Source organism: Mesorhizobium sp. M1328 (genome assembly GCF_040318075.1).
Classification (GTDB): domain Bacteria; phylum Pseudomonadota; class Alphaproteobacteria; order Rhizobiales; family Rhizobiaceae; genus Mesorhizobium.
The window spans coordinates 170,768-216,934 of record NZ_JAMYLO010000009.1; the positions used below are offsets into that span (position 1 = coordinate 170,768).

General features: G+C 62.1%; 49 protein-coding genes and 2 tRNA genes (1 of these 51 running past the window's edge). 23 read left to right on the forward strand and 28 right to left on the reverse strand.

What is annotated here, in order from left to right; translation table 11 throughout:
• The 3 genes from NKH23_RS18085 to NKH23_RS18095 all read right to left on the reverse strand — a co-directional run.
• Positions 1-366, reverse strand: the 5' end (the start) of a protein-coding gene (locus NKH23_RS18085) for a sugar ABC transporter ATP-binding protein (RefSeq protein WP_353025685.1). The gene continues 1,176 nt to the left of window position 1, outside the view; the window shows 366 of its 1,542 coding nt (coding positions 1-366); its start codon is at positions 364-366; its stop codon lies beyond the left edge, outside the window.
• Positions 367-449: 83 nt separating this feature from the next.
• Entirely contained in the window at positions 450-1,445 is a 996-nt protein-coding gene (rhaS, locus tag NKH23_RS18090; protein ID WP_292660985.1) for a rhamnose ABC transporter substrate-binding protein, read from the reverse strand.
• A 54-nt stretch (positions 1,446-1,499) separates the two neighbouring features.
• A complete protein-coding gene (locus NKH23_RS18095; protein WP_292660987.1) occupies positions 1,500-2,309 on the reverse strand; it encodes a DeoR/GlpR family DNA-binding transcription regulator in 810 nt (269 codons plus the stop codon).
• A 187-nt stretch (positions 2,310-2,496) separates the two neighbouring features.
• On the opposite strand from NKH23_RS18095, the gene NKH23_RS18100 reads away from it, so the two are divergent.
• From NKH23_RS18100 to ggt (NKH23_RS18110), 3 genes are all read left to right on the forward strand, one after another.
• A complete protein-coding gene (locus NKH23_RS18100; RefSeq protein ID WP_353025690.1) occupies positions 2,497-4,599 on the forward strand; it encodes a bifunctional rhamnulose-1-phosphate aldolase/short-chain dehydrogenase in 2,103 nt (700 codons plus the stop codon).
• Positions 4,600-4,720: 121 nt separating this feature from the next.
• Positions 4,721-6,013 carry an L-rhamnose catabolism isomerase gene (gene rhaI / locus NKH23_RS18105; protein WP_353025692.1) on the forward strand — a complete coding sequence of 431 codons (1,293 nt, stop codon included), beginning with the start codon at positions 4,721-4,723 and terminating at the stop codon, positions 6,011-6,013.
• Between the two features lie 282 nt (positions 6,014-6,295).
• Positions 6,296-8,032 carry a gamma-glutamyltransferase gene (gene ggt / locus NKH23_RS18110; protein ID WP_353025694.1) on the forward strand — a complete coding sequence of 579 codons (1,737 nt, stop codon included), beginning with the start codon at positions 6,296-6,298 and terminating at the stop codon, positions 8,030-8,032.
• 63 nt (positions 8,033-8,095) lie between these two features.
• Here ggt (NKH23_RS18110) and NKH23_RS18115 read toward each other — a convergent pair whose 3' ends face one another.
• Positions 8,096-8,440: a hypothetical protein gene (locus tag NKH23_RS18115; protein WP_254820014.1), complete on the reverse strand. Its 345-nt coding sequence runs from the start codon at positions 8,438-8,440 to the stop codon at positions 8,096-8,098.
• Between the two features lie 61 nt (positions 8,441-8,501).
• On the opposite strand from NKH23_RS18115, the gene NKH23_RS18120 reads away from it, so the two are divergent.
• Positions 8,502-9,068, forward strand: coding sequence for a hypothetical protein (locus tag NKH23_RS18120; protein WP_353035119.1), 567 nt, complete (start codon positions 8,502-8,504; stop codon positions 9,066-9,068).
• 137 nt (positions 9,069-9,205) lie between these two features.
• On the opposite strand, the gene NKH23_RS18125 is transcribed toward NKH23_RS18120, so the two are convergent.
• Positions 9,206-9,505 carry a DUF1236 domain-containing protein gene (locus NKH23_RS18125; protein ID WP_352482452.1) on the reverse strand — a complete coding sequence of 100 codons (300 nt, stop codon included), beginning with the start codon at positions 9,503-9,505 and terminating at the stop codon, positions 9,206-9,208.
• 425 nt (positions 9,506-9,930) lie between these two features.
• On the opposite strand from NKH23_RS18125, the gene NKH23_RS18130 reads away from it, so the two are divergent.
• The 8 genes from NKH23_RS18130 to ggt (NKH23_RS18165) all read left to right on the forward strand — a co-directional run bounded on the left by NKH23_RS18130 (position 9,931) and on the right by ggt (NKH23_RS18165) (position 16,753).
• Positions 9,931-10,122 (forward strand): DUF3606 domain-containing protein, encoded by a 192-nt coding sequence (locus NKH23_RS18130; RefSeq protein ID WP_353025698.1) that lies wholly within the window; start codon positions 9,931-9,933, stop codon positions 10,120-10,122.
• A gap of 102 nt (positions 10,123-10,224) precedes the next feature.
• On the forward strand, positions 10,225-10,491 hold the full coding sequence (locus NKH23_RS34625; RefSeq protein WP_502912360.1) for a DUF6894 family protein: 267 nt from the start codon (positions 10,225-10,227) through the stop codon (positions 10,489-10,491).
• 580 nt (positions 10,492-11,071) lie between these two features.
• Entirely contained in the window at positions 11,072-11,527 is a 456-nt protein-coding gene (locus NKH23_RS18140; RefSeq protein WP_353025702.1) for a VanZ family protein, read from the forward strand.
• Positions 11,528-12,061: 534 nt separating this feature from the next.
• Positions 12,062-12,709 carry a GntR family transcriptional regulator gene (locus NKH23_RS18145; RefSeq protein ID WP_352715601.1) on the forward strand — a complete coding sequence of 216 codons (648 nt, stop codon included), beginning with the start codon at positions 12,062-12,064 and terminating at the stop codon, positions 12,707-12,709.
• Positions 12,710-12,794: 85 nt separating this feature from the next.
• Positions 12,795-13,640 carry a transporter substrate-binding domain-containing protein gene (locus NKH23_RS18150; protein WP_353025704.1) on the forward strand — a complete coding sequence of 282 codons (846 nt, stop codon included), beginning with the start codon at positions 12,795-12,797 and terminating at the stop codon, positions 13,638-13,640.
• Between the two features lie 69 nt (positions 13,641-13,709).
• On the forward strand, positions 13,710-14,423 hold the full coding sequence (locus tag NKH23_RS18155; protein WP_353025706.1) for an ABC transporter permease: 714 nt from the start codon (positions 13,710-13,712) through the stop codon (positions 14,421-14,423).
• Positions 14,420-15,139, forward strand: a complete 720-nt coding sequence (locus NKH23_RS18160; protein ID WP_353025738.1) for an ABC transporter permease — start codon at positions 14,420-14,422, stop codon at positions 15,137-15,139. Before NKH23_RS18155 ends, NKH23_RS18160 begins: the two co-directional genes overlap by 4 nt.
• Before the next feature lie 21 nt (positions 15,140-15,160).
• Entirely contained in the window at positions 15,161-16,753 is a 1,593-nt protein-coding gene (ggt, locus tag NKH23_RS18165; RefSeq protein WP_353025708.1) for a gamma-glutamyltransferase, read from the forward strand.
• 179 nt (positions 16,754-16,932) lie between these two features.
• Here the strand turns inward: ggt (NKH23_RS18165) and NKH23_RS18170 are convergent.
• The 10 genes from NKH23_RS18170 to NKH23_RS18215 all read right to left on the reverse strand — a co-directional run bounded on the left by NKH23_RS18170 (position 16,933) and on the right by NKH23_RS18215 (position 22,970).
• Positions 16,933-17,008 (reverse strand) — tRNA-Phe (locus NKH23_RS18170).
• 373 nt (positions 17,009-17,381) lie between these two features.
• A complete protein-coding gene (gene yacG, locus NKH23_RS18175) occupies positions 17,382-17,570 on the reverse strand; it encodes a DNA gyrase inhibitor YacG (RefSeq protein WP_352715589.1) in 189 nt (62 codons plus the stop codon).
• A complete protein-coding gene (locus tag NKH23_RS18180; RefSeq protein ID WP_353025711.1) occupies positions 17,567-18,196 on the reverse strand; it encodes a Maf-like protein in 630 nt (209 codons plus the stop codon). Before NKH23_RS18180 ends, yacG begins: the two co-directional genes overlap by 4 nt.
• A gap of 25 nt (positions 18,197-18,221) precedes the next feature.
• Positions 18,222-18,440, reverse strand: a complete 219-nt coding sequence (infA, locus tag NKH23_RS18185) for a translation initiation factor IF-1 (RefSeq protein WP_006200926.1) — start codon at positions 18,438-18,440, stop codon at positions 18,222-18,224.
• 89 nt (positions 18,441-18,529) lie between these two features.
• On the reverse strand, positions 18,530-18,997 hold the full coding sequence (locus NKH23_RS18190; protein ID WP_292663983.1) for an arsenate-mycothiol transferase ArsC: 468 nt from the start codon (positions 18,995-18,997) through the stop codon (positions 18,530-18,532).
• 1 nt (position 18,998) lies between these two features.
• Positions 18,999-19,484: a UPF0262 family protein gene (locus NKH23_RS18195; protein ID WP_292663977.1), complete on the reverse strand. Its 486-nt coding sequence runs from the start codon at positions 19,482-19,484 to the stop codon at positions 18,999-19,001.
• A 2-nt stretch (positions 19,485-19,486) separates the two neighbouring features.
• Positions 19,487-20,779, reverse strand: coding sequence for a histidinol dehydrogenase (gene hisD, locus NKH23_RS18200; RefSeq protein WP_353025713.1), 1,293 nt, complete (start codon positions 20,777-20,779; stop codon positions 19,487-19,489).
• Between the two features lie 4 nt (positions 20,780-20,783).
• Positions 20,784-21,218, reverse strand: coding sequence for a DUF2948 family protein (locus tag NKH23_RS18205; protein ID WP_353025715.1), 435 nt, complete (start codon positions 21,216-21,218; stop codon positions 20,784-20,786).
• 93 nt (positions 21,219-21,311) lie between these two features.
• Positions 21,312-22,604: a UDP-N-acetylglucosamine 1-carboxyvinyltransferase gene (gene murA / locus NKH23_RS18210; RefSeq protein ID WP_023677408.1), complete on the reverse strand. Its 1,293-nt coding sequence runs from the start codon at positions 22,602-22,604 to the stop codon at positions 21,312-21,314.
• A gap of 159 nt (positions 22,605-22,763) precedes the next feature.
• Positions 22,764-22,970: a hypothetical protein gene (locus tag NKH23_RS18215; protein WP_353025717.1), complete on the reverse strand. Its 207-nt coding sequence runs from the start codon at positions 22,968-22,970 to the stop codon at positions 22,764-22,766.
• Between the two features lie 160 nt (positions 22,971-23,130).
• Between NKH23_RS18215 and NKH23_RS18220 the strand changes: the two genes are divergently transcribed.
• The 3 genes from NKH23_RS18220 to NKH23_RS18230 all read left to right on the forward strand — a co-directional run bounded on the left by NKH23_RS18220 (position 23,131) and on the right by NKH23_RS18230 (position 24,857).
• Positions 23,131-23,205: transfer RNA gene (locus NKH23_RS18220), tRNA-Thr, on the forward strand.
• 595 nt (positions 23,206-23,800) lie between these two features.
• The gene (locus tag NKH23_RS18225) at positions 23,801-24,106 is read left to right on the forward strand and encodes a hypothetical protein (RefSeq protein WP_353035121.1); all 306 of its coding nucleotides are present in this window, start codon (positions 23,801-23,803) and stop codon (positions 24,104-24,106) included.
• 205 nt (positions 24,107-24,311) lie between these two features.
• The gene (locus NKH23_RS18230) at positions 24,312-24,857 is read left to right on the forward strand and encodes a group I truncated hemoglobin (RefSeq protein WP_352715566.1); all 546 of its coding nucleotides are present in this window, start codon (positions 24,312-24,314) and stop codon (positions 24,855-24,857) included.
• A gap of 97 nt (positions 24,858-24,954) precedes the next feature.
• Here NKH23_RS18230 and NKH23_RS18235 read toward each other — a convergent pair whose 3' ends face one another.
• Positions 24,955-25,548 (reverse strand): SOS response-associated peptidase, encoded by a 594-nt coding sequence (locus NKH23_RS18235; RefSeq protein WP_353025721.1) that lies wholly within the window; start codon positions 25,546-25,548, stop codon positions 24,955-24,957.
• Positions 25,549-25,632: 84 nt separating this feature from the next.
• Complete coding sequence (locus NKH23_RS18240; protein ID WP_352715562.1) at positions 25,633-25,908, reverse strand: hypothetical protein; 276 nt, start codon at positions 25,906-25,908, stop codon at positions 25,633-25,635.
• 345 nt (positions 25,909-26,253) lie between these two features.
• On the opposite strand from NKH23_RS18240, the gene NKH23_RS18245 reads away from it, so the two are divergent.
• On the forward strand, positions 26,254-26,886 hold the full coding sequence (locus NKH23_RS18245; RefSeq protein ID WP_353025723.1) for a hypothetical protein: 633 nt from the start codon (positions 26,254-26,256) through the stop codon (positions 26,884-26,886).
• Positions 26,887-27,193: 307 nt separating this feature from the next.
• Here NKH23_RS18245 and NKH23_RS18250 read toward each other — a convergent pair whose 3' ends face one another.
• The 5 genes from NKH23_RS18250 to NKH23_RS18270 all read right to left on the reverse strand — a co-directional run bounded on the left by NKH23_RS18250 (position 27,194) and on the right by NKH23_RS18270 (position 30,950).
• The gene (locus tag NKH23_RS18250) at positions 27,194-27,394 is read right to left on the reverse strand and encodes a CsbD family protein (protein WP_023677416.1); all 201 of its coding nucleotides are present in this window, start codon (positions 27,392-27,394) and stop codon (positions 27,194-27,196) included.
• A gap of 303 nt (positions 27,395-27,697) precedes the next feature.
• A complete protein-coding gene (locus NKH23_RS18255) occupies positions 27,698-28,579 on the reverse strand; it encodes a YihY/virulence factor BrkB family protein (RefSeq protein ID WP_353025725.1) in 882 nt (293 codons plus the stop codon).
• Between the two features lie 175 nt (positions 28,580-28,754).
• Positions 28,755-29,159 (reverse strand): TadE/TadG family type IV pilus assembly protein, encoded by a 405-nt coding sequence (locus tag NKH23_RS18260; protein WP_023677423.1) that lies wholly within the window; start codon positions 29,157-29,159, stop codon positions 28,755-28,757.
• Positions 29,149-29,568 (reverse strand): TadE/TadG family type IV pilus assembly protein, encoded by a 420-nt coding sequence (locus NKH23_RS18265; protein ID WP_353025727.1) that lies wholly within the window; start codon positions 29,566-29,568, stop codon positions 29,149-29,151. Before NKH23_RS18265 ends, NKH23_RS18260 begins: the two co-directional genes overlap by 11 nt.
• A gap of 26 nt (positions 29,569-29,594) precedes the next feature.
• Positions 29,595-30,950 carry a pilus assembly protein TadG-related protein gene (locus NKH23_RS18270; protein WP_353015838.1) on the reverse strand — a complete coding sequence of 452 codons (1,356 nt, stop codon included), beginning with the start codon at positions 30,948-30,950 and terminating at the stop codon, positions 29,595-29,597.
• 164 nt (positions 30,951-31,114) lie between these two features.
• Between NKH23_RS18270 and NKH23_RS18275 the strand changes: the two genes are divergently transcribed.
• Together NKH23_RS18275 and NKH23_RS18280 are read left to right on the forward strand one after the other, a co-directional pair.
• Positions 31,115-32,440: an NAD(P)H-dependent oxidoreductase gene (locus NKH23_RS18275; protein WP_353025730.1), complete on the forward strand. Its 1,326-nt coding sequence runs from the start codon at positions 31,115-31,117 to the stop codon at positions 32,438-32,440.
• The gene (locus NKH23_RS18280; RefSeq protein ID WP_353025731.1) at positions 32,433-32,591 is read left to right on the forward strand and encodes a hypothetical protein; all 159 of its coding nucleotides are present in this window, start codon (positions 32,433-32,435) and stop codon (positions 32,589-32,591) included. The genes NKH23_RS18275 and NKH23_RS18280 overlap by 8 nt, the downstream gene beginning before the upstream one ends.
• Positions 32,592-32,841: 250 nt before the next feature.
• Here the strand turns inward: NKH23_RS18280 and proC are convergent, their stop codons facing one another.
• Positions 32,842-33,657 (reverse strand): pyrroline-5-carboxylate reductase, encoded by an 816-nt coding sequence (proC, locus tag NKH23_RS18285; RefSeq protein WP_353025732.1) that lies wholly within the window; start codon positions 33,655-33,657, stop codon positions 32,842-32,844.
• Between the two features lie 225 nt (positions 33,658-33,882).
• Here proC and NKH23_RS18290 point away from each other — a divergent pair, with 225 nt between their 5' ends.
• From NKH23_RS18290 to NKH23_RS18305, 4 genes are all read left to right on the forward strand, one after another.
• Positions 33,883-34,581 carry a hypothetical protein gene (locus NKH23_RS18290; RefSeq protein WP_353025734.1) on the forward strand — a complete coding sequence of 233 codons (699 nt, stop codon included), beginning with the start codon at positions 33,883-33,885 and terminating at the stop codon, positions 34,579-34,581.
• Between the two features lie 209 nt (positions 34,582-34,790).
• Positions 34,791-35,690, forward strand: coding sequence for a bifunctional methylenetetrahydrofolate dehydrogenase/methenyltetrahydrofolate cyclohydrolase FolD (gene folD / locus NKH23_RS18295; RefSeq protein ID WP_353025735.1), 900 nt, complete (start codon positions 34,791-34,793; stop codon positions 35,688-35,690).
• Between the two features lie 16 nt (positions 35,691-35,706).
• Complete coding sequence (locus NKH23_RS18300; RefSeq protein ID WP_352464953.1) at positions 35,707-36,705, forward strand: GlxA family transcriptional regulator; 999 nt, start codon at positions 35,707-35,709, stop codon at positions 36,703-36,705.
• Between the two features lie 120 nt (positions 36,706-36,825).
• Positions 36,826-38,493, forward strand: a complete 1,668-nt coding sequence (locus tag NKH23_RS18305) for a vWA domain-containing protein (RefSeq protein WP_352916638.1) — start codon at positions 36,826-36,828, stop codon at positions 38,491-38,493.
• A 39-nt stretch (positions 38,494-38,532) separates the two neighbouring features.
• Here the strand turns inward: NKH23_RS18305 and edd are convergent, their stop codons facing one another.
• The 3 genes from edd to zwf all read right to left on the reverse strand — a co-directional run bounded on the left by edd (position 38,533) and on the right by zwf (position 42,590).
• Entirely contained in the window at positions 38,533-40,356 is a 1,824-nt protein-coding gene (gene edd / locus NKH23_RS18310) for a phosphogluconate dehydratase (RefSeq protein WP_352715523.1), read from the reverse strand.
• Positions 40,357-40,425: 69 nt separating this feature from the next.
• Positions 40,426-41,139, reverse strand: a complete 714-nt coding sequence (gene pgl, locus NKH23_RS18315) for a 6-phosphogluconolactonase (RefSeq protein WP_352715521.1) — start codon at positions 41,137-41,139, stop codon at positions 40,426-40,428.
• A complete protein-coding gene (gene zwf, locus NKH23_RS18320; protein ID WP_352715518.1) occupies positions 41,121-42,590 on the reverse strand; it encodes a glucose-6-phosphate dehydrogenase in 1,470 nt (489 codons plus the stop codon). The genes pgl and zwf overlap by 19 nt, the downstream gene beginning before the upstream one ends.
• A gap of 259 nt (positions 42,591-42,849) precedes the next feature.
• Here zwf and NKH23_RS18325 point away from each other — a divergent pair, with 259 nt between their 5' ends.
• Complete coding sequence (locus NKH23_RS18325; RefSeq protein WP_352715515.1) at positions 42,850-43,611, forward strand: SDR family oxidoreductase; 762 nt, start codon at positions 42,850-42,852, stop codon at positions 43,609-43,611.
• Between the two features lie 63 nt (positions 43,612-43,674).
• Here NKH23_RS18325 and NKH23_RS18330 read toward each other — a convergent pair whose 3' ends face one another.
• Positions 43,675-44,481, reverse strand: a complete 807-nt coding sequence (locus NKH23_RS18330) for an SH3 domain-containing protein (protein ID WP_353015845.1) — start codon at positions 44,479-44,481, stop codon at positions 43,675-43,677.
• 259 nt (positions 44,482-44,740) lie between these two features.
• Positions 44,741-46,027 (reverse strand): NAD(P)/FAD-dependent oxidoreductase, encoded by a 1,287-nt coding sequence (locus NKH23_RS18335; protein ID WP_353015847.1) that lies wholly within the window; start codon positions 46,025-46,027, stop codon positions 44,741-44,743.
• Positions 46,028-46,167: the final 140 nt, after the last annotated feature.

Here is a 46,167-nt window from a genome sequence, read left to right on the forward strand (position 1 = left end):
CGGCGCATGGCCGAGGAAGATGTTTTCGGCCACCGTCAGGTCGTCGAACAGCACGGTTTCCTGGTGGATGGCGGTGATGCCATGCCCGAACGCGGCGTGGGCGCTGGGCAGTGTGACCGGCTGGCCGTCGATGCTGATCGTGCCAGCATCAGGCTGGTAGATGCCGGTCATGATCTTGACCAGCGTCGACTTGCCGGCGCCGTTTTCGCCGATCAGCGCGGTTACCTGGCCGGGATAGAGCGACAGGCCGACATCGTGCAGCGCGCGCACGCCGGGAAAGCTTTTCGAGATGCCGGACAGCGTTAGGCGCGGTCCGGGTGACAAAGGCGCTTCATTCGCCACTTCGTGTTGGGCTGTCGTGTCCATAATCGTATCAAGCCCTGAAACAAGGTTCGTTTGAAAGCGCGGCGGGACCTGAGCCCCGCCGCACCAGTTCGAAGGCTCCAGGATCAATAGATCTTGGAGAACTTTTCGATGTTCGACTTGTCGAACTGGAAGGGCGGAGCCATCGCGGCCGAGTTGGTGTCATCGAGCGTGACTTTGCCGACACGGCCGATCGACAGCGTCGCGCCGGGCTTCGCCTCTTCCTTCTTCACCGCCAGGTCATGGGCGAGGTAGACGGCGGAGTAGCCGAGATCGATCGGGTTCCACAGCGCAACCGCTTGGCTGGCGCCATTGTCGATGAACTTCTTGAACTCCGACGGCAGCGCCAGGCCGGTGACGTTGACCTTGCCGATCAGGCCTTCATCGGTCACCACCTGCGCGGCGGCAACGACGCCGACCGTGGTCGGTGCGATGATCGCCTTGAGGTTCGGATAGGACTTCAAAAGACCCTTGGCCTCGTCCGTGCTCTTGGCCGAGTCGTCGTCGCCATAGACGGTGGCGACGAGCTTGATCTTGGGGAACTTCTCCGGCAGCACCTTCTTGGCCGCGTCGATCCAGGCATTCTGGTTGGTCGCGGTCGAAGAAGCCGACAGGATGGCAACATCGCCGCCTTCCGGCAGGTAGTCGGCGGCAAGCTTGATGATGGTCTCGCCGATCAGGTTGGTGTCGGAGGGGTTGAGGTGAAGCTGGCGTCCTTCCGGCGCGACGCCTGAATCCCACGAGATGACGGTAATGCCGCGCTCCATTGCCTTCTTCAGCACCGGCACCAGCGCGTCGGCGTCGTTCGCCGAAATGGCGATGGCGTTGACCTTCTGTGCGATCAGCGAATTGACCACTTCGATCTGCGCTTCGGCGGTCGCCTTGGTCGGGCCGGTGTAGATGATGTCGACATCGCCGAGCTCCTTGGCCGCCTCTTCGGCGCCCTTGTTGGCGGCGTCGAAGAAGCCGTTGCCGAGCGACTTCACCACCAGCGCGATCTTGACGTTTTCGGCGTAGGCGGCATTCACGAACATGGCGGCGGAGAACGCCGCCGTAACCATCAATTTCTTCAGAAAGCTCATCGAATATCCTCCCTTGAGCGTTGCATTCCATCGCCGCTGCGGGCGTGAGGTTTCTCAGGCCTGCAGCGAAGATTCTTCCTTATTGCCCAGCGTTGTGCGGGCGACGATCAGCGTCACGCCGGCGGTCTCCAGCATCTTGGCCTCGCGATCCTCGATGCCGTCGTCGGTGATCACCGTGGCGATGCGCGACAGGCCGCACAGGATCAGGCTGGAGCGCTTGCGGAACTTCGAGGAATCGACCAGCACCACCAACTCGTCCGCCTGGTCGATCAGCTTCTGCTCGGCCTGGATCAGCAGCGGGTCGCCTTCCATAAGACCCAGCGGCCCCAGCCCCTGAGCGCCCATGAACATGCGGCGCGCGTAGAAATTGCGCGTCACGTCATTGTCGAACGGCGACAGGATGATGTTCTGCTCGCGGTAGATGGTGCCGCCCGACAGCATCACCGTGTTCTTGGAGTGCCTGAGCAAGTGCTCGGCGATCGGGAAGGAATTGGTGAAGATCGGCATGCGGCGGCCGGTCAGGAAATGTACCATCTGGAAGGTGGTGGTGCCGCCATTGATGATAATCGGCTCGCCGTCCTTGCAGAGTTCCACGGCTTCCCGCGCGATTGCCCGCTTCTGCGAAGCGTTGATGGTCTCGTTGACGGAAAAGGGCCGGCCGGCAAGGCCGATGAATTGCGGCGGCGAGAGCGCCTCGGCGCCGCCGCGCACCCGGCGCAGGCGCTTTTGCACGTGCAATGCCGCGATGTCGCGCCGGATTGTCGCCTCGGACGACTCCGTCAGGTCGACCATCTCCTGCACCGTCACCACAGGCTTTTCCTGGACGGCGGACAGAATGATCCTGTGGCGCTCTTTCTCGTGCATGGTTCCTCCCTGCCTGAGCATCTAGGCACCCAAAGCGCGCAGTGTCAATCATTTCCGATCAGATAATTTCATTGTGCAGCGCAATATGATTGATGTTGATTGTTTGTGATTGACAAGACGGCCGCTTGCGTAGAAATTCGCACAAAAGGGACCCGCGCCGTTTGCGTGTCCCAAAGGGAGGATATCTATGCTCGACAAGCGCTCCGGCACGCGCCTCGCCAATCTTTGGGATGACGCAAAAGCGCAAGCAATGAGCGAGCCCGAACGTCTGGTCTATCGCTCGAACGTCCTTGGCTCCGACAAGCGCGTCACCAATTATGGCGGCGGCAACACCTCCTCCAAGATCTGGCAAAAGGATCCGCTCACCGGCGAGAGCGTGGAAGTGCTGTGGGTCAAGGGCTCGGGCGGCGACAGCGCCTCGATCAAGCTCGACGGCTTCGCCACGCTCTACATGGACAAATTGCGCGCGCTGAAAGGTCTCTATCGCGGCCTCGAACATGAGGACGAGATGGTCGGCTATCTGCCCCATTGCACCTTCAACCTCAACCCGCGCGCGGCTTCCATCGACACGCCGCTGCATGCCTTCGTGCCGAAGCCTTATGTCGATCATATGCACCCCGATGCCATCATCGCCATTGCCGCCGCCAAGGATTCGCAGGCGCTGACCAAGGAGATCTTCGGCGACACGATCGGCTGGCTGCCATGGAAACGGCCAGGCTTCGAGCTAGGCCTGTGGCTGGAGAAATTCTGCCTCGAGAACCCCGAGGCCAAGGGTGTCGTGCTGGCCAGCCATGGCCTGTTCAGCTGGGGCGACACGCCGAAGGAATGCTACGAGACGACGATCTCGGTGATCAACCAGGCGATCGACTGGTTCGAGCGCAAGAGCCAGGGCAAGCCGATCTTCGGCGGCGAAGTCGTCAAATCGCTCGATGCGCCGGCGCGTCGCGCCGTGGCCGCAAGACTGATGCCGAGGATCCGCGGCTTGATCTCGGAGAAAAGCCACAAGCTCGGTCATTTCGATGATTCTCCTGCGGTGCTCGAATTCGTCAATTCCAGGGATTTGCGGCCGCTGGCGGCACTCGGCACATCCTGCCCGGACCACTTCCTGCGCACCAAGATCCGGCCGCTGGTCATCGAGTTCGATCCCAACAATCCGGACGTCGATGCCGTCATTGCCCGTCTTGCCGACGATGTGGCGGAGTATCGCGTCGGCTATCAGGCTTATTATGACCGCTGCAAGCACGCGGATTCGCCGCCGGTGCGCGATCCCAACGCCGTCGTCTATCTGATGCCCGGCGTCGGCATGTTCACCTTCGCCGGCGACAAGGCGACGGCGCGCATTTCGGGCGAATTCTACGTCAATGCCATCAACGTCATGCGCGGTGCCTCGACGGTCTCGACCTATGTCGGCCTGCCCGACCAGGAAGCCTTCGACATCGAATACTGGCTGCTCGAAGAGGCAAAGCTGCAGCGCCTACCCAAACCAAAGGCCCTTGCCGGCCAGATCGCGCTGGTCACTGGCGGCGCCGGCGGCATCGGCCGGGCGACCGCCAACCGGCTGTTGCGCGAGGGCGCCTGCGTCGTGCTGGCCGATATCGACGAAGCAGCCCTCGCCAGCGCCAATGACGAACTGGCGAAAGCCTACGGCAAGGATTTCGTGCGGCCCGTCGTCATCAACGTCACGTCCGAGGATCAGGTGATCTCCGGTTTTGCCGAAACGGCGGTCGAATTCGGCGGCATCGATATCCTCGTGTCGAATGCCGGTCTGGCAACGTCGGCGCCGATCGAGGACACCACGCTGGCGCTGTGGAACAAGAACATGGACATCCTGTCGACCGGCTATTTCCTGGTTTCGCGGGAGGCGTTCCGGCTGTTTCGGGCGCAGAAGATCGGCGGCAACGTCGTCTTCGTCGCCTCCAAGAACGGGCTTGCCGCATCGCCAAACGCCGCCGCCTATTGCACGGCCAAGGCAGCCGAAATCCATCTGGCACGCTGCCTGGCGCTGGAAGGCGCGGAAGCGCAGATCAGGGTCAATGTCGTCAATCCCGACGCCGTGCTGCGCGGCTCGAAGATCTGGACCGGCGAGTGGAAGGAACAGCGCGCCGCCGCCTACAAGATGTCGACCGATGATCTCGAAGAGCACTACCGCTCGCGTTCGATGCTGAAGCGCTCGGTGTTCCCCGAAGACATCGCCGAGGCGATCTATTTCTTCGCCTCCGACATGTCGGCAAAATCGACCGGCAACATCATCAACGTCGACGCCGGCAACGCGCAGAGTCTTACGCGATAAGCAGTCATTTGAGGGTTGGCGCCGACGCCGGACCTTTACCCTTCTCCCCGTCACTATACGGGGAGAAGGCGCCGGCAGGCGGATGAGGGGCAGCGCCAACCGAACGCATTTGGGAGGAACCATGTCCGAAACCATCATCTCCGCCGACCTCGTGGACAGGCACAATGCCGCGCGCGATGCCGACCTCAAACGCGACTACGAGTCTCTCGGCGAGCGCCTCGACCGCCGCGGCATCGCCATCGATGCAATCCGCGACAAGGTCGAGAAATTCGCCGTCGCCATCCCGTCCTGGGGCGTCGGCACCGGCGGCACCCGCTTTGCCCGCTTTCCCGGCGCCGGCGAGCCGCGCGACATTTTCGACAAGATCGAGGACTGCGCCGTCATCCGGCAATTGACGCAGGCGACGCCGAGCGTCTCGCTGCACATTCCCTGGGACAAGGCCGATCCGAACCGGCTGAAGCAGGCGGCCTCCCGCTTCGGCCTTGGCTTCGACGCCATCAACTCCAACACCTTCTCCGACGCCAGGGACCAAAGACTTTCCTATAAGTTCGGCTCGCTGTCGCATGCCGATGCAGCAACACGCCGGCAGGCGGTCGAGCACAATCTCGAATGCATCGAGATCGGCAGGACGCTGGGCTCGAAAGCGCTGACGGTGTGGATCGGCGACGGCTCGAATTTTCCCGGCCAGGTCAATTTCGCCAAGTCGTTCGAGCGCTATCTCGACGCGATGAAGGAGATCTATGCCGGGCTGCCGGACGACTGGAATCTGTTCACCGAGCACAAGATGTACGAGCCGGCCTTCTATTCGACCGTCGTGCAGGATTGGGGCACCAACTACATCATCGCCAAAGAGCTTGGCGACAAGGCGTTCTGCCTGGTCGACCTCGGCCATCACGCCCCCAACGTCAATATCGAGATGATCGTGTCGCGGCTGATCCAGTTCAAGAAGCTCGGCGGCTTCCATTTCAACGATTCGAAATATGGCGACGACGACCTCGACGCGGGCTCGATCGATCCATACCGGCTGTTCCTGGTCTTCAATGAGCTGGTCGATGCCGAGCTTGCCGGTGCCGAGGGGTTCGATCCGGCCCACATGCTCGACCAGAGCCACAACGTAACCGATCCGATCGAAAGCCTGATGCTGTCGGCGATAGAGGTGCAGCGCGCCTATGCCCAGGCGCTGCTGGTCGACCGCAAGGCGCTCGAGGGCTTCCAGGACGCCAATGACGCGCTGATGGCGACGCAGACGCTGAAGACAGCCTATCGTACCGACGTCGAGCCGATCCTCGCCATGGCACGGCTCAAGACCGGCGGCGCCATCGATCCGGTCGCCGCCTACCGCGCCGCCGGCTACCGGGCGAAGGTCGCAGCGGAACGGCCGGCGGTGGCAAGCGTCGGCGGCGGGATTGTTTGAAGCTGGGGTGAAAATTGAAAACCCGCCACGAAGGGCGGTCGTTGGAGCCAATTAGCACCACAGCCAGATTAGTAGCATAGCTGCCGGCACAAAGCAAGAACAAAATTGCCTGTCAGCGTTGAATGTTGGCGAAAACCAAAGCCGAAATCCGATCTCCCCGCAAGGCGGAGATCGGCAGCTTAGCCGGAGGCGCGAAGCCTCGCCGTATCTTCCCATTAATGTCAGTAGACTCAACCCCGCCAAGCGCGTTTCCTAGGCCTATCCCAAGCCCGGAGAACGGCCATGCACCACACCCGCCGAACCCTAATCGCTGTCAGCCTTTCCCTCACCCTGACCTTCGTCCCGTTCCTCGCCTTTGCCGCCTCGCCGCAGCCGGCGAGGGGCGAGCACGGCATGGTGGTGAGCGCCCAGCATCTGGCCTCGGAAGTCGGCGTCGAGGTGCTGAAGAAGGGCGGCAATGCCGTCGATGCCGCGGTCGCCGTCGGCTATGCGCTGGCCGTGGTCTATCCGACCGCCGGCAATATCGGCGGCGGCGGCTTCATGACCATCCGCTTCAAGGACGGCCGCTCGACCTTCCTCGATTTCCGCGAGCGCGCGCCGCTGGCCGCGACCAAAACCATGTATCTCGACAAGGACGGCAAGCCGGTGAAGGGCGCCAGCCTCGACGGCTATCTGGCGGTCGGCGTGCCGGGCTCGGTCGCTGGTTTCGAATTGGCGCGGGAGAAATACGGCACGCTGACGCGGCAGGATTTGCTGGCGCCGGCCATCCGCTTTGCCAAGGAAGGCTTCCTGCTGGAGCAGGGCGATGCGGCCTCGCTCCAGGGCGGCGCGGAGCGGTTGGCGAGGGACCAATCGGCGGCAGCCATTTTCCTCAAGCCGGACGGCAAGCCTTATGCCTTCGGCGAGCGCCTCGTTCAGCCCGATCTCGCGGCTTCGCTTGCCGCCATTTCCGAACGCGGGGCGGATGCCTTCTACAAAGGCGCGATCGCCGACGCCATCGTCAAGGCGAGCGGCGAGAAGGGCGGCATTCTGGCCAAGGCTGATTTCGAAAACTACGCGGTGCGCGAGCTCAAGCCGGCGACCTGCAATTATCGCGGCTACGAGATCATTTCCTCGCCGCCGCCGAGCTCCGGCGGCGTCATCATCTGCGAGATCCTCAACGTGCTTGAGTTCTATCCGCTGTCCTATCTCGGCGCGGGTTCGGCCGAGACGGTTCACGTCATGGTCGAGGCGATGCGCCACGCCTATGTCGACCGCAATTCGGCGCTCGGCGACCCCGGCTTCGTCGACAATCCGGTCGCAAAACTGCTCGACAAGAATTACGCTAGGGAAATCCGCGAAAAGATCGATCCGTTCCGGGCCGGCGTGTCGCAGGAACTGATGCCGAAGGGCTTTGGCGAGAGCAGCGAGACAACGCATTATTCGATCATCGACAATGATGGCAACGCCGTCGCGGTAACCTACACGCTGAACGGCTCTTTCGGCGCCGGCGTTGTCGCCGCCGGCACCGGCATCCTGCTCAACAACGAGATGGACGATTTCACCCAGAAACCCGGAGTGCCCAATCTCTATGGCCTGGTCCAGGGCGAGGCGAATGCGATTGCGCCGAAAAAGACGCCGCTGTCGTCGATGAGCCCGACCATCCTCGCCAAAGACGGCAAGCCGTTCATGGTCATCGGCAGCCCCGGCGGTTCACGCATCATCACCATTACGCTGGAGGCGATCGTCAACGTCGTCGACCACGGCATGAACATCCAGGAGGCGATCGACGCGCCGCGCATCCATCACCAATGGTTGCCCGACACGGTCTATATCGAACCGTTTGGCCTGTCGCCCGATACCGAAAAGCTGCTTACCGGCATGGGCTACCGCCTCGATCTTGCCGACACGACCTGGGGCCAGGCGGCCGGCATCCTGGTCGGCGGCAAGAGCCTGGCGGAAATCGAGAAGGGTGGCGGCGCCCGCTACAATGGCGCCATCGACAGCCGCGCCGCATCCGGCAAGGCTATCGGGTATTAGACCCCAAAAGTGGGAACCGGTTTTCGGATAAGATCATGGTCAACAAGAAGATTTCGCTCTGAATCAGGTGACCAGCGCGATCGTGGACGCTATCAGCATCAGCGCCGCGATGCCGACGAACAGGGCGTAGATGCGCGGCCGGTCCAGCAGAAGCGCATTGCCGGATATCCATGCCGCGGTGGCGCCGCCAAGCGCGAAAAAGAAGGTGCTGCGGCGCCCGAAGCTCAAGCCGGCAGCCATCAGGCCACCGATGATCAGGGCGCCGAACACGATGATCACGGCAACTGCGTATTTTTCGAAATCGTTGCTGCCGGCGCTCGGGCCGATCGCGTTCAACCTCGACAGATCGTCCGGATCGAACGGGCTGGTCGACCCATATTCGTCTTGACCGACAGGCTCATGCATCATTCGTTCTCCGCAAACCAACAGCAAATCATCAAGCCTCGCCGAGCGCAACCGCTCGCCGAATGTGATCGGCACGGTGTTCAACACTTTCTGGCGGCGGCTTGCCAGAGATTTTTGGATTTGCGCTTTGATCGCCCCGCTGCGCGGCCTGCTCAAGCGCTTTGCCCGAGCTGAATCTTCAAGCCGCCCTGGCCAAAGACTGCGTCGCCTGAACGGAAGCCCCAAGCACCGCCTGTGCGGTGTCGGCCTGCCTTTCATCGACATGCGCCAGCACCAGGATCACACCTTGTGCGGCATCCGGCTTGCCTGGCTGCTTGCCGATATCGGACAATGTGCCGAAAAGTCTGCCGGCAACGCAGCCCAAGGCTGCACCGACGAGGGCCGATGCCAGCCATCCCGCGCCGAGGGGATCGATACCTGGGATATCAAAGGCGCCGAGGCCGGCCAACAAACCCGCCGCCGCCCCAAGGGCGGCACCGCTGCCTGGACCGCGCAAGACGGTGCCGAGTTCGTCATCGTAGGGTCCGATGACACTGATCTGGTGGCGCGCAATTCCTGCCACCTGAAGTGTTTCGACGGCTCGCGCCGCCTGGTCAAGGGAATCGAAAAGTCTGCTGATTGTTCGCATTGAAACTGCCTGTGAGGCCCCCCGGCCCTCCACCGTACGGCGGGGTTCCTGCCGAGCGAAGACGCCGGGGAACCGCCTAACGCAAACGTCACCCGCCGCTCATTTCTGAGCGGCGGGCGATGGCTGCCCGAGCTTTCACGTCACTCGATGACCTTGACGATCTTGCGCGTGCCTGGGTCGACGACAACGGTGCGGTTGTCAATCACGACATAACGATATTTGACGCTCGGGACCTCATGAAGCTCGACGGTGTCAGGGAGCGTCGAGCCGATATTGAGCTCCACCCCAGGGATTTTCACCGAGGCCAGCGGCTGCTTCTTCACATACTCCTTAATGACCGTTTCCTGCTCCGGCTCGATGACAACGTCTTGCGCCGCAGCGGCGCCGACGCCTGCCAGCAGCAACAGTCCCGCCACCGCGGTGGAAAAATGCATTCTCATAGTCGTCTCCTTTGCGAACTCGGTCCGCTCGTCGCGCCAAGGCTCACTCGAACGGAAGGCAGCTGAAAACGTTCCGTCGACGGGGCTTCGGTCCCGCCCGGCAGGGACCAACCGACGTGTTGCCGCAGGACCTAAGTCTGATCCTTGCGCGCAAAGGGTGGGTTTGTCGCGCATCCCGGAACCGCCGCGGCGCGTGGCCGTTGCTGGCTGCACGTTCCGGGAGGATTCCATGGAAAAAGTCGACGGTTGCTCGCACCGATCTTGGCTGTTCCATTCCGATCGAAACCGGCATCTGCGCAGCCCTGTCCCTTCCTGCGCCGATAGGGTTCGCGCGTCACTTTGTGGCGGGCGAACCCTCAAATTGCTGCGTGCTTCTGACCAAAGTTGACCCCCTGAAGCGAAGAGAAGGGGCGAGGAGAAGTGAAATGGCCGACGACAAGAGCAAGCGAGACTTCAGCGACCGCAATCGCGTTTCGGCGGATGAGTATTATGAGGTCGAATATTTCGCGCGCGAAAATGGTGTTTCGCCCAGCCAGGTGAGCAAGCTGATCAAGAGGACCGGTGGCGACCGGATGATCCTCTCGCAGGCGGTGAAGGTATTGCGCGAGCGCAAGTGAGATGCCGGCGAAGCCAACGGTGGAAAGGCACTGATCACGATCGGCCGAGATCCGGCCAGCTATCGACAACGTGCCCGGATGCCGCCGCTTCGGCCAAGCGCAATGCCCCGTTACTTCTTCGATTCCGATGAAGACGGAATCGTCTATTCCGACGATCAGGGAACGCTATATGTCGATTTCCCGCTGGTCAGGAAAGAAGCTCTTCGCACATTGGCCGAGATGGCCAGGGATGGCCTTCCTCACCGCAGAATTGCAGTCAAAGTCCGGGACGACCGTGGCGGTCTGGTCCTTGAAGTGGCTTTGACCTTTGCCGTCGAAACGCGGCACCTCGACGAGTGGATTTTCCAGATCGACTTGCGCACGAACTGACGCCTCGATCGTCATCGCGCCGACCATGAGATTCTGGTGCAGCCGGCATCTTTCCTAGAGTGGAACATTAGAAGTTTCTAATTGTTATCTTAAGCAGCGGGAACCTCCCGGGTTTCTGCTGCAGATCGGGGTGCAACCCGGTCGGCCCGCGCCCTCCGCCAGAGGCGCGGGCTTCGTTTGTTTAGCTGATGCGCAACGCCGTCCGGCAGCAGCATATTGGAAACCTGCGGGAGCATTAGTAGCATCAGTCGCTACCGTGGCGCCCTGGCGCCCAGGCAACGGAGCCCGTCGTCCGACAGGCCGGCGGGCTTTTTTGACGCGGGTCGCTCCTTGCGCAATCGGTGGAATTCTGGCCGGCGCCGCTTCGTGTGGCATGGGGTAAGGTGCCCTGACGCAACGCCGGCCAAGCGGAAATCAGGTCCGCCGCAGCCAGATAGTAGCCGCGCTGGCGCAGCAGGTAATTGCGTGATCGCGGAAGCTACACCATTGCAGACCACTCGCCACGAGCCCGGCCCGTGCAGCGGCTGACTCAAGGCATTCATTCATTCTGACGATGCACCGGACGCCCGGACGGCGGAAATTGGACGGCGCGCTCGCTCTCGATTCGCCGGCCGGTGGTGTTCCCCTGCAGATTTTCGGACGAAAGGCCATTCTATCCTTGTTGCGCCTGGATTCTTATCAGATCGTGGCAAGGATTGCCTTTCCCGCCGCGTTTGCCGGCGTTCTGCTATTCGCCCTTTTGCCGGAGCAGCTCCTGCAGGGTCTTGGCCTGGCTTTCACGTTTGATCACGACAAGCTCAATCACGCCGCCGCCTTCGTCGTCCTGGCGGCTCTCGGAAGTCTCGGCTGGCCGGAACACAAGGCGAAGCTGATCCTACTCCTCGTTCTCACGGGCGCAGCGATCGAGGGTATTCAGGCCTTGCAACTGATAGGGCGCGACCCGGATCTATTCGACTGGGTGGCCGACTGCGCGGGAATCGCGTGCGGACTGATGGTTGCAGGCTGGACAAAGCGGCTCGCCGGCGGATTGCCATAGGTGCCGAGAGCCTAACAGCGCCGGCGCACCCGCGCTCCAATGTTGTGAAAATGGCCGGCGCCACTGGGGGGCGCGTTGGGGTAAGTTGCCTGATGGGGCGCCGGCCAGGCGGAAAAATCAGGTCCGCCGCAAAATAACATAGCAGGAATGGCAATGCGCGGCAGTAGCGTGATCGCGGAAGGTCCGCGCTCGCGCCTCCGGTGCGGTGACCCGTTTTGGGTCAACAATTCTGGCACCTGAATTGCATTGTAAGCAATGCCGGGGAATCCCGGCAATGTCCCCGAATATGGGGCCTCGCCGCTTCGCAAATGGAGCGGCGGGCCTTTTTGCCGGACGCCGCCAAATAGGCCGATCAGCGGCTTAGCTGATCACGGTGTGCTTGCCCCATTTTCCCTTCCAAGTGGTTATTCTCACAACAGAAATTCTAAAGCGCCCAAGCTTCGGTGCTTGACACAGGTCGCGACAACTGGATAAGTGGATACACGGATACGCTCTGATCGGACCCAGGACATGGCAGCAGACGCAATCGAGCCGTTGGGCATCACGACCGCCGAGGAGGAGGCTTATCGCCACATTCAGCGGGCCCTGAGGATGGGGCGTTATCGGGCCGGGGACCGGCTGATCCCGGAAGAGATCGCGACGGAAATCGGCATGAGCCGCATGCCGGTTCGCGAAGCATTCCGCCAGCTGGCCGCGGAAGGTCTTGTGGTCATTCGCCCGAACCGTGGCTGCATCGTCGCCGGGCTTACCCTCGATGAGATCTACGAAACTTTTGAAATCCGCTCGGTGCTCGAAGGGTTGGCGGTAAGGCTTGCCATGCCGCATATCGATTTCGAAGTGCTTGAAGAACTGGAACGCCAGCTCGACCGGATGGAGCGCGCCAGCCAAACCGGCAGCAGCGACTGGGTCGTGCGCCATCAGGCCTTCCATCTGCAGATTTGCCAATTGAGCAACAGACCCAAGCTGGTCCGGCAGATTGCCAGCCTGCACGTCGTGATCGAGCCCTACCTGCGCATCTGGTTCGACTATGTCGACAAGCCCGCCAGCGCGCGCGCCGAGCACGAGATCCTGATTGAGGTGTTGCGGTCAGGTGATGCCGGCAAGGCAGAGATCGTCATGCGGGATCATATCGTCGAGACGGCGCCCCTTCTGGCCAACTTCGCAAGTCCCGGCCGCCGCTAGAGAATACCATCTAACTCGTTGAAGCCGGAAGATAATCCGGCACGACGAAAGGGAACTGCCATACCGGCAAAAAGAGGAGAATGACATGAAAATTAGCCGCATCGCAGCCATTGCGTCGGTCCTGTTCGGCCTGGTCCAGGCCGCCGTCGCACAAGAAACGCCGAAGGCAATTACCATTGCCACCGAAGGAGCCTATGCGCCCTGGAATTTCACAACGGCCGACGGCAAACTGGACGGCTTCGAAGTCGATCTCGCCAATGATCTGTGCGGGCGAATGAAGATCGAGTGCAAGATCGTCGCACAGGACTGGGACGGCATGATCCCCGCGCTGACGGTCGGCAAGTTCGACGTGATCATGGCGAGCATGTTCATCACTGAAAAACGTCTGAAGATCATTGACTTTACCCAGCCATATGCGGTGGATCCCTCAGGTTTCGCGGTCGCAAAGGATAGCGAACTGGGCAAGCTCGGCATTTCCAACGAGCGGTTCAAGCTGGAGAATGAAGCCTCTGCGCAGGCGGCAATCGACAAGCTCAAGCCATTGCTGAAGGGAAAGATCATTGGAGTTCAGGCCGCAACGGCGAACCTGGAATTTGTGAAAAAATACTTCTCGGACGTCGCCGAGATTCGCGAATACAAGACCACCGAGCAACACGATCTCGATCTTGCCGCGGGTCGCATCGACGCGCTCTTCGCACAGCAGACAGCGCTGGCCGCCACGCTGAGCAAACCGGAGTTCAGCGACTACACGCTTGCAGGACCAGGATTTGTCGGGGGGCTCTTCGGTCTTGGCTCCGGCGCCGGTATGCGCAAAGAAGACACCAAGCTGAAAGACATGCTCAACGGGGCCATCGACGGCGCGATCGCCGATGGCACGATCAAAACCCTGTCGCTTAAATGGCTCAAGAGCGACGTCACTCCAGTCAAGTAGGCGCTTGTCGGCGAACGGCCATTCCTGACCCGTTCCGGAGCTGAGCCGTTCGCCCTGCCGGGGGTATCAATGGTTGACGCATTCCGGCTGCTTGGTTTCCAGCACGGAGGTTGGGGGGCAGCTCTTCTCATGGCGGCCTCGGTTACAGTGCTTCTGTCTGTGCTGGGCTTTGCGCTTGGTGCTGTATTTGGCGGGCTGGCAGCGGCCGGGCGTCTCCACAACTCCCAAATATTGAGGTTCTTGGCCCTTGGCTATTGCACGGTTTTCAGAGGCGTGCCCGACCTTCTGACCATTTATCTGCTTTACTATGGAGGAAGCGTCGCCCTGACCTCGCTTGGTCATAGCCTGGGCGGGTCCGGATTCGTCGGCGTTCCGGCCTTTGCCACCGGAACCTTGGCTATCGCAATCATCTCGGGCGCCTATCAAGCCGAGGTCTATCGAGGGGCTTACCTCGCCATCGACCAGGGACAACACGATGCCGCTTGCGCGCTTGGTCTCAACCGGCTGCAGCGGCTGCGACAGGTTATTTTTCCCCAGCTCCTGAGATACGCGCTGCCAGGTCTCGGCAATGTGTGGCAGTTGGTTCTGAAGGACTCCTCGCTGATATCGGTAATCGGCCTCGTTGAACTGATGCGCCAGGCACAGATCGCTGCAGGTTCGACCCGTGAACCATTCATCTTCTACATTGCTGCAGCCTTGCTCTATCTGGCTATCGCTTCCGTCACCGGCCATGCCTTTTACCGTCTGGAACGAAAGGCGCCGTGGCGCGTCCGGTCGGCATGATAGATTTCGGTTTTTTCCTCGAAATCCTGCCGAAGCTCCTCGCCGGCCTGCCGCTCACGATGGAATTGGCCCTGACTTCCATCGTTGCCGGCTTCGTTTTTGCCGTCACATTGGCGCTTGCCCAGCAATCGGAATCGCCATTCGTCGTCTTGCCGATCCGTGGCTTCGTTGCCGTGTTCAGGGGCACGCCTCTGCTGGTGCAAATTTTTCTGACCTATTATGGCCTTGGTCAGTTTCGGCACCAACTGTCGGCAATTGGATTATGGGCCGTTTTCCGCGAACCCTACTGGTGCGCAATCATCGCGCTGACACTCAACACCACCGCCTATGGCAGCGAAATCGTCCGTGGCGCGATTCAATCGGTGCCACGCGGCATTGTCGAGGCGGCCCGGTCTGTCGGCCTGTCCACCTATTTGACCTATCGGCATGTTATCCTGCCGCTGGCCTTTCGCCAGGCTCTGCCGAGTTACGGCAATGAAATCATCCTGATGATCAAGGGCACGTCTCTGGCCTCCATCGTGACCTTGATGGAGGTGACTGGAATTGCCCAGGGATTGATCTCCCAGACCTACCGCGCCTTTGAAGTCTTCATCTGCGCGGGCGCCATTTATCTCACTTTGAACTTCGCGATCATCCGTGCCTTGGCGGCACTCGAATACTGGATGTCGCGGCATCTGCGGCATCGCCCCTCGACGATGAGCGACGCCGCCTCTTGAGCACGATCAGAAGGGCATAGCATGCGAAATTTTGAGAAACCAACGCGCTCGGTCGTCGTTTCACGCAAGGCCATGGCCGCCACCTCTCATGCGTCGGCGACCCTGACGGCGGTCGAAATCATGGCAGCAGGCGGCAACGCCATGGATGCCGCCATCGCAGCCTGCGCAGTGCAATGTGTCGTCGAACCAGCCTCGACCGGCATTGGAGGCGATTGCTTCGCTCTTCTGTCGCGAAACGGATCCGGCGAGGTCATCGCCTACAACGGATCGGGCAGGACACCCGCCGCTCTCACAATTGACTGGTTCCTCGAACGTGGCATGGCCGAGGTGGCCCGCAATTCTCCTGGCTCCGTCACCATCCCGGGAGCGATCGATGCCTGGACCAGATTGCACACTGATCATGGGCATATGCCCTTCGATCAAATCTTGGCCCCTGCTATACGTTTCGCCGAGGAAGGCTACGCCATTTCACCGCGGGTCCATCGTGACTGGGCGTTGGAGGAAGAACTTCTGGCCTCCGATGTTGCCGCGAAACGGATTTTCCTGCCAAACGGTCGCGCACCACGCGTTGGCGAAGTGCACCGCCAGCCTGAGTTGGCTGCAACGCTGCGGCTGATTGCCGAGAAGGGACGAGAGGCTTTCTATACTGGCCCTGTGGCCGAAGACATGGTCGCCTATCTTCGTGGGCTCGGCGGATTGCACACACTCGAAGATTTCGCCTCGGCAACAGGCGAGTACGTGACCCCGATCAGCACGGCGTTTCGAGGCTGCGATGTGTTCGAATGTCCGCCGAATGGCCAGGGTGTGATCGCCTTGCTGATTCTAAACATCCTCTCGCGCTTCGAAGCCCACGGCGACCCGCAATCCGCGGACCGGCTTCACCTGGAAATTGAAGCGACACGCCTCGCTTACGCCGCGCGTGACCTGCTCGTCGCCGATCCTGATACGTCCGAGGTCCCGGTGGCCGACATGTTATCGAATGCTTGGGCCGATCGTCTGGCCGGCATGATTGACCTAAAGCGTGCCCGCGCGGACCTGCCGGCGTTCGACATGCCGCTGCACAGCGACACGGTCTATATTTCCGTTGTCGACAAGGATCGCAATGCGGTCAGTTTCATCAACTCGGTCTTCGACAGCTTTGGCTCGGGCCTGGTCTCTCCGCGCTCCGGTGTCGTCTTGCACAATCGCGGGCAAAGCTTTTCGCTTGACCCCAGGCACCCTAATGCAGTGGCGCCGAACAAGCGACCTTTGCATACCATCATACCCGGAATGCTTGCGAGAGGCGGCCGGGCAGAAATGCCTTTCGGCGTTATGGGTGGCTACTACCAGGCAATGGGCCACGCGCACCTGCTGACGAAGGTGCTCGACTTCGGGATGGATCTGCAGGAGGCGATCGATCTGCCGCGGGTCGCCCCCGTCAGCGGCACGATGAACGTCCAGGCCGAACACGGGCTCGCTCGCGAAACCGCAGCTGAACTTAGCCGACGCGGTTTCGAGATCATTCCTGCCACGGACCCGATCGGCGGTGCGCAGGCTATCCGCATCGATTGGGCAAACGGGACGCTGCTGGGCGGTTCCGAGCCGCGCAAGGACGGCTGCGCCCTCGGTCTGTAGGGTGGCCAGAGCGGGATCCAAGATGCTGAAGAGTTCTTCATCGACATTTGGCCGGCGTCGCTGGCGCCATGGTCCAGACTAATTCTTGCACGCCGTCGACAATCCGCTCGGCGCGAGATCGTCACCCATGTCTCCAGTATAAACCGTGACCTATGTGTCCGGAATGGGCCGGGAAAAAATGGTGCCCAGAGGCGGATTCGAACCACCGACACGCGGATTTTCAGTCCGCTGCTCTACCAACTGAGCTATCTGGGCCTGCCCCGGCGGGCGGCAGTCTGCACACCGGGTTCATGAAAGCGCCGTCGGCACCCCTTGAAAGCGCGTGGGTTATAGCACGGGAATTCGGCCTGTCCAGCGCTTAGAGCATGATCCCGAAAAGTGGAATCCGCTTTTCGGAAAAGATCATGCTCAAACAAAAAGCATGATCCCGAAAAGTGGAATCCGGTTTTCGGAAAAGATCATGCTCAGAGAAAACGCCAGAACCTGTTCCATCCGATTCTATCCGGGTGGAACAGGCTGGACATTGATTTCAGGCAGAACCGATTGGCCCTCAATGCGGGCCAGTTCACCGGCGCGGTCAGGGCGGGCAAGCCGCCCCAAGCTTGTGGAAAACCGCAGGCGGACGGCTCTATTTCTGGTCGTCGCTGTCGTCCTCGTCGCGACCCGGGATGACGTAGACCCCTTTCAGCCAGCGGTTGAGGTCGATGTCCTTGCAGCGCTTCGAGCAGAACGGGTAGGTTTCGCGCGCCGATGGCTTGCCGCATTCGGGGCAGGGCCGCTTGGGCCGCAGCGGCGTGACCTTGTCGTCCGGGCTCATAGCCGCGTACCCGACAGCCAGTTGGCGTGCACCTTGAACCCTTCGCCGCTCAAAAGCGCCACCGTCTCGTAGAGCGGCAGGCCGACGACGTTGGTGTAGGAGCCGACAAGCTTGACGACGAAGGCGCCGGCAAGCCCCTGGACGCCATAGCCGCCGGCCTTGCCGCGCCATTCTCCCGACGCGATGTAGGCCTCGATCTCCTCGCGCGGCAGCCGCTTGAACCGCACTCTGGTCTCGACCAGCCGCAAGCGCTGCTTGCCGCCCGGCGTGATCAGGCAGATGCCCGAATAGACGCGGTGCGAACGGCCGGACAAAAGCCCCAGGCAGTTGGCGGCGTCGTCGAGCGTCTCGGCCTTGGGCAGGATGCGTCGCCCCACCGCAACTACCGTGTCGGCGGCCAGCACGAAGCTCGGCAGGTAGTCCGTCTCGGTTTTCAGCGACGCCAGCGCTTTCTCGGCCTTCTGCGTCGCCAGCCGCTTGGCCAACGAGCGCGGGTGTTCGGCGCGCAGCGGCGTCTCGTCGACATCGGCCGGCAGCACGCGGTCCGGCTCGATGCCGGCCTGCTGCAGCAGCTCGATCCGGCGCGGCGAACCCGAGGCAAGCACGAGCTTCTGCAAAATGCCCATCGCGATCCCGGCCGGGTCCTTGAACTTACTTGAAGCGGTAGGTGATGCGGCCCTTGGTCAGGTCGTAGGGCGTCATCTCGACCAGGACCTTGTCGCCGGTCAAAACGCGGATGCGGTTCTTGCGCATGCGGCCGGCCGTATGGGCGATGATTTCATGTTCGTTTTCGAGCTTGACCCTGAACATCGCGTTGGGCAGCAGTTCCGTCACGACACCCGGAAACTCGAGGACTTCTTCCTTCGGCATTCGATACCTTTGCTTGGATGGGTACTTCCAGCGCCCCGGCCGGAAAGTTGCGCGGAACCTATATGATAAACGCCCGCTTGTGAACATGCTTAATCCGCGGCGTTTTCAGCCCCGTTGCCGAGAAAACGGCGGCCGATCCGCGCCTTCAGCCGCTCGCGTACGTCGCGGTAGGCGGCCATGATCTGCTCGCGCGTGCCGCTGACGCCGGTCGGGTCGGGCATCGGCCAATACTCGACCTCGACGGCCAGCGAGCGGGTGAGCTCGAGCGCGGTGTGGTGGGCTTCCGGCGCCAGAGTCACGATCAGGTCGAAATAATCGTCCTCGAGGTCGTCCATCGTTCTCGGGTGCCGCTCGCCCAGTGAAAGCCCCTCTTCGGCCAGCACGGCATCGACGAACGGATCGCGTTCGCCGCCGCGCACCCCGGCCGAGGCGACGAAGGTGGTGGGCGGAAGCACCTTGCGCGCCAGCAATTCGGCCATCGGCGAGCGCACGGCGTTCATGCCGCAGACAAACAGGATCGAGCGGGGCAGGATCGGGCGGGGCAGCGGGGCGGCCAGTTCAGCCTCGCCAGTGCAGCACGCAAACCAGCGTGAACAGCCGGCGCGCCGTGTCGAAGTCAATCTCGATCTTGCCGGCAAGCCGGTCCATCAGCGTCTGCGAGCCTTCATTGTGCAGGCCGCGCCGGCCCATGTCGATCGCCTCGATGTGGCTGGGCGTCGCGGTGCGGATGGCGTCGTAATAGCTTTCGCAGATCATGTAGTAGTCCTTGACGATCCGCCTAAGCGGCGTCAGCGACAGGATGTGGGTGACCACGGCTGCGCCGTCCTCGCGCGCCACCGCAAACACCAAGCGCGACTCGGCCAGCGACAGTTTCAGCCGGTATGGCCCGGCGCCGTCGTCATTGACCGGCTGGAAGCGGTTCTCCTCTATCAGGTCGAAGATCGCCACCGCCCGCTCATGCTCGACATCGGGCGTCGAGCGGCCGATCGTCTCGTCGAGCTCGACATCGATCAGCCTGGCGCGGGTTTGGTCGTAGTCGGACATTTCTACATGTTCAGCCGGATGCCGACGGAGCGACCATGCGCATCGAGACCTTCCGCCTTGGCCAGCGTGATCGCCGCCGGCGCCAGTGCCCGCAACTGCTCCGGCCCGAGCTTCAGGACCGAGGTGCGCTTGACGAAATCGAGCACCGAAAGCCCGGACGAAAAGCGCGCCGAGCGCGCCGTCGGCAGCACGTGGTTGGAGCCGGCGACATAGTCGCCGATGGCCTCCGGCGTGTGGCGGCCGAGAAACACCGCACCGGCATTGCGCATCCGCGCCAGGAAAGCCTCGGGGTCGTCGATTGCAAGCTCGACATGTTCGGCCGCGATGCGGTCGACCAGCGGCAGTGCTGCCTCGATCGTCGGCACCAGGATCACGGCGCCGAAATCGCGCCAGCTCGCCGCCGCCGTTTTTCCGCGCGGCAGGTGCTGCAACTGGCGTTCGACCGCCTGTTCGACCGCTGCGCCAAACGCGCGGTCGTCGGTGATCAGGATCGACTGCGCCGACACGTCGTGTTCGGCCTGGGCGAGCAGGTCGGCGGCGATCCAGTCCGGATCGTTGCTGCCGTCGGCCACGACCAGCACTTCCGACGGCCCGGCGATCATGTCGATGCCCACCGTGCCGAACACCTGGCGCTTGGCCGCCGCGACATAGGCATTACCCGGGCCGACGATCTTGGCGACTGGCTTTATCGTCGCGGTACCATAGGCAAGGGCGGCGATCGCCTGGGCGCCGCCGACGCGGTAGATTTCGGAAACGCCGGCAAGGTCGGCTGCCACCAGCACCAGCGGCGGCACCTCGCCGCCGGAGGCCGGCACCACCATGGCGATGCGCTCGACGCCGGCGACCTTAGCCGGCACGGCATTCATCAGCACCGAGCTTGGATAGCTCGCCGTGCCGCCCGGCACATAGAGCCCGACGGCCTCGATCGCCGTCCAGCGCGAGCCGAGCTCGACGCCGGCGGCATCGGTGTAGCGGTCGTCCTGCGGCAGCTGCCGCTGGTGATGGGCGCGGATGCGCTCGCGCGCGAAATTCAGCGCCTCGACCGTCTGCGGATCGGCTGCATCGTAAGCCTTGGCAATGTCGTCCCTAGAGACGGCGATGCCGAGCTCGGCCAGGTCGCCGCCGCCGAATTTCTGCGTGTACCCGATAAGCGCCGCGTCGCCCTCGGCGCGCACCTTGGCGATGATCTCGCGCACCACGGCGTCGACATCGGCCGAGACTTCCCGCTTGGTCAGCAGGAACGCGGCAAAGCGCTGCTCGAAATCGGCGTCGGACTGGCGAAGCATGATGGCCATCGGCTCAAACCCTGTGGACCGGGCGCGACGTCGCTTCCCAGGCGCCGCCGACATCGGCAAGCCGTGCCTCGATGCATTCGACATCGAGCATGATCGCGCCGCCGCCCGAAAAGATCAGCTCGACGATGCCGGCCGGCTTGTCGAGCGCGAGAAAGCTGATCGCCAGCAGCGACTGCACTTCGTCGGGCTTGTCGCGGGCAATGCCGCTGGTCTTGGCGCCGAGCACCCGGTCGAAATGCAGCACGGCCTGCCGCCGCTCATTGTGCTGGCGCAAGAAGCCGGATTTCGCCTCCCAGACGAAGCGGTTCATGGTCAGCACGAAGCGCTTTACCGAAGGCAGGTATTCGAGATCGCTGACCTTCATGACGGCATCCTGGACATGCGCCGAGATGATGCTCAGATCCTGATCGTCGAGCGCGACAAGCTTGAGGCCATTCATGCGGAATTCGCACCTGCGAAGGTTTACATTTGGCCTTCTGTTAGGCGGTCTTGGCGATCCGCGCAACCGGACCGCAAGCCTTGCGGAAAGGCTCTAGCCCGAAATGCGCTCGATCTCCGCGCCGCAGCCGGACAGCTTTTCCTCCAGCCGCTCGAAGCCGCGGTCGAGATGGTAGACGCGGTTCACCGTGGTTTCGCCTTCGGCCGCAAGGCCGGCGATGACCAGCGACACCGAGGCGCGAAGATCGGTCGCCATGACCGGCGCGCCCTTCAGCTTCGCCACCCCGTCGACGATCGCCGTCTGGCCGGACAGCGTGATATGGGCGCCGAGCCGGGCGAGTTCCTGGACGTGCATGAAGCGGTTTTCGAAGATCGTCTCGGTGATGCGCGACTTGCCCTTGGCCATCGTCATCAGGCCCATGAACTGCGCCTGCAGATCGGTCGGGAAAGCCGGGAAGGGCGCCGTCGTCACGTCGACCGGCGAAATGCCGGCGCCGTTGCGCCTGACGCGAATGCCGGAATTGGTCTGCGTGATCTCGGCGCCGGTCTGCGAAATGATGTCCAGCGCCGTCTGCAACAGGTCGGGCCGCGCGCCTTCCAGCACGACGTCGCCGCCGGTCATCGCCACCGCCATCGCATAGGTGCCGGTCTCGATACGGTCGGGGATCACCCTGACGCGGGCGCCCGACAGCGCCTCGACGCCGTCGATGGTGATGGTCGCCGTACCGGCGCCGGAGATCTTCGCGCCCATGGCGTTGAGGCATTCGGCGAGGTTGACGATCTCGGGCTCGCGCGCGGCGTTTTCGAGCACCGTCTCGCCCTTGGCCAGCGAGGCCGCCATCATCAGCACATGGGTGGCGCCGACCGAGACTTTCGGGAACACATAGCGGTTGCCGACAAGCCGGCCGTTCCTGGTCTTGGCGATGACATAGCCGGTGTCGACGTCGATATCGGCGCCCAGCGCCTGCAGGCCTTCGAGGAACAGGTCGACCGGGCGCGTGCCGATGGCGCAGCCGCCGGGCAGCGACACCTTGGCCTCGCCCATGCGGGCCAGCAGCGGCCCGATCACCCAGAACGACGCCCGCATCTTCGACACCAGCTCGTAAGGCGCCGTCGTGTCGACAATGTTACGGGCGGAGAAAGTGATGGTGCGCGAATAGCCTTCCTGCTGCTTTTCGCGGCGGCCATTGACCGAATAGTCGACGCCGTGATTGCCGAGGATGCGGATCAGCTGCTCGACATCGGCCAGATGCGGCACGTTTTCCAGCGTCAGCGTGTCGTCGGTCAGCAACGCGGCGATCATCAGCGGCAGCGCGGCGTTTTTCGCGCCCGAGATCGGGATGCTTCCGGCAAGCTTGTTGCCGCCGACAATTCTGATGCGATCCATGAAGAGCGTCCCCTCGGCCGAAAGGCCGGTTTAAATCGGTTGAGTCTGTTGCCGCCCATCTAGACCATTGGCCGGCTTGGTTCAAGAAACAGGCTATTCCCCACTTTGGCCCACGCTGACTTGGCCAAAAGTACCGGCGACCAGCATAGCCGATTCGCGTTAATCTTCTTTCATCACCGCCTGCAGCCCGTCCGGCCGCTTGTCGGCGTCGCCGGTCCGTCGCGACCGCGATTGCGCCTTGCGCTTCTGCAGATTGGCGCGCAGCTGCTCAGCCAGCCGGTCCTTGCGGCCCGTTCCGGCCTTTTTCGCTGAACCATCCTTCTTCGGTGGCCCATCCTTGTTCGGAGAAACTATCTTGTCGTTCATCGTTCCGTCCCTGGCCGGCGACCCGCCGGTGCGGATCAAGGGATAGCCAACATTGTGGCACGGCCATGTCCGCAACGATCGCCCGGTGCGGCCTTTCAACCCGTCTTTGTCTTGGCCTTGCGCTTGCCGGTTCGATATGGCAGAAGCCCCGCCATCGGCGGCTGCGGTAGCTCAGTGGTAGAGCACTCCCTTGGTAAGGGAGAGGTCGAGAGTTCAATCCTCTCTCGCAGCACCAGCAAATTCAGCATGCACCTGTCAGCGCCAACTGGTCGCTAGTACCCCGGGCAGACTCCAGCATCATTCGAACCACACTGAAGCGATCGATGCATGCGCCATGATGCGCGCGGGGGAGGCATTCTGGTCTGCCCCTGCTGCAGGCGGCTTAACAAAGCTGCAGTCGGGAACAATCACTCAACGACTCGCGTTTCTTGTTAGGGCGCGCATTTTTGTGCACGGCAGCGGGCCTCGAAGGCTCGCAAATGTCGCGCCAGCGTTTCAATCGCACTCGCCTCAGCCCTCACGATTTGGCTATTTGTGAACGCGTGTTTGATCAGGTTTGCACAGATGAACACATTGACCCTCTAAGCCTGGATGCCGAAGCCTTGGCGGTGATGATTGTCGCAATCTTCCGAAACTTGACTACCAATGAGCGCGAACTGCTGGAGGAAGTTAGGTCTCTTCGTCGCTCAAAAGGCACAGAGAGGGCGCACTAGCTTGGCGGCGTTCCGAGGCGAATTGGTCTAGTCCCGCTTTGGCACAGCCGTTTGGCATCTGAATTGCTCATTGAGAATCGCCAGAGTGTAGCCACCGAGCTTGTGAAGGGGATGAAAATGGGCTTAGCCGAAGACCTATCGGATGTCGCGCTCACATTCGAATGTCCGGATTGCTCGCATCCGGCGGTAAGAAAGGGCTCTGCACTAAGAACGATCGCGCACTTCAAATGCGACGGGTGCAACGCAAAGGTGCGGATCACCTATCCGCAGAAGCTAGCGATCTTCGAAAAGCACAGGCTATTGGCCGCAGGCGACCGCCGCCAACGAGGCCAGGAACACTACGGTGCCCGCAACATCGATCGGGCCGCCGATGCGGCCGAAGTGGCCTCACGACCTCTGCCGCGTGCAGCGACACCTGCTTAAGTCTTCCTCACCCGCGCGGCCTTCGCCCTTTCGCCCTTTTGACGCATGTCGACCATGACAATGCCGTCCATCGGAATAATTCGGGCGAAGGGCTCGTTAGTTCCTTAGACGATGCTAAAATACGGCAAAGTGTCCGAATGTCACTTCATGAAGCCCGCCAGACAGGCTGGGGCTTGCTCTGGCCTAACCTCGAAGGGAACCAGGGATGAAAATTTCGACCTCTTTGACAAGACGAAGTGTTGTCGCCGGGCTGGCGCTGGCCGCCGCATCGACGGCGGTGTTGCCTGCCGACAACGCGCTCGCCCAGGCCAAGAAAACCACATCTGAGAAAACTCTATACGAGCGGCTGGGGGGTGTGTTCGCCATCGCGGCGGTGATCGATCATTTCAGCGACGCCGTAGTGAAGAACCCGATCGTCGGCAAGAAGTCGAAGAACCCACAATTGCGCAAATGGCACACCAAGAACCTTGAAAGGTTGCCCGGCCTCAAGTTCATGCGCACGCTGTGGGTCTGCGACGTTTCTGGCGGGCCCTTCAAGTTCGTCGCCACCAAGCCCGGCACGACGCCGCTCGGCCTCGAGGAGGCGCATCGCGACCTGCGGATTTCCCCCGCAGAATTCGATGAGGTCGCAGCGGAACTCGGGCGGACCTTGGATCATTTCAAAATTCCGAAGCCTGAGAAAACCGAAGTCTTGGAAGCTTTCGCCGCCCACAAAGACGAGGTCACCGCCGGCTACGTCAAGCGGGGCTGAAGCGCTTATATCGTGCGGGCATTCGATCTGAGCATGGCGCGCGTCGCCGTGACTATGCGGCGCGGCCGCAGCTCAGCGGGCAATTATCCGATGGTTCCTACTCCGAACCTGCCCGAGCTGTTTCCACACTGAGCGACCCCTCCGGCAGCGGTCGCAAGAGTTCAGCCTCGGACTTCGTCAGATGGATCCAGGCCGCCCAGTTCGATGGCGGGAGCACAACCACTTGCCGGTTGTGATATGGCGCGACATCCGGCCCTGGCTCGGTCGTCAGCATCGTGAACGTCGGCGGCTTGTTGCCGACACCCTCGCGCCACAGCCCGGCAATCGCCATGAACGAATGGCCATCCAGCGTGAATCTGTGCTTGGTTTTTGGATACTTCGTTCCCGTGAATTCGAAGAATGCCGAGGCCGGAACGAGGCAGCGCTTGCTGTTGCCGAACTGTCGGCCCTCGGAGCGAAAGTTGAATACAGGTCCGCCTTTTGGTCCGGCCGGAGGAAAGCCGAACGTCATCGACGCCAGTTCGATTGTGTCGCCGGCCGCGCGCATTACAGGCGCGGGGTCGTTGATGTGGATGTCATCCGCCTGCGGCAGATCCGGTTCGGTTTGATGGCTGGGGATATTGAGCGCCAGCGATTCCATCATCCGGCAGTATTCGGCCCAGGCGATGTGCTGCTCGTAGTCATTGCACATTAAAGGGCTCCGTACGCTCGACCGAGATCAGTTCAACATAGCGTTTATCGGTTCGCGCCGATTGCTGGCGGATTTGATATAAGCCTATTTGGGCCGGCGTGCGGCAGCGATGGCCTGCAACAGATTGATGCTGTTCATGTCAGGTTGACTGGATGCGGCAACGGCAAGTGCTGCGGCCTCGGCTATTTTCGCGACGTCGTCGCTGCTGATCGTTCCGCGCTTTTCCAGCAGATTTACAAGTTCGACAACGAGAAGAAAGGCGTTCACGCCATATCGTTCGGCTTTGAGCTCGAACTCGCCTCGAGCGAATTTCTCCGCGTCTCCTTCAGCCCGTTTGTCCACGTTGGCGTCCTCTCCCATGGCTACAAGCTATTAACGCTTAGCACGAATGGTTTAATCCTTCGAACTGGCCACACCTTCGCCAGTTGCCGGGCATCGTGTCGCCGGTGGCAAGGGTATGGGTTCAGCCAAGGATGAGACCAGCCAACAGAACGGTAAGAATAAAGGACAGCACGACGGCAAGCAGCCCGCATGCTTCCAACGTGTTGGTTTGCCAAGCTTTCGTCGGGCGCCCCCGGTTTGAATTCCCGTTTCGCGAAACAAACTTCATCGGGCACCAGATCGGACGCGGAGCCGGCTTGAATTTGGCAAAGCGCTCCTCTTCATCGGCCCGGCAGGCATCTCCGCGGAACTCCGGAGCACCGTATGCGTGGCGCCGGCCTGCTTTTCATCGACGCGGGCCATCACCAGTACGACACCCTCTGCGATCTTCGGCTTGCGCGGCTTCTGGGCAAAATTGGCGAAAGTTCCGAGGAGCACGCCGGCAAAGCCGCCCCACGCCGCACCGACCAGGGCCATGCCGGTCATTCCCGCAGGATCAACGCCTTGAGCTCCAAAAGCGCTAAAACCCGCCAACAGACCAGCCGTCGCGCCAAGTGCGGCACCAGCAACCGCACCCCGCCAGAGAGCGCTCATCTCATCGTCGTAGTATCCAGCAACGCTGATCGGTTCATCGTTATCGTTGTAAGATCCGACGACGCTGATTTGCCGGCGACGAATCCCGGCGGCCTGAAGCCTGGCAACGGCACGTGCTGCCTGGGCATGGGAATTGAACAGTCTGCTGATGGTTTGCATTTACGCCCAGGCCCGACGCTCGTTCGGAGCGTCGGGCCTCTCCTCCCTGGCTTTGAACTCTTCCGCCCGGACGCATCTTCGTCGCGCCAAAGCTCACCACAACGTGAGCCGGCGGGCTACGTTCCTCAGCCGGGGCTTCGGTCCAATCCTGGAGTATTTTGCTTGGGACCTAAGTCTGACCTGCTTGAGCGCAACGGGCAGTGAGGCCACGCCGAGAGGGGAGCCGTTGCCGAATCGAAGAGGTCGAGGAGAGGGCTAAGGCGCTATCGCAGACCCAAAAAGCTCAAAATGGCGATTACGATCACGATGGCGCCGACCAGCCAGATAATGTTGTTCATGATTACGCTCCTTGCCTCCGGGCTGGGCGCCCGCCACGCAAGTAGAACATTAGATGCGGCTAAAGGTTCCTCGCGGGCCTCGCTGGTCGAAAGCGCCCGCCGCACCAGCGGCACGGCGGGCGACCCACAGTTTCACCCGGTAGTGGGGTAGCAGGAGGCGCTGCGTTCAGGGCTTAGCTGATGCTTCTGGACCAGTCATCTACCTGGCGCTCTGCCTCTTCCTTGGCGATGCCATATCGCTCCTGGATACGTCCCAATAGCTGGTCTCGGTTGCCCTCGATGCGATCAAGATCATCGTCGGTGAGATCACCCCACTGCTCTTTCGCCTTACCTTTGAACTGCGTCCATTTTCCCTTGATTTGATCCCAGTTCATATGTTCCTCCTTTGCTTCCCGGGCCCGCACTGAAGCGGAGCGCGGACCGATCGGCATTTCAATGTCGGTGACGAATGAAGATTAGCGACCGCTAAAAGTTCCGGTGCCGGCGCAAAAAGCCCGCCGTGAATGGCCGTTCTACGGAAAACTGATGGTGAACATGGTCCTTTGGCTCGCCGGCGATGAATGAGAAAGCTGGACACCAGCTTGGCCGGTGCAGTTCGCCTGCCGGTGCCTCCGATGCCGCGCGAGGCGCCGGTGACCAGCGCCACCTTGCCGGCGAGGTCGAATTTCGGCGTGAACTCATTTGTCATGCAATTCCACCTTGTTCTTCAAATCGGACCGGCTGCCGTGTCGAACCGAATAGGCTCGCGTGAATTCGGCGCCCAGCAGAAATATCTCGGCCGAATAATAGACCCATAACAGCACGACGAGCAGGGCGCCCGCCGCGCCGTACGACGATGCGAAAGCGCTGGTTCCGATATACCAGCCAATCAGCGACTTGCCGATGGTGAACAGGAACCCAGTGACCACGGCGCCGAGGCCGACATCGCGCCATTGCAGGCTGCGGTCCGGCAGCACCTTGTAGATTGCCGCAAACAGCAGCGTGATCAGGGCAAACGAGACGATCCCGTTGATGGCGCTCAGGATGATGGTGCCGAACGGCAGGTAGGCGTTGATGACCTCTCCGAGCGCCGAAATTGCAGCGCTTACGACCAGCGACACCAACAGCAGGAAACCGAGGGCGGCGACCAGGCCCAGGCTTGCAATGCGCGCCCGAACGAGCCGTGAAATCGTTGCCCCGCTCGGTTTGACTTTCCAGATTTCGTTCAGCGCCAGCTGCATTTCGCCGAACACGCCGGATGCGGCAATGAACAGCGTGACCAGCCCCAGAATGCTGGCAAGGGTTCCCGCTTCCTTCTGCGAAGCGTTTTCGATCGTCGCCTGCAGCAACTCGGCACTTTGCGGCCCCATCAGGCCGGCGATCTGTGCCGAAAGGGCGAGTTGCGCCGCCTCGTGCCCGAAGGCCATGCCGGCGATAGCGACGACGATGAGCAGGATCGGCGCGAGCGACGTTGTGGCATAAAACGCTATCGCCGCCCCATGGCTCAGCGCATTGTCGTCGATGAAGCCGAGGACGCTCTGCTTGAGGAGCCTCCAGCCCTCTGCTGCCAAATTCCACATGTGGGCCTCGCATGCCTGTCAAACACACAAGTAGCGGCGGCGCAGCATTGGGCGAGGGGTGGGCGCTCGGCCGGAACAAAGCCGGCAACGGTACGCTGTACAAGGCGATCGCCTATAAAGGCGGCGTGCAGCGAACATCCTGCGAAAGGTGCCGCTCGACTGGCCGGGGACGTGCTCACGATGCAATCAGGGGAACTGTGACAGTTGTCTGATAATTTATCGGATATCGGTTGAAATACGGGAACTCGATCACGAACGCATATTGGGCGGTCAGATGTGCCATGCGAAAGCCGCCGCTGGGGGCGTCGATTGCTATTGTTACGTCGACGTCTTTCAATCCCAAATCCAGTAATTTTTCCGTGGCAATGGCTTGGATCTGGGCCTGCGTCAGCGAGTTCTTCATTTGCAGCGCACGTGACGACGTTTCCAGCGTGTACCGAACACTCGACATAGCATTCAGAGCCCAGCCGAATGCAAAGATGCCGATCAAAAGCATTATCAGAAAAGGCGCGATCAGCGCGAACTCTAATGCAGCTCCGCCTGATGCATCCCCCGTGAAAGCTCTCGACTTAGCGGACACGAATCACCTGTTGATGACTGAGTTCGCGCGAGAAGGAAAACGCGCCAAAACTGAAGGGCGGTGACCAGGTGGCTGTCGCCTGTATTACGAGGAAGACCGAGGGGGCTTTCAAAGTGTCGCACAGGATCGATGGATCGGCCACGATGTTCCCGCACATGTATTTCCGGCTCACTGCCACCTGCGCGCCATCAGGATGGTTTTCCCAGCTCGAAAGAGCGACAGCTTGGATAGTCGTATCCTCGACTGCTCCTTGCATCACGAGGTTCGCCGCGGTTTTGACGCCTGCACGCATCGACAATGCGCTCGAGACAAAAGACCAGCCGTCGATGACGCCAAGAAGTACCAGGCAAAGGATGGGCAGAACCAGCGCAAACTCTACCGCGGCAACACCCGAATCACTCCGGAGCATCCGGACTTGTAGCCGATCCACGAAAACTACTCGACAAGCTGAACGGTTTGCGTGGCCGGAATGTCTCGCATACCAAGGCTCGTGCAATCCTGAATGATGTTTGCGTTGCCGGACCATTGCACGGTACTGGCGACGACCTGTGTGCAACCACCTTTGCCCGAGAAATTGCCGAGATAATTGACGCCCTGTGTTGGAAAATACAGAGCGCCGGTCAAAAGCGAATCCGCCGTGCCATTAAACGTGTTGGATCCCGCCAGGTTGGCTCTGTCGCCATAGAACAGCACACCTGAATAGGTGCCCGACGTCGGTGCGCTGAGCTTGACGGTCGCCGTGCCGTTCATGCTAACGCCGGAGGTACCGGCCAGATAAATGACGACACCCTCGCCGGAAATATTTGCATTCGAGCTCGCTTTGAAATCGCCTCCCTCAATGACGTATATCCCGGGCGAGAGGGTTACATTGCCGCTCAAGCTGAGCCCCTTGCAGTATGTTCCAGGTTGCAAGGTTGACTGATTGCCGTTTTGACAAGGGTTCGTGGCCGGCGGCGCCGGCAGGTCGGCAAAAGGATCAGCAGCGGGCAGCGCCTGGGTTATCAGGCTGGCGCAAACAGTCTTCACGACGTTGCTCAACGAAACACCGCCTGCCGATATCAGGCAATCGACATCAAGGCTTGCCGATCCCTGAAGTTTGATGGCGTCCGGAGCTATCGAATTCGACATGACGGAGCAGCCTGTCAGTTTTGTGGTCGAACTGCCGGAAAAGAGCGCCGCTTTCGAAGCGGAAGGATCGACCGTCAAGATGCAGGCTTTTGAAGCATCCGTAATAAGAGCCACCGCCCTTGCTTGTGCGCCAACTGCGTTTTGCGTGAATATCGACGTAAAGAACCGATCGAGGTTCTGATGAACGACTACCTCAACCGCCTTTTTTCCGACATTTGGACCGGCTGACGGAGGCGAGAAGACCTCTATTGTACCTGCTGACGGTCCCCAGCCGTTCGTGGTCGCTGACGCTGTCGCTGCGGAGACGATCTTTGGCGTGTCGGATCCCGAAACCTTTTCCAAAGCGCCAGCATAGGCCGCCGCATCCGCCACCGCTTGTAGCTTCAGGCTGCTGTAATACCAATAGGAAGTCTCGATACCGAGGCCCGCACCGCCGACGACAATCGGCAAAGACAGAGCAAAAATAGTAGCAACGTTGCCGCTCTCGCCGATCGGTCGCATAGCGCGGAAAAAACACCTAAAAATGCCGGCACGCCAGTCCATTTCCCTATTAAAGCAGGATTGCATAAAAGAATGACTAAGAATTTCCGTACATTTCTTGGCTGCGATCCATCCGGGCTTAACGGTCCGTTCCGCCGCTTCAACGCGGGCCTTTGGCGCCACAGGACCCTCGTTAGTCCTTCGGCCGGGTGCATATCTTCATAGGAACAATTCTGGTTTCCGGGGTCATGCGCAAGAAAAGATCGCCGCGGCCGGTTTCGATTGGCAATGGGTTGCCGTTCCCTGCTATTCCCGCTTCAAATCAAAAAGCAGTGGACGTTTCCAGTATGACCAATGTCGCATTGACCGGGCTTGCCCGCGATCTTGCCAAGCGCGCCGCGGAGGGCCGCCCGGTGCGCATCGGCGTCATCGGTTCGGGCGAGATGGGCACCGACCTGGTGACGCAAGGCATGCTGATGCCGGGCATTTCGATTTGCGCGATCTCGACCCGCCGCCCGCATACGGCACGTGACGCTATCCGCATTGCTTATGGCGACGAGGCGATGGCAGCCGAAGCGGACAGCGCTTCGAAGGTCAGCCAGGCGATCGAAAGCGGCAAGATCGCCGTCACCTCGAACGAGATGCTGGTCACCAATCCGCTTATCGATGTCGTCATCGATGCCACCGGCAAGCCCGGCGTCGCCGCCGATTTCGACCTGATGGCGATGCAGCATGGCAAGCACCTGGTGATGATGAATGTCGAGGCCGACGTTACCATCGGCTGCTATCTAAAGCAGCAGGCCGACCGGCTCGGCGTCGTCTATTCGGTCGGCGCCGGCGACGAGCCGTCGAGCTGCATGGAGCTGATCGAGTTCGCCTCGGCGCTCGGCTACACCATCGTCTCCGCCGGCAAGGGCAAGAACAACCCGCTCAACCACGACGCCGTTCCGGACGACTACCGCGAGGAAGCGCTGCGCCGCAACATGAACCCGCGCATGCTGGTCGAGTTCGTCGACGGCTCGAAAACCATGGTCGAGATGTGTGCCATCGCCAACGCCACCGGGCTGGTGCCCGACGTTCCCGGCATGCACGGCCCCAAGGCCGATCGCGACGAACTGGTCAAGGTGCTGATCCCGCGCGAGCATGGCGGCATCCTGTCGAAAAAGGGCGTCGTCGACTATACCGTCGGCAAGGGCGTGGCGCCCGGCGTCTTTGTCATCGTCGAGGCGACGCATCCGCGCATCATCGAGCGCATGGATGATCTGCATATTGGCCACGGCCCCTATTACAGCTTCTTCAGGCCCTACCATCTGACCTCACTGGAAGTGCCGCTGACCGCCGCCCGTATCGCGCTCTACGGCAAGCCCGACATGGTGCCGCTGCCGCGGCCGGTGGCCGAGGTCTGCGCCGTGGCCAAACGCGATCTGGCGGCGGGCGAGACGTTCGATGCGATCGGCGAGACCTGCTACCGCTCCTGGACCATGACGGTCGAGGAGGCCCGCGCCCACCACGCCGTGCCGGTCGGTCTGCTCGAAGGCGGCAAGGTGCTGAAACCGGTGCGGAAAGGCGAATTGCTCACCGCCGACAATGCCGCGCCCGACCCGACGACCAGGCTGTTCGCCTTGCGCAGGCTGCAGGACGAGATGCTGTATGGGAATCTGGGTGATGGCTGAGGTGCGGGAACCAGAGTTGAAGCGGGAAAGTGGACGCCTTTCTCTGGCAGAGCGGCTCGCGGCCATTGCCGATGATCTCAGAGCCAAGGCGGGCAAAGACGAACGGCCCGTGAACAAGGACGAGATCGACCACTTGTGGGGGGATCGCTGATATTTGTCGACATTCTAGGCTACCGCGATTTTGACGTCGGCGGGACAGCGCCCCTCTCTGTCCTGCCGGACATCTCCCTCACATGGGGGGAGATCGGACGTCACGCCGGCTTTCGCCAATCTCCAACATAGCAGTTCGTGAGCGGACAGAGGGGGGCGAAGGAGCGCTGCGTCGCGGCTTTTCTAAAGGCGGCTATTGCCGCTGAAACGCACGGCAGACCATCGCCGCCGACCGGCTTCCCCCAAAAGCCCTACTTCCCCAGCTCTATCGACCGCAGCCGCGCCGCTTCCACCGCTTCGGTGAGCAGTTGCGTCAGCCGGTCGCCGCCCATCAGCACCGCAAGGGCGGCAGCCGTCGTGCCGTTGGGGCTGGTCACCTGCTGCCTGAGCAAGCCAGGCTCCTCGCCGCTTTCGGCGGCCAGCGATGCGGCGCCGTAGACCGTCTGCATTGCCAAGAGCTTGGCAGTCCCGGTCGGCAGGCCGGCCTTCTCGGCCGCCACCGTCAGCGCTTCGATGAAATGGAAGATATACGCCGGCCCCGACCCGGAGACTGCCGTCACCGCATCCATCAGGTCCTCGTCGTCGATATCGGCCACTTGCCCGCTCGCGGAAAGCAGGTCGGCGACGAAACGTTTGGTGTCGTCGGAAACCAGCCTGTTGGAAAACACCGCCATCATGCCCTTGCCGATTGCCGCCGGCGTGTTGGGCATGCAGCGCACGATTGGCGCGCGGTCGCCGAGAATATCTTCGAACGCGGCGACCGGCGTCCCGGCGGCGATGCTGAGGAAAGTGGTTCGGCCATCGTTGAAGCGGATGTAGCCAGCCGTCACGTCGCGGATCACCTGCGGCTTGACCGCAATGACGACGAGGGCCGGTACGGCGTCCGCCGGGATGGCGCCGGCATCCGCAGCAGCAGAGCAGCCCAGTGCTTCGGCACGCTTGCGCAACTCGGCGTTGGGCTCGACCACGAACACCGCAGCCGGAGCGAGCTTGCCGGCTTTCAGCCAGCCCGAGAGCATGGCGTAGCCCATATTGCCGCAGCCAGCGAGAACAAGCCTGATCGTCATCGAAAGCCTCCCATAGAGATGGCTTCCCCATAGACGTTCGCGGCAGGGCGGGGAAGCCCCTGTTGGGACTGTGATCAGGCGGAAACCGGACCTGCGATTGGGATGCACATGTAGTCGCGCAGGGGCGGGCCGACCAAATTAACCTTTTATTTCCTGTGCCTGTTTAGCATCGCTTAACCAGTGGCGGTCGCTACGTCCCGGCCCTAGGGGAAAGCTCCAGGAACCATGGCTTACAGGGATAATCGTGAACACTGGAGGAACGAGCGGTCTTTGCTGTCGCTCGTCGAGGCAGTGCGCGACGAAGACGAAGCATCGCTGGTTTCGCTAGAGGACCGTGCAGGCCCGTCATGGCGCGAGGATGCCGCCACACGCCATCGTCTCGCCCGCTCGCGCCGCGAAGCGCGTGCCAGTCCGATCCTGTTGGCAGCCGCCGGCATAAGCCAACCCCATCCTGATGAGCCAAAGGCCGGCACCATGCTGATGGAAGAGGCTGCAGCTGACGATGTAGTTTTCGACCCCGCTGGCTCCCTTGGCGGCCCCGATGCCGGTTCCGCCGAGGACAAAGCGTACCGGGCCGCGCGTACGGGTCCGATCGGCGTAGTGTTGTCGGCGCTGAGCAGGCTCATTCCCGGCAGAGCGCCGGAGGAGATGGCGTCCGGCGAGACTTCCGCCGCCACAAATTCCAGCGCAGCGATGCCGCCTGCCTTCTACCCGCAGCCGCTCTATGCCGGACAGGCACCTTACCCGCAGCAACCCACGCCGCCGCATTCGGCCCATGCTCAGGCCTGGTCGAAGGCGGCAAATCAGGCCTCGGACGCCGCCGATCAGCAAAGCCAGATCGAGGAAATCTGCGCCAGCCTGCGCGAATTCCGGGAGGCGGTTCGCGAGCTCACCGAAAACCGCACGCGCCGCCGCTATTTCTAAGCGTCGAATAAAACATGCCGGTTTCGAGTTAACGGCATGGGACGGCGCATTGACGGGATTGCCCGGCTCGATTTTCGTGAAAATGCCGCGCTGCATGTCCGCCCGCCAGCGCGTGGTTCTGGGCAACGACATGCATAAAACATATCTGGGGCACGCCGCATGGATGCTTTAACGCGGCAGGCTTAGACAATAGGCGTCGAGGGTGGTTCATGGCTGAGTTGATTGACGGAAAAAGCGTCGCCGAAGACGTGGTGCGGCGGGTCAAGGCCCTCACCGCCGAACTGGCGGAAAAGGGCGGACGGCAGCCCGGTCTCGCGGTGGTCATCGTCGGCGAGGATCCGGCGAGCCAGGTCTATGTCGCCTCCAAATCCCGCACCGCCAAGGAATGCGGCTTCCATTCGGTTCAGCACACGCTGCCGGCCGAAACCTCCGAGCCGGACCTGTTGAAGATCATCGGCCAGCTCAACGCCGATCCGGCCATCAACGGCATCCTGGTGCAGCTTCCGCTTCCCGGCCATATCGATTCCGGCAAGATCATCCAGACCATCGCGCCGGAGAAGGATGTCGACGGCTTCCACTTCATCAATGTCGGCAAGCTCGGCACAGGCGAACTCGAGACCGCCTTCGTGCCTTGCACGCCGGCCGGCTCGATGCTGCTGATCGAACGGGTGCGTGGCAAGGACCTGTCCGGTCTCAATGCGGTCGTCGTCGGGCGTTCGAACATCGTCGGCAAACCGATGGCCAATCTTCTGCTTGCCGCCAACTGCACCGTGACCATCGCACACAGCCGCACCAGGGACCTGGCGGCGCTTGCCAGCACCGCCGATATTCTGGTCGCAGCCGTCGGGCGGCCTGAAATGGTCCGCGGCGACTGGGTCAAGCCTGGCGCCACCGTCATCGATGTCGGCATCAACCGCATCGCCGCATCTGAAAAGGGCGAAGGCAAGACCCGCCTCGTCGGCGATGTCGCCTTTGCCGAAGCAGCGAAGGCGGCCGGCGCCATCACGCCGGTGCCTGGCGGCGTGGGGCCGATGACCATTGCCATGCTGATGGCCAACACGTTAGCTTCCGCCTACCTCGCAGCCGGGTTGAAACGGCCTTCCTTCTGACCAGAGAGCAGCGTCCTTGCCGAACCTCACTGTTCCCTTAGAGCGGCCGGTCACCAATGATCCCGTTCAGGGCGGCCGGCAGTTCGGGTTTCTGCTGGTCGACAAGTTCTCCATGTTCTCGCTGGCCGCGGCAATCGACACGTTCCGGTCGGCGAACCGGCTGCTCGGCCGCGATTTCTATGGCTGGACGACGGTGTCGGCCGACGGCGACGCCGTCATGGCCTCCAACGGCCTGCCGCTCAAGATCGACTATGCCGTCGCCGATCTGCCGCCGGTCGATATCCTTTTTGTCTCGGTCGGGCTGACGACGGAATTTCCCGGCAAGAGCAAGGTGCTGGCGGCGCTGCGCAGCTGGGGCCGGCGCGGCAATGCGCTCGGCGCGCTTTCGGTCGGCTCCTATCTGCTTGCCGAGGCAGGGCAGCTCGATGGCTATCGCTGCACCATCCATTGGGAAAACCGCGCCGGTTTCCTCGAACGCTTTCCGGAGATCAACTGCACCGGCAACGTCTTTGAGATCGACCGCAAGCGCTACACCTGCGCCGGCGGCACCACCTCGATCGACCTGATGCTGGAGATCGTGCGCGGCGATTTCGGCTCGAGCCTCGCCAATGGCGTCGCCAACCAGTTCCAGCATGAGCGCATCCGCTCGGCCGGCGACCGCCAGCGCGTCGGCCCGGAGCGCGACCTGACCGGCAAGTCGGAGAAGCTGCGCCGCATCGTCGAGCTGATGGCCGACCATCTCGACGAGCCGCTGTCGGCGGTGCAGCTCGCCAAGTCGGCGGGCCTGTCAGTGCGCCAGGTCGAGCGCCTGTTCCTGCGCCATCTCAGCGTGACGCCCGGGCGCTACTATATGCGGCTCAGACTCGAGCGCGCGCGCGAATTGCTGCGCCAGACCAACATGCCGATCCTCGACGTGGCAATCGCCACCGGCTTCACCTCGCATTCCTATTTTGCCCAGAGCTACCGGCTGCAATTCGGCCGGCCGCCTTCCGAGGAACGCCGCACGACCTATTGAGGGTTTTGCACAGAGGCGGCGCAGCTTCATGCTCCGCCCGGGCTTGTGTCGCGACGCAGCGTCAAATAGCTTTCCGGCGCCGAGCGGCGCCGAGCGGCGGCGACCGAGGGGGAGATATTGATGGCCGGATTTGTGCGGAGCGCCGCTGTGGCGGCCCTGCTGCTGTGGATGACGGGGTTCGGCTTCGCCGCCGATCGCGTCATCGTCATTCTCGATGCCTCCGGCTCGATGTGGGCGCAGATCGACGGCAAGCCCAAGCTCGAAATCGCCCGTCAATCGCTGCGGAACGTGCTGCAATCGGTCCCGGCCGACGAGGAAATCGGCCTCATGGCCTATGGCCATCGCGAGAAGGCCAGTTGCGACGACATCGAACTCATCGTGCCGCCGCAGGCAGGCTCGGCAAGTGCGATCTCAGCCGCGGCCGACAGTCTGAAATTTCAGGGCAAGACGCCGCTGACCGCCGCGGTCAAGCAAGCGGCGGAGGTGTTGAAATACACCGAGGACAAGGCGACGGTCGTGCTCATCACCGATGGCATCGAGACATGCAACGGCGACCCCTGTGCGCTCGGCAAGGAACTGGAGGCTGCCGGCATCGACTTCACCGTCAATGTCGTCGGCTTCGGCTTGACGGCTGCCGAAGGCAAGCAGGTCGCTTGCCTCGCCGACAACACCGGCGGCAAATATCTCGAAGCGTCGGATGAAAAGGCATTGCAGGACGCCCTCGTCGAGACCGTCGCGCCTCCGCCACCCGCCCCTGAACCGGCTCCCGCCCCGCAGCCTGTTCTCCAGCCGGCGCCCGACCAGCCGGCGGAGTCCAATTTCGTGCCCACCGTCGTGCTTGCCGAGGGTGGCGATCCCGTCACCGACGGCAATGCCTGGGAGATCTACAAGGCGAATTCCGACGGCGCGCGCGGCGATCCCGTCACCACCGAATATGGCGCCTACAAGGGCCATCTGGAGCCGGGCGACTATATCGTCGTCGCACGCGCCGGCGAGGCCAGGGCCGAACAGAAGATCAAGATCGAGCCTGGCCAGGTCGCCAAGCCGCACTTCAACCTGAATGCCGGCACGCTGGTCATCCACCCCAGGCCAAGTGAAGGAGCGGACGTTGACGGCGGCGCGGCTGTCGTAGTCGGCTATCCGGGCGTCGACACCCCGCCGACCTATTACGGCGACACGAAAGTCGTGCTGCCGGCCGGTGACGAGAAGGTGACGGTCACGATCGGCCAGGGCATGGTTACCGAGACGATCCCGCTTGCCGCCGGCAGGGTCATCGACAAGGACATCATCGTCGGCGTCGGGCGTATCGTCGCCAACGCCTATTATGCTGCCGGCGGCGACAAGGCCGAGGGTTCGGGCGTCGGCTTCAAGGTGCTCCAGGCGAAAAAGAACGTCGACGGAATCAGGCAGGAGGTGACTTATGCCTACGGTCCGGACAGCAAGTTCGATCTGCCGCCCGACGATTATGTAATGGTCGCGACGGTCGACCTTGCGGTGGCCGAGCAGCCGTTCAGCGTCAAGGTTGGCGACCATCAGGATCTGAAGATCGCGATGAACGCCGGCATGCTGACGATTACCGCGCCAGGGGCCTCGAAGATCGAGATATTCGAGGCCAGGAAGAACATCGACGGAACCCGCAAGTCGGTCGGCTACGCCTATGACCAGAAGTATGAAGCCACCCTGTCGGCCGGCGACTACGCGGTGGTTTCGGAGAAATCGGACAACAGCTCGAAAGAAGGCACGGTAACTGTCAGGGCCGGCGCGCGAGCCGAGCTCACGGTTCAATAGATCTAAGGGAGAGCAGCGATCGGCCGCTCTCCGAAAAAGTCACGCCGTACCGAAGGCGCTGGCGCCATGGTCGGCGCGGCCTACCAACTGCCGGAACCCGGCGAAAAGCTCGCGGCCGAAGCCGAATTCATTGCCTATGAGGTCGCTGTCCGCGGGCCGGCGCAGGGCAAAGTCTCCGGCCGGCACCAGTACTTCGAGCGTTCCGGCCTCCGCATCGAGCCTGATGATATCGCCGTCATGGATCCTGGCGATCGGCCCGTCCTCCGCCGCTTCCGGCGTCACGTGGATCGCCGCCGGCACCTTGCCTGAAGCGCCCGACATGCGGCCGTCGGTGACCAGCGCCACATGCTGGCCGCGGTCCTGCAGGATGCCGAGCACGGTGGTCAGCCTGTGCAATTCCGGCATGCCGTTGGCCTTCGGACCCTGGAAACGAATGACGGCGATGAAGTCGCCGGTCAGCGACCCCGCCTTGAACGCCTCGTTCAGCCCTTGCTGGCTGTCGAACACCTTGGCCGGCGCCTCGATGATGCGCCGCTCCGGCTTGACCGCGGATGTCTTGATGACGGCGTGGCCGAGATTGCCTGAAAGCACTTTCAGCCCGCCGCTCGGCTGGAAGGCCTTCTTGAACGGCGCCAGCACCTTCTCGTCGCCGCTCTCGCGCGGCGATGCCTCGCGCAGAACGCCGCCGTCGGCGCCGAGCTTGGCCTCGACCGCGTAGGGGCGCAGCCCTTCGCCCCACACTGTCTGCACATCCTCGTGCAGGATGCCTGCGTCGAGCAGTTCGCGGATCAGGAAGCCGAGCCCGCCAGCGGCGTGGAAGTGGTTCACATCGGCAAGGCCGTTCGGATAGACCCGCGCCAGCAGCGGCACCGCTTCCGAGATGTCGGAAATATCCTGCCAGGTAATGGCGATGCCGGCCGCCGCCGCCATGGCGATCAAATGGATGGTGTGATTGGTCGAACCGCCGGTGGCGTGCAGGCCGACGATGCCGTTGACGATCGAGCGCTCGTCGATCATCCGCCCGACCGGCGTGTAGGCGTTGCCGAGCGCGGTGATCGCCAGTGCCCGCTTGGTCGCTTCCCTGGTCAGCGCGTCGCGCAGTGGTGTGCCCGGATTGACGAACGAGGCACCAGGCGTGTGCAGGCCCATGATCTCCATCAGCATCTGGTTGGAATTGGCCGTGCCGTAAAAAGTGCAGGTTCCCGGCCCGTGATAGGATTTTGATTCGGCTTCGAGCAGTTCGGCGCGCCCTGCCTTGCCCTCGGCATAGAGCTGGCGGATCTTGGCCTTTTCGTCGTTCGGAATGCCGGTCGTCATCGGCCCGGCCGGAATGAACACGGCCGGCAGGTGGCCGAAGGTCAGCGCCGCGATCACTAGCCCCGGCACGATCTTGTCGCAGACGCCGAGATAGACGGCGGCGTCGAACATGTTGTGGGACAGGCCGATCGCCGCGGCCATGGCGATCACGTCGCGCGAAAACAGCGACAGCTCCATTCCGGGTTGGCCCTGGGTGACGCCGTCGCACATCGCCGGCACGCCGCCGGCCACCTGGGCGATGCCGCCGGCCTCGCGCGCCGCGTCCTTGATCAGCGCCGGAAACGTCTCGAAAGGCTGATGCGCCGACAGCATGTCGTTATAGGAGGTGATAATGCCGAGATTCGGCACCCGGTCGCCGCCAAGCGCCACCTTTTCGGATGGACTGCACACGGCAAAGCCATGAGCCAGGTTGCCGCAGGACAGCACGGCCCGGTTGGCGGTGCGGTTCGAGGCTTCGGCGATGCGGCCGAGATAGGCCTCGCGACCGGGTTTGGAGCGCTCACGGATGCGCTGGGTGATGGCTTCGATGTCGCGTCTTGCGGTCATGGCGGTCGGTCCTTTCAGGCGAGGTCCCGCAACTTCCGGCTGTTGCCGGGACCTGCAGCCAAGTTGAGATCAGGGTGCCCAGAAAACCTCTACGGGCTTTTGAGTGGCATCGAGCACGGCGCGAATGGGCTTTCGTGCTCCAGCTCCAAGCGCGGCCTCGAATGCGGTGCGTTTTTCCGCGCCCTCGATATGCAGCGCGATGAAGGCGGCATTGATGATCCGCGCCAGTGACAGCGTCAGCCGTGGCTCGCCGGCGCTTGCCGCGTGAACCGGCAGCACGATCCTTTGCGACGACGGATCGAGCAATCTTGCCAGGTTGTCGGCATCCGGAAAGAACGAGGCGGTGTGGCCATCAGTTCCCATGCCGAGCACAATGACGTCGAGTGGCCAGGGCACCGCTTGCAGCGCCTCACTGTCGGAGACCGCTGCGCCCTCGATAGTTGCCGCGGCGTGGTAGAGCGGCACGAAATTCGCGGCGGCGGCCGCGTTCTGCAGCAGGTTGGCGGCAACCAGGCCGGCATTGGAGCGCGGCGATGAGGGCGGCACGAAGCGCTCGTCGACCAATGTTATCGTCACCTTTTCCCAGGCGATCGGAACGGTCGAAAGCGCCGCGAAGAATTTCGCCGGCGTCGTGCCGCCCGAGACCGCAAGCAGTGCCGTGCCGCGCTCGGCGATCGCCTTTGACAGGCAACCGGCGACGTGGCCGGCAAGCGCTGTCGCCAACTCCTGGCGTCCGGCAAATTCGTGCCAGTTGTAGGCGCCGCCTAATTGCTCTCGTGCCATGTCCGCCCGTCGCGTTCGATCAGCGCAATCGAGGCCGAGGGGCCCCATGTGCCGGCGGTGTAGCCTTGCGCCTCTTGCCTTCCGCTTTCCCAGGCGTCCTGGATCGGGTCGATCCATTTCCACGCCGCCTCGACCTCGTCGCGGCGCATGAACAGCGTCTGGTTGCCACGGATGACGTCCATGATCAGCCGCTCATAGGCATCGGGGGCGCGGCCGTCGAAGGATTGCGCAAAACTCATGTCGAGCGGAATCTGGCGCAGCCGCATGCCGCCCGGCCCCGGATCCTTGATCATGATGAACTGCTTGACGCCTTCGTCGGGCTGCAGCCTGATGACCAGTTGGTTGGCGGAAATCGGCCCGGCGCTCTCGCCGAAGATCGAATGCGGGATTGGCTTGAATTCGATGACGATCTCCGAAACGCGCGTCGCCAGCCGCTTGCCGGTCCGGAGATAGAACGGCACGCCCGCCCAGCGCCAGTTGCCGATTTCGGCCTTCAGCGCAACGAAGGTCTCGGTGTTGCTGTTCTTGCCGAGCTCCTCGACATAGCCTTTCACCGGCCCGCCGGCCGAGGCGCCGGCACGGTATTGCCCGCGCACCGTGTGCTTCGGCGCTTCGTTGCCGTTGATGCGTTTCAGCGCCCGCAGCACCTTCAGCTTTTCGTCACGGACGGCATCGGCGTCCATCGACGACGGCGCCTCCATGGCGACGAGGCAGAGCAGTTGCAGCATGTGGTTCTGCACCATGTCGCGCAATGCGCCGGCCTTGTCGTAATAGGTGACGCGGTCTTCCAGGCCGACTGTCTCGGCCACGGTGATCTGCACATGATCGACATTGGCGGAATTCCAAAGCGGCTCGTAGAGCGCGTTGGCAAAGCGCAGCGCCATCAAATTCTGAACCGTCTCCTTGCCGAGATAGTGGTCGATGCGGAAAATCTGGCTTTCATGGAAGTCGTCGCCGACCAGATCGTTGAGCGCGCGCGCCGAAACGAGATCGCGGCCGATCGGCTTTTCCAGCACGATGCGCGAATTCGGCGTGATCAGCCCGTGCTCCTTCAGCTTGTGCGAGATGTCGCCGAACAGCGCCGGTGCCACTGCCAGATAGAAAGCGCGGATGTGTTCGCTGTTGCCAATCGCCTCCCTCAGCCTGTCGAAGCCGGCACCAGTTGTTGCATCTGCCGGGATATAGGAGAGCCGCGCGAGGAACGTCTTCAGTTCCGTGGCGTCGATATCTTCCGGTTTCACATGATCGGCAATCGCCTGCCTGGCGAAAGACTGGAATTCCTCGTCGGTCATCTTCGAACGTGATGTGCCGATGATGCGCGTCGGCTCAGAAAACTGGTGGTCGCGCTGCCGGTGGTACAGCGACGGCAGAAGCTTGCGTTCCGACAGATCGCCGGTGCCGCCGAAAATGATGAAGTCGAAAGGATCGACGGGGATGATCTGGCTGGTCATGGTCTGTCCGCTCTGACGCCGGTCGCGATAACGCGGCTGATATAATCTAATCGATTTAAACTTGCCAGTGCCATTGCGTCACATCCGCGTGTGCTCTTGACACCGGCGCTAGCCGGAGGCTTGTCGGCAAGCGATGCTTCCGGGAGCGTTCGCAGGTGCAGCATAGAGCGGGATCAAGGCGAAAGCCAAAGGAGAAATCGGCAATGGACACACATCTTTCGATGGCCATGGCCAAACGCGTTTTCGATCGTCTTCAACGATGAGTGAGAAAAGCTTGCGCCTCAAAAACAAGGTCGCCATCATCACCGGCGCTGCCTCAGGCTTTGGCGAGGGCATGGCCAGGCGCTTTGCCGAGGAGGGCGCGCGGGTAGTTGTCGCCGATCTGAACGCCAAGGGCGCAGAGCGCGTTGCCGGCGAGATCGGCGAAAAGGCGATCTGGACCCAGACCGACGTCTCGCTGCGGTCCGAATTCGACGACATGGTCAATGCTGCAATGGGCGCCTTCGGCCGCATCGACATCATGGTCAACAACGCCGGTTTTACCCATCGCAACGGTGACATGCTGGATGTCGACGAGGCGACCTTCGATCTGATCATTTCAGTCAACATGAAGGCGATCTACCACGCAGCACTTGCCGTGGTGCCGGTGATGGAGCGGCAAGGCGGCGGCGTCATCCTGACGACGGCCTCCACGGCCGGTATCAGGCCGCGGCCTGGCCTCACCTGGTACAATGCATCGAAGGGCTGGGCGATCACCGCGACCAAATCGATGGCGGTGGAACTCGCGCCGAAGAATATCCGTGTCAACTGCCTCTGCCCGGTTGCCGGCGAGACCGGCATGCTCGCGAAATTCATGGGCGCCGACACACCCGAGATCCGCGAGAAGTTCCGCGCGTCGATCCCGCTCGGCCGGCTTTCGACGCCGCTCGACATAGCCAATGCCGCGCTTTGGCTCGCTTCGGACGAGGCGGCTTTTATCACCGGCGTGGCGCTGGAAGTCGACGGCGGGCGTTGTATTTGAACGGTCCGGTCATCCGGCGGAGGACTGGCTGATGGCGAGCGACCCGCAATCGCTCTGCCGGCCCTACGCCCCGGTTTTGACGTAGCTCTTGTAGACCCAGCCGCGCTTGCCGTTGTAGACGATCTGGCACCATTGCTTGCAGCTCATCACTTGCACCGAGGTCTTGGCCGGCACGGTGAGAATGGCGGCCGCATTCTTTTTTGGGCCGGTGCGCATTGTGACGGACCTCAGGATGCGTCCGGTACCCGCGGTATTGGCTTTTCCGGATTTTGCCTTGGTGCTGCCATTGTCGTCCTCACTCGCGGACTGCGCTGCCGGCAATTGCGGGTTGGGCGTGGGGATGGCGGCGGTCTGCGCGCCGTCGGGCCCGGTGTTTTTCGTCGAGCTTCCGGGAGCCGCCACCTTGGCAAACAAAGCCGCAGCGTCGGGTTTCGCTGCCGGGTCGGCGAATGCCACCGAAGCAGACGATTTATCGGCCGCCTGCTCGGTCTGGCTTGCCAGCTGGTCGGATGCTTCGGTGGCGGCGGCCGATGCCGTCTTTGGCCCCGTCCAGCGGGGATCGTTGGGAGCGAGCGCCGGTATCTCGGCTGCCGCCGCGGCCACTGCCGGGGAAACCGCATCGGCCTTGCCCGTCGTCCGCGGCGCCGCGGCGACCTTGGCAGGCATGATCTTCGTCGTCTTGACCGGAATGGTCGGAACGATCTGCTCAGGGCTCGCCGCCGCCTGCCGCTCATTGGCCGGCAAGGCCAGCCACAGTGCCACTGCGGCGACGCCGAGCAGTGCTGTCGTGCCAAGCGCGGCTATTACCAGATGCGCGTTCGACCGGACCCCGTGCCAGAATGTCGGCCGCATATCATAACCGAATTGCATCGCAAGGCGCCGTCGTTCCGGCGCGCCCAAACTGAAGGGCTCTCTCACTCTTGCCACCTCCATTTGCGGGCCGATGTTCTTACGATCCATGCCGGAGAGCCGGCATTTCGATCGGCATCGGTCCCAAACCAAAAGCGGGCAGGCCCGCAAAAATTCCCCGTTCAGCTGCCCACGAGCATCATCTTTCGCCCGCGATTGTGGCATCACTGCGCCCTTGGCCGGAATTCTGCGTCCCAGTTAAGGATTCTGCAACGTCTGGTTAAATCCTGTCCCGCAACGCGTACCAGTTGAGCGCGAGAAAGAGCAGTGGCGCGCGCAAACGCCGGCCGCCGGGGAAGGATGGAATCTTCAAATCCTCGATCAGCTTCAGCCGATCGCGGTTGCCGGCGACCGTCTCGGCATAAAGCTTGCCGAAAAAGTTCGACAGCATGACGCCGTGGCCGGAATAACCGCCGACCGAGATCACATTGGGCATCACTTCGCGCACGAACGGCTTTCTCGGCACGGTGATGCCGACGTAGCCGCCCCAGCCATGGGTGATCTCGACGTCCTTCAATGAGGGATAGATCTCGGCGATCTGCCGGCGGATGTGGATGTGGATGTCCTTGGGATCGTTGACAGCGTAGATCTCGCGCCCGCCAAACAGCAGCCGCCCATCCTTCGATTTCCGGAAATAGCGCACGACGAAGCGCGAATCGTCGACCGCCTCGCCACCCGGCAACACTTTGGAATCGGCTCCCAGCGGTACCGTCGCGCCGATGAACGAGCCGATCGGCATGATATGCGAGGCACTCACCGGTTCGAGCGCGCCGCCGTAGGCATTGACCCCGATCAGGCATTTAGCGGCGGTGATCGTGCCCTTCGGCGTCGCAACCCTGACCTTGCCGCCGCCGGAGGTAATGCCGGTCGACGGCGTCTGCTCGAATAGCTTTGCGCCGGCCTGTGCCGCGACTTTTGCGGTGCCGATCACCAGTTTCAGCGGATGGATATGGCCGGTGCCGGTGTCGCGGGTGCCGCCGAAATAATGCGTCGAGCCCAGCCGCTCGGCTGTCTCCGCGGCATCCATGAATGAGATGTGCGGATAGCCGAAGCGGCTCGCCATGATCTCGGCATGCGCCTTGTAGTCGTCGACATAGCGCTTCTTGTGCGCCACCGACATCTGGCCGGGCATATAGTCGATCTCGATCTGGTGCATTGCGGCGAAATCGAGCAGATGCGCTTTGGCCTCTTCGGCGAGGTCGAACAGCGCCTTGGCGCGGGAAAAGCCGTACTCCGCTTCCAGCTCCTCTGCCCAGGCCCGTTGTCCGGTGCCGAGCTGGCCACCATTGCGGCCCGATGCGCCGTCACCGAAACGATGGGTTTCGATCAGCACGACATTCGCGCCTGTCTTGGCGAGATGAGCCGCCGCCGACAGGCCGGTAAAGCCGCCGCCGACAATCACCACATCGCATGTCCGGTCGCCGTCGAGCGCCGGATATTCGGGCCTTGGTCCGGCCGTGTCTTCGTACCAGGAGCGGCCGGGGGAGATTGGGGATTGGTAAGTCATGATGCTCGGCTAGGGCAGTAGGGGAGTAGGGGAGTAGGGGAGTAGGGGAGTAGGGGAGGAGGGGAGTAGGGCTGTTGGGGAGTTGGGGAGTAGTGGAGTAGCTAAGATAGTCCGGAGAACGTTGAAGTAATAGCAGTAAA

What these genes read in the sequence shown, in the direction of transcription:
- NKH23_RS18290 (WP_353025734.1), top strand. Translation starts at nt 33,883, where the DNA reads ATGGCTTACAGGGATAATCGTGAACACTGGAGGAACGAGCGGTCTTTG.
- NKH23_RS18255 (WP_353025725.1), bottom strand. Translation starts at nt 28,579, where the DNA reads ATGTGGAATTTGGCAGCAGAGGGCTGGAGGCTCCTCAAGCAGAGCGTC.
- NKH23_RS18100 (WP_353025690.1), top strand. Translation starts at nt 2,497, where the DNA reads ATGCTCGACAAGCGCTCCGGCACGCGCCTCGCCAATCTTTGGGATGAC.
- NKH23_RS18245 (WP_353025723.1), top strand. Translation starts at nt 26,254, where the DNA reads ATGCGTGGCGCCGGCCTGCTTTTCATCGACGCGGGCCATCACCAGTAC.
- NKH23_RS18305 (WP_352916638.1), top strand. Translation starts at nt 36,826, where the DNA reads ATGGCCGGATTTGTGCGGAGCGCCGCTGTGGCGGCCCTGCTGCTGTGG.
- NKH23_RS18095 (WP_292660987.1), bottom strand. Translation starts at nt 2,309, where the DNA reads ATGCACGAGAAAGAGCGCCACAGGATCATTCTGTCCGCCGTCCAGGAA.
- infA (WP_006200926.1), bottom strand. Translation starts at nt 18,440, where the DNA reads ATGCCGAAGGAAGAAGTCCTCGAGTTTCCGGGTGTCGTGACGGAACTG.
- NKH23_RS34625 (WP_502912360.1), top strand. Translation starts at nt 10,225, where the DNA reads ATGCCCCGTTACTTCTTCGATTCCGATGAAGACGGAATCGTCTATTCC.
- ggt (WP_353025708.1), top strand. Translation starts at nt 15,161, where the DNA reads ATGCGAAATTTTGAGAAACCAACGCGCTCGGTCGTCGTTTCACGCAAG.
- NKH23_RS18115 (WP_254820014.1), bottom strand. Translation starts at nt 8,440, where the DNA reads ATGATGCATGAGCCTGTCGGTCAAGACGAATATGGGTCGACCAGCCCG.
- rhaS (WP_292660985.1), bottom strand. Translation starts at nt 1,445, where the DNA reads ATGAGCTTTCTGAAGAAATTGATGGTTACGGCGGCGTTCTCCGCCGCC.
- NKH23_RS18130 (WP_353025698.1), top strand. Translation starts at nt 9,931, where the DNA reads ATGGCCGACGACAAGAGCAAGCGAGACTTCAGCGACCGCAATCGCGTT.
- NKH23_RS18150 (WP_353025704.1), top strand. Translation starts at nt 12,795, where the DNA reads ATGAAAATTAGCCGCATCGCAGCCATTGCGTCGGTCCTGTTCGGCCTG.
- hisD (WP_353025713.1), bottom strand. Translation starts at nt 20,779, where the DNA reads ATGGCCATCATGCTTCGCCAGTCCGACGCCGATTTCGAGCAGCGCTTT.
- NKH23_RS18275 (WP_353025730.1), top strand. Translation starts at nt 31,115, where the DNA reads ATGACCAATGTCGCATTGACCGGGCTTGCCCGCGATCTTGCCAAGCGC.
- NKH23_RS18205 (WP_353025715.1), bottom strand. Translation starts at nt 21,218, where the DNA reads ATGAATGGCCTCAAGCTTGTCGCGCTCGACGATCAGGATCTGAGCATC.
- murA (WP_023677408.1), bottom strand. Translation starts at nt 22,604, where the DNA reads ATGGATCGCATCAGAATTGTCGGCGGCAACAAGCTTGCCGGAAGCATC.
- proC (WP_353025732.1), bottom strand. Translation starts at nt 33,657, where the DNA reads ATGACGATCAGGCTTGTTCTCGCTGGCTGCGGCAATATGGGCTACGCC.
- NKH23_RS18335 (WP_353015847.1), bottom strand. Translation starts at nt 46,027, where the DNA reads ATGACTTACCAATCCCCAATCTCCCCCGGCCGCTCCTGGTACGAAGAC.
- yacG (WP_352715589.1), bottom strand. Translation starts at nt 17,570, where the DNA reads ATGAGCCCGGACGACAAGGTCACGCCGCTGCGGCCCAAGCGGCCCTGC.
- rhaI (WP_353025692.1), top strand. Translation starts at nt 4,721, where the DNA reads ATGTCCGAAACCATCATCTCCGCCGACCTCGTGGACAGGCACAATGCC.
- NKH23_RS18225 (WP_353035121.1), top strand. Translation starts at nt 23,801, where the DNA reads ATGGGCTTAGCCGAAGACCTATCGGATGTCGCGCTCACATTCGAATGT.
- NKH23_RS18155 (WP_353025706.1), top strand. Translation starts at nt 13,710, where the DNA reads ATGGTTGACGCATTCCGGCTGCTTGGTTTCCAGCACGGAGGTTGGGGG.
- NKH23_RS18180 (WP_353025711.1), bottom strand. Translation starts at nt 18,196, where the DNA reads ATGGGCATTTTGCAGAAGCTCGTGCTTGCCTCGGGTTCGCCGCGCCGG.
- NKH23_RS18235 (WP_353025721.1), bottom strand. Translation starts at nt 25,548, where the DNA reads ATGTGCAATGACTACGAGCAGCACATCGCCTGGGCCGAATACTGCCGG.
- ggt (WP_353025694.1), top strand. Translation starts at nt 6,296, where the DNA reads ATGCACCACACCCGCCGAACCCTAATCGCTGTCAGCCTTTCCCTCACC.
- NKH23_RS18195 (WP_292663977.1), bottom strand. Translation starts at nt 19,484, where the DNA reads ATGTCCGACTACGACCAAACCCGCGCCAGGCTGATCGATGTCGAGCTC.
- edd (WP_352715523.1), bottom strand. Translation starts at nt 40,356, where the DNA reads ATGACCGCAAGACGCGACATCGAAGCCATCACCCAGCGCATCCGTGAG.
- NKH23_RS18265 (WP_353025727.1), bottom strand. Translation starts at nt 29,568, where the DNA reads ATGCTCCGGAGTGATTCGGGTGTTGCCGCGGTAGAGTTTGCGCTGGTT.
- NKH23_RS18160 (WP_353025738.1), top strand. Translation starts at nt 14,420, where the DNA reads ATGATAGATTTCGGTTTTTTCCTCGAAATCCTGCCGAAGCTCCTCGCC.
- NKH23_RS18325 (WP_352715515.1), top strand. Translation starts at nt 42,850, where the DNA reads ATGAGTGAGAAAAGCTTGCGCCTCAAAAACAAGGTCGCCATCATCACC.
- NKH23_RS18230 (WP_352715566.1), top strand. Translation starts at nt 24,312, where the DNA reads ATGAAAATTTCGACCTCTTTGACAAGACGAAGTGTTGTCGCCGGGCTG.
- NKH23_RS18215 (WP_353025717.1), bottom strand. Translation starts at nt 22,970, where the DNA reads ATGAACGACAAGATAGTTTCTCCGAACAAGGATGGGCCACCGAAGAAG.
- folD (WP_353025735.1), top strand. Translation starts at nt 34,791, where the DNA reads ATGGCTGAGTTGATTGACGGAAAAAGCGTCGCCGAAGACGTGGTGCGG.
- NKH23_RS18240 (WP_352715562.1), bottom strand. Translation starts at nt 25,908, where the DNA reads ATGGGAGAGGACGCCAACGTGGACAAACGGGCTGAAGGAGACGCGGAG.
- NKH23_RS18125 (WP_352482452.1), bottom strand. Translation starts at nt 9,505, where the DNA reads ATGAGAATGCATTTTTCCACCGCGGTGGCGGGACTGTTGCTGCTGGCA.
- zwf (WP_352715518.1), bottom strand. Translation starts at nt 42,590, where the DNA reads ATGACCAGCCAGATCATCCCCGTCGATCCTTTCGACTTCATCATTTTC.
- NKH23_RS18330 (WP_353015845.1), bottom strand. Translation starts at nt 44,481, where the DNA reads ATGCAATTCGGTTATGATATGCGGCCGACATTCTGGCACGGGGTCCGG.
- NKH23_RS18280 (WP_353025731.1), top strand. Translation starts at nt 32,433, where the DNA reads ATGGCTGAGGTGCGGGAACCAGAGTTGAAGCGGGAAAGTGGACGCCTT.
- NKH23_RS18250 (WP_023677416.1), bottom strand. Translation starts at nt 27,394, where the DNA reads ATGAACTGGGATCAAATCAAGGGAAAATGGACGCAGTTCAAAGGTAAG.
- pgl (WP_352715521.1), bottom strand. Translation starts at nt 41,139, where the DNA reads ATGGCACGAGAGCAATTAGGCGGCGCCTACAACTGGCACGAATTTGCC.